51 protein-coding genes (1 of these 51 cut by a window edge) are annotated in these 55,711 nt (G+C 68.7%); 18 read left to right on the forward strand and 33 right to left on the reverse strand.

Annotated elements, in window-relative coordinates; genetic code table 11:
* Window positions 1-147: 147 nt before the first annotated feature.
* From ACW7GZ_RS07655 to ACW7GZ_RS07665, 3 genes are all read right to left on the reverse strand, one after another.
* A complete protein-coding gene (locus ACW7GZ_RS07655; protein ID WP_457008641.1) occupies window positions 148-939 on the reverse strand; it encodes a hypothetical protein in 792 nt (263 codons plus the stop codon).
* A 919-nt stretch (window positions 940-1,858) separates the two neighbouring features.
* On the reverse strand, window positions 1,859-2,197 hold the full coding sequence (locus ACW7GZ_RS07660; protein ID WP_457008643.1) for a tRNA-binding protein: 339 nt from the start codon (window positions 2,195-2,197) through the stop codon (window positions 1,859-1,861).
* A 1,218-nt stretch (window positions 2,198-3,415) separates the two neighbouring features.
* A complete protein-coding gene (locus ACW7GZ_RS07665) occupies window positions 3,416-3,799 on the reverse strand; it encodes a hypothetical protein (RefSeq protein ID WP_457005654.1) in 384 nt (127 codons plus the stop codon).
* Between the two features lie 925 nt (window positions 3,800-4,724).
* Between ACW7GZ_RS07665 and ACW7GZ_RS07670 the strand changes: the two genes are divergently transcribed.
* Window positions 4,725-5,672: an integron integrase gene (locus ACW7GZ_RS07670; RefSeq protein WP_457004730.1), complete on the forward strand. Its 948-nt coding sequence runs from the start codon at window positions 4,725-4,727 to the stop codon at window positions 5,670-5,672.
* 4 nt (window positions 5,673-5,676) lie between these two features.
* On the opposite strand, the gene ACW7GZ_RS07675 is transcribed toward ACW7GZ_RS07670, so the two are convergent.
* A complete protein-coding gene (locus ACW7GZ_RS07675) occupies window positions 5,677-6,156 on the reverse strand; it encodes an Lrp/AsnC family transcriptional regulator (protein ID WP_457004010.1) in 480 nt (159 codons plus the stop codon).
* Window positions 6,157-6,332: 176 nt separating this feature from the next.
* On the opposite strand from ACW7GZ_RS07675, the gene phhA reads away from it, so the two are divergent.
* The 4 genes from phhA to ACW7GZ_RS07695 all read left to right on the forward strand — a co-directional run bounded on the left by phhA (window position 6,333) and on the right by ACW7GZ_RS07695 (window position 11,521).
* A complete protein-coding gene (phhA, locus tag ACW7GZ_RS07680; RefSeq protein ID WP_457004011.1) occupies window positions 6,333-7,235 on the forward strand; it encodes a phenylalanine 4-monooxygenase in 903 nt (300 codons plus the stop codon).
* Between the two features lie 82 nt (window positions 7,236-7,317).
* Entirely contained in the window at window positions 7,318-9,501 is a 2,184-nt protein-coding gene (locus ACW7GZ_RS07685) for a TonB-dependent receptor family protein (protein ID WP_457008644.1), read from the forward strand.
* Window positions 9,502-9,721: 220 nt separating this feature from the next.
* Window positions 9,722-10,735 (forward strand): class 1 fructose-bisphosphatase, encoded by a 1,014-nt coding sequence (locus ACW7GZ_RS07690; protein WP_457004015.1) that lies wholly within the window; start codon window positions 9,722-9,724, stop codon window positions 10,733-10,735.
* Between the two features lie 75 nt (window positions 10,736-10,810).
* A complete protein-coding gene (locus ACW7GZ_RS07695; protein ID WP_457008646.1) occupies window positions 10,811-11,521 on the forward strand; it encodes a 2OG-Fe(II) oxygenase in 711 nt (236 codons plus the stop codon).
* Between the two features lie 95 nt (window positions 11,522-11,616).
* On the opposite strand, the gene ACW7GZ_RS07700 is transcribed toward ACW7GZ_RS07695, so the two are convergent.
* The 3 genes from ACW7GZ_RS07700 to ACW7GZ_RS07710 form a co-directional block, all read right to left on the reverse strand.
* A complete protein-coding gene (locus ACW7GZ_RS07700; RefSeq protein WP_457004019.1) occupies window positions 11,617-12,054 on the reverse strand; it encodes a response regulator in 438 nt (145 codons plus the stop codon).
* Window positions 12,054-12,872 (reverse strand): sensor histidine kinase, encoded by an 819-nt coding sequence (locus ACW7GZ_RS07705; RefSeq protein WP_457008648.1) that lies wholly within the window; start codon window positions 12,870-12,872, stop codon window positions 12,054-12,056. Before ACW7GZ_RS07705 ends, ACW7GZ_RS07700 begins: the two co-directional genes overlap by 1 nt.
* A 76-nt stretch (window positions 12,873-12,948) precedes the next feature.
* Window positions 12,949-14,064 (reverse strand): PA0069 family radical SAM protein, encoded by a 1,116-nt coding sequence (locus ACW7GZ_RS07710; protein ID WP_457008650.1) that lies wholly within the window; start codon window positions 14,062-14,064, stop codon window positions 12,949-12,951.
* Between the two features lie 52 nt (window positions 14,065-14,116).
* Between ACW7GZ_RS07710 and cls the strand changes: the two genes are divergently transcribed.
* The 3 genes from cls (at window position 14,117) to ACW7GZ_RS07725 (ending at window position 16,784) form a co-directional block, all read left to right on the forward strand.
* Window positions 14,117-15,565, forward strand: coding sequence for a cardiolipin synthase (gene cls / locus ACW7GZ_RS07715; protein WP_457008652.1), 1,449 nt, complete (start codon window positions 14,117-14,119; stop codon window positions 15,563-15,565).
* A 112-nt stretch (window positions 15,566-15,677) separates the two neighbouring features.
* On the forward strand, window positions 15,678-15,944 hold the full coding sequence (locus tag ACW7GZ_RS07720) for a hypothetical protein (RefSeq protein ID WP_457004027.1): 267 nt from the start codon (window positions 15,678-15,680) through the stop codon (window positions 15,942-15,944).
* Between the two features lie 42 nt (window positions 15,945-15,986).
* Entirely contained in the window at window positions 15,987-16,784 is a 798-nt protein-coding gene (locus ACW7GZ_RS07725) for a pyridoxine 5'-phosphate synthase (protein ID WP_457004029.1), read from the forward strand.
* A gap of 140 nt (window positions 16,785-16,924) precedes the next feature.
* On the opposite strand, the gene ACW7GZ_RS07730 is transcribed toward ACW7GZ_RS07725, so the two are convergent.
* The 10 genes from ACW7GZ_RS07730 to dnaA all read right to left on the reverse strand — a co-directional run bounded on the left by ACW7GZ_RS07730 (window position 16,925) and on the right by dnaA (window position 28,824).
* Complete coding sequence (locus tag ACW7GZ_RS07730) at window positions 16,925-17,338, reverse strand: ExbD/TolR family protein (RefSeq protein WP_457004031.1); 414 nt, start codon at window positions 17,336-17,338, stop codon at window positions 16,925-16,927.
* Between the two features lie 15 nt (window positions 17,339-17,353).
* Entirely contained in the window at window positions 17,354-17,779 is a 426-nt protein-coding gene (locus ACW7GZ_RS07735) for an ExbD/TolR family protein (protein WP_457004032.1), read from the reverse strand.
* A 33-nt stretch (window positions 17,780-17,812) separates the two neighbouring features.
* Window positions 17,813-18,559: a MotA/TolQ/ExbB proton channel family protein gene (locus tag ACW7GZ_RS07740; RefSeq protein ID WP_457004034.1), complete on the reverse strand. Its 747-nt coding sequence runs from the start codon at window positions 18,557-18,559 to the stop codon at window positions 17,813-17,815.
* 97 nt (window positions 18,560-18,656) lie between these two features.
* The gene (locus tag ACW7GZ_RS07745) at window positions 18,657-19,322 is read right to left on the reverse strand and encodes an energy transducer TonB (protein ID WP_457004036.1); all 666 of its coding nucleotides are present in this window, start codon (window positions 19,320-19,322) and stop codon (window positions 18,657-18,659) included.
* A 150-nt stretch (window positions 19,323-19,472) separates the two neighbouring features.
* The gene (locus tag ACW7GZ_RS07750) at window positions 19,473-20,696 is read right to left on the reverse strand and encodes a tetratricopeptide repeat protein (protein ID WP_457008654.1); all 1,224 of its coding nucleotides are present in this window, start codon (window positions 20,694-20,696) and stop codon (window positions 19,473-19,475) included.
* A 118-nt stretch (window positions 20,697-20,814) separates the two neighbouring features.
* Window positions 20,815-21,630, reverse strand: a complete 816-nt coding sequence (locus tag ACW7GZ_RS07755) for a M48 family metallopeptidase (protein WP_457004040.1) — start codon at window positions 21,628-21,630, stop codon at window positions 20,815-20,817.
* Window positions 21,631-21,698: 68 nt separating this feature from the next.
* Complete coding sequence (gene gyrB / locus ACW7GZ_RS07760) at window positions 21,699-24,149, reverse strand: DNA topoisomerase (ATP-hydrolyzing) subunit B (protein WP_457004041.1); 2,451 nt, start codon at window positions 24,147-24,149, stop codon at window positions 21,699-21,701.
* Between the two features lie 840 nt (window positions 24,150-24,989).
* Entirely contained in the window at window positions 24,990-26,063 is a 1,074-nt protein-coding gene (gene recF / locus ACW7GZ_RS07765) for a DNA replication/repair protein RecF (protein ID WP_457008656.1), read from the reverse strand.
* Window positions 26,064-26,133: 70 nt separating this feature from the next.
* Window positions 26,134-27,234 (reverse strand): DNA polymerase III subunit beta, encoded by a 1,101-nt coding sequence (dnaN, locus tag ACW7GZ_RS07770; RefSeq protein WP_457008658.1) that lies wholly within the window; start codon window positions 27,232-27,234, stop codon window positions 26,134-26,136.
* Between the two features lie 255 nt (window positions 27,235-27,489).
* A complete protein-coding gene (gene dnaA / locus ACW7GZ_RS07775) occupies window positions 27,490-28,824 on the reverse strand; it encodes a chromosomal replication initiator protein DnaA (RefSeq protein WP_457004047.1) in 1,335 nt (444 codons plus the stop codon).
* Window positions 28,825-29,044: 220 nt separating this feature from the next.
* On the opposite strand from dnaA, the gene rpmH reads away from it, so the two are divergent.
* The 5 genes from rpmH (at window position 29,045) to ACW7GZ_RS07800 (ending at window position 34,087) form a co-directional block, all read left to right on the forward strand.
* A complete protein-coding gene (gene rpmH / locus ACW7GZ_RS07780; protein WP_343254571.1) occupies window positions 29,045-29,185 on the forward strand; it encodes a 50S ribosomal protein L34 in 141 nt (46 codons plus the stop codon).
* 49 nt (window positions 29,186-29,234) lie between these two features.
* Window positions 29,235-29,702 carry a ribonuclease P protein component gene (rnpA, locus tag ACW7GZ_RS07785; protein ID WP_457004050.1) on the forward strand — a complete coding sequence of 156 codons (468 nt, stop codon included), beginning with the start codon at window positions 29,235-29,237 and terminating at the stop codon, window positions 29,700-29,702.
* Window positions 29,703-29,715: 13 nt separating this feature from the next.
* Window positions 29,716-31,503, forward strand: a complete 1,788-nt coding sequence (gene yidC / locus ACW7GZ_RS07790) for a membrane protein insertase YidC (RefSeq protein ID WP_457004051.1) — start codon at window positions 29,716-29,718, stop codon at window positions 31,501-31,503.
* 36 nt (window positions 31,504-31,539) lie between these two features.
* Window positions 31,540-32,919, forward strand: a complete 1,380-nt coding sequence (mnmE, locus tag ACW7GZ_RS07795; protein ID WP_457004053.1) for a tRNA uridine-5-carboxymethylaminomethyl(34) synthesis GTPase MnmE — start codon at window positions 31,540-31,542, stop codon at window positions 32,917-32,919.
* Window positions 32,920-33,019: 100 nt separating this feature from the next.
* The gene (locus tag ACW7GZ_RS07800) at window positions 33,020-34,087 is read left to right on the forward strand and encodes an energy transducer TonB (RefSeq protein ID WP_457004054.1); all 1,068 of its coding nucleotides are present in this window, start codon (window positions 33,020-33,022) and stop codon (window positions 34,085-34,087) included.
* A gap of 92 nt (window positions 34,088-34,179) precedes the next feature.
* Here ACW7GZ_RS07800 and ACW7GZ_RS07805 read toward each other — a convergent pair whose 3' ends face one another.
* The 6 genes from ACW7GZ_RS07805 to ACW7GZ_RS07830 form a co-directional block, all read right to left on the reverse strand.
* Complete coding sequence (locus ACW7GZ_RS07805) at window positions 34,180-35,361, reverse strand: ABC transporter permease (RefSeq protein WP_457004056.1); 1,182 nt, start codon at window positions 35,359-35,361, stop codon at window positions 34,180-34,182.
* Entirely contained in the window at window positions 35,358-36,104 is a 747-nt protein-coding gene (locus tag ACW7GZ_RS07810; protein WP_457008659.1) for an ABC transporter ATP-binding protein, read from the reverse strand. The genes ACW7GZ_RS07805 and ACW7GZ_RS07810 overlap by 4 nt, the downstream gene beginning before the upstream one ends.
* Before the next feature lies 1 nt (window position 36,105).
* Window positions 36,106-37,608 carry an alpha/beta hydrolase gene (locus ACW7GZ_RS07815; RefSeq protein WP_457008661.1) on the reverse strand — a complete coding sequence of 501 codons (1,503 nt, stop codon included), beginning with the start codon at window positions 37,606-37,608 and terminating at the stop codon, window positions 36,106-36,108.
* Window positions 37,605-37,805 (reverse strand): helix-turn-helix transcriptional regulator, encoded by a 201-nt coding sequence (locus ACW7GZ_RS07820; protein ID WP_457004062.1) that lies wholly within the window; start codon window positions 37,803-37,805, stop codon window positions 37,605-37,607. The genes ACW7GZ_RS07815 and ACW7GZ_RS07820 overlap by 4 nt, the downstream gene beginning before the upstream one ends.
* Window positions 37,802-38,194 (reverse strand): hypothetical protein, encoded by a 393-nt coding sequence (locus ACW7GZ_RS07825; protein ID WP_457004064.1) that lies wholly within the window; start codon window positions 38,192-38,194, stop codon window positions 37,802-37,804. Before ACW7GZ_RS07825 ends, ACW7GZ_RS07820 begins: the two co-directional genes overlap by 4 nt.
* Before the next feature lie 88 nt (window positions 38,195-38,282).
* The gene (locus tag ACW7GZ_RS07830) at window positions 38,283-39,044 is read right to left on the reverse strand and encodes a ferredoxin--NADP reductase (RefSeq protein ID WP_457004066.1); all 762 of its coding nucleotides are present in this window, start codon (window positions 39,042-39,044) and stop codon (window positions 38,283-38,285) included.
* Window positions 39,045-39,128: 84 nt separating this feature from the next.
* Between ACW7GZ_RS07830 and ACW7GZ_RS07835 the strand changes: the two genes are divergently transcribed.
* The 3 genes from ACW7GZ_RS07835 (at window position 39,129) to ACW7GZ_RS07845 (ending at window position 42,614) form a co-directional block, all read left to right on the forward strand.
* Window positions 39,129-40,097, forward strand: a complete 969-nt coding sequence (locus ACW7GZ_RS07835; protein ID WP_457004068.1) for an ABC transporter ATP-binding protein — start codon at window positions 39,129-39,131, stop codon at window positions 40,095-40,097.
* Window positions 40,094-40,912 (forward strand): ABC transporter permease, encoded by an 819-nt coding sequence (locus ACW7GZ_RS07840; RefSeq protein WP_457004069.1) that lies wholly within the window; start codon window positions 40,094-40,096, stop codon window positions 40,910-40,912. The genes ACW7GZ_RS07835 and ACW7GZ_RS07840 overlap by 4 nt, the downstream gene beginning before the upstream one ends.
* A 115-nt stretch (window positions 40,913-41,027) precedes the next feature.
* Window positions 41,028-42,614, forward strand: coding sequence for an OmpA family protein (locus ACW7GZ_RS07845; protein WP_457008663.1), 1,587 nt, complete (start codon window positions 41,028-41,030; stop codon window positions 42,612-42,614).
* A gap of 51 nt (window positions 42,615-42,665) precedes the next feature.
* On the opposite strand, the gene ACW7GZ_RS07850 is transcribed toward ACW7GZ_RS07845, so the two are convergent.
* Window positions 42,666-43,481, reverse strand: a complete 816-nt coding sequence (locus tag ACW7GZ_RS07850) for a TatD family hydrolase (RefSeq protein WP_457008665.1) — start codon at window positions 43,479-43,481, stop codon at window positions 42,666-42,668.
* Window positions 43,482-43,660: 179 nt separating this feature from the next.
* On the opposite strand from ACW7GZ_RS07850, the gene hrpB reads away from it, so the two are divergent.
* Window positions 43,661-46,159, forward strand: coding sequence for an ATP-dependent helicase HrpB (hrpB, locus tag ACW7GZ_RS07855; protein WP_457008667.1), 2,499 nt, complete (start codon window positions 43,661-43,663; stop codon window positions 46,157-46,159).
* 125 nt (window positions 46,160-46,284) lie between these two features.
* A complete protein-coding gene (locus tag ACW7GZ_RS07860) occupies window positions 46,285-46,746 on the forward strand; it encodes a hypothetical protein (RefSeq protein WP_457004076.1) in 462 nt (153 codons plus the stop codon).
* A 25-nt stretch (window positions 46,747-46,771) separates the two neighbouring features.
* Here the strand turns inward: ACW7GZ_RS07860 and ACW7GZ_RS07865 are convergent, their stop codons facing one another.
* The 9 genes from ACW7GZ_RS07865 to ACW7GZ_RS07905 form a co-directional block, all read right to left on the reverse strand.
* Complete coding sequence (locus ACW7GZ_RS07865) at window positions 46,772-47,899, reverse strand: hybrid sensor histidine kinase/response regulator (protein WP_457004078.1); 1,128 nt, start codon at window positions 47,897-47,899, stop codon at window positions 46,772-46,774.
* A 52-nt stretch (window positions 47,900-47,951) separates the two neighbouring features.
* Window positions 47,952-48,515, reverse strand: a complete 564-nt coding sequence (locus ACW7GZ_RS07870; protein WP_457004080.1) for a pseudouridine synthase — start codon at window positions 48,513-48,515, stop codon at window positions 47,952-47,954.
* Window positions 48,516-49,394 carry a class I SAM-dependent methyltransferase gene (locus ACW7GZ_RS07875; RefSeq protein WP_457004732.1) on the reverse strand — a complete coding sequence of 293 codons (879 nt, stop codon included), beginning with the start codon at window positions 49,392-49,394 and terminating at the stop codon, window positions 48,516-48,518.
* Window positions 49,395-49,498: 104 nt separating this feature from the next.
* Window positions 49,499-51,277 (reverse strand): bifunctional isocitrate dehydrogenase kinase/phosphatase, encoded by a 1,779-nt coding sequence (gene aceK / locus ACW7GZ_RS07880; protein WP_457004082.1) that lies wholly within the window; start codon window positions 51,275-51,277, stop codon window positions 49,499-49,501.
* A 483-nt stretch (window positions 51,278-51,760) separates the two neighbouring features.
* Window positions 51,761-53,089, reverse strand: coding sequence for an isocitrate dehydrogenase (NADP(+)) (icd, locus tag ACW7GZ_RS07885; protein ID WP_457008669.1), 1,329 nt, complete (start codon window positions 53,087-53,089; stop codon window positions 51,761-51,763).
* A gap of 179 nt (window positions 53,090-53,268) precedes the next feature.
* Window positions 53,269-53,757, reverse strand: coding sequence for a hypothetical protein (locus tag ACW7GZ_RS07890; RefSeq protein WP_457004086.1), 489 nt, complete (start codon window positions 53,755-53,757; stop codon window positions 53,269-53,271).
* Window positions 53,754-54,173, reverse strand: coding sequence for a LysM peptidoglycan-binding domain-containing protein (locus tag ACW7GZ_RS07895; RefSeq protein ID WP_457004087.1), 420 nt, complete (start codon window positions 54,171-54,173; stop codon window positions 53,754-53,756). Before ACW7GZ_RS07895 ends, ACW7GZ_RS07890 begins: the two co-directional genes overlap by 4 nt.
* 69 nt (window positions 54,174-54,242) lie before the next feature.
* Window positions 54,243-55,100: an NADPH-dependent 7-cyano-7-deazaguanine reductase QueF gene (queF, locus tag ACW7GZ_RS07900; RefSeq protein WP_457008671.1), complete on the reverse strand. Its 858-nt coding sequence runs from the start codon at window positions 55,098-55,100 to the stop codon at window positions 54,243-54,245.
* 267 nt (window positions 55,101-55,367) lie between these two features.
* Window positions 55,368-55,711, reverse strand: partial view of an amidohydrolase gene (locus ACW7GZ_RS07905; protein WP_457004090.1) — the 3' end only. 973 nt of this gene lie beyond the right edge of the window; 344 of the gene's 1,317 nt are visible here — the last part of the coding sequence; its start codon lies off the right edge, out of view — the gene reads right to left on this strand; it ends in the stop codon at window positions 55,368-55,370.

The following is a 55,711-nucleotide window of genomic DNA, read 5'->3' on the forward strand; positions in this document are numbered from 1 at the left end:
AGAAATCGTGACACATCCCATACACCGACCAGGACGAAGGCTACCCCAACAATTAGCACGAAATTGTCCACGCAGTTCCCCTAGGCGCCTAACGCCAGAGTTAAGCCGTGCCGCGAAGCGGCATCGGCTTGAACGACTTGTTAGCCATCAGCGCAAACTCTTGACCGCTGGCGGCGAGGCTGTGATGCCCGGCAGCACATACGCGATGGCATAGCCAGGCATTGGCGATTCACCAACAAAACCCAGTTCCCTGGAATTGCCCCATTTGCTGTTGACTTGATGTATGCCGCAATCCGGCATGCAAGCCCAAGTGGTGCCAGATCGGTAAGCAATCAGAACAGAAGTAGGTTCAAGGTCTTGAAGAAGCACACCAGAGGTAACGATCTCTTGATTTCCACGCTGGATTGGCATCTGGCTTGCGTGGATATTGCCCATTAGCGCAATGATCGGAAGACTTGGATTCGCCGAATGAAAGTCCCGTATCCCCTGGGCTAGGGCGGCATCACGACTCTGGCTAGTCGGAGCATCAAAGGCGAAGACGGTTAAAGGGACGCCTTGCTGATTGAGCGCTCTAACATACTCAATCAGATCAGCCATTGCGACGCTAGAACGACCATCGTTGCCGTTCTGCCAGAACGGACGCGAGAGCAACTTATCCTTTGATGCTTCGCTTCCGTCTGAAACCAAGTAAATATCGATAGCTTCCTGTTCGGTTGTTGAAACTTCAAGCCCTATCGCCGTAGGCTCATTCAACGCGGAAGAACAAGCGATTCTTCCAATCAATGCTGGCGCTTCAACTGAACCATGGATTTCTCCAAAGAGAAGCAGCTTAGCTTGCGGCACTCCTCTTGGCGCCTCGCACGCCACGTGAGTCGACTGGCGTGCTGGCACGCATGAGGAAAATAGAACGATAGATAGAAGTGCGAGGATGTGTCTCATGATGGCTAACGCCAGAGTTAAGCCGAGACGCGTAGTGGAGCAAAACACATGGCAAGCTGCATCTGCCATGTGTTTTGCGGAACGAAGCGGCTTCGGCTTGAACGACTTGTTAGGCCGCCGCACGCCGAGCTTGCGCCCGACCTTGCGACAGCCCAACCCCTGAGCCGAACAGTACAACAAGTCTGGCCGAGCGGCCTGAGGCTGGCATTTGCCGGGGTCAAAGCCAGAACAGTCGACTCGCGCGGCCAAGAACTCTCACCGCGCCATGTCCGAAGCCGACTCGGCCGGTCAAATCTTGCGGAGAGTCGCGCCTGTCCGAAGCCGAGCTGCTGCAGGGCTGACTGCCGATGCCTGCACCGCGCGTGCGAGGTGCAAACGCTGCGGATGAGCGAGGCGCTACAGATTGCCTGGAACCCGGCAACAACAGTGCGGGAAACAAGGCCTAACGCCTGAATTAAGCCGCGCCGCGAAGCGGTGTCGGCTTGAATGAATTGTTAGACGTGCCTACGCAGACCAGCAATACAGAGGGCTGCCGAACACGCCGTGTGCGCCAAGGTTGCTTGGACTCTTACCCCAAAAGCAACAGAAGCGGTCCTGTTCTGGCTGGTACACAAGCCAGTAGCCAGCTTGATGAGCGATGCATTGACCCGAAATGACATTGCCCGGGGCCATATCCGGAAAGCCAGGTGGCATGACCGTGGCGCTGACAGGGAACGGCTCACAGACGTTGCTTCGGATGCTGTTCGCCAGCCCGGCGAAGTAGCTCTCAGCATCAACGCCGGCATTGACGTACACGCCCGAAGTGTCGGACAGCGCGGCCTCTAGCTTTGTCAGTAGCGGGTTACTGTCCTGCACGTCTAACGCCAGAATTAAGCCGTGCCGCGAAGCGGCATCGGCTTGAATGACTTGTTAGCCGCCACTACAGCAGCCTCGTACCAAGTGGAACTGCCTGATCGGGCACGCAGAGCGCGACCTCCCCCTGCTCATTATGGAACCCGGTCACCAGGCACTCGGACATTAAAGGGCCTACCTGCTTGCGAGGGAAGTTGACGGCGGCTACCACCAGCTTGCCGACAAGCTCCTCAGGTCGGTAGAACGCCGTGATCTGTGCGCTGGACTTCTTGACGCCAAGCTTCTCGCCGAAGTCCACGTGCAAGACATAGGCGGGCGTTCGCGCTTCCGCGAACACCGACGCGCTGACGACCCGGCCAACGCGCAGCTCAACTTTCAGGAAATCGTCGAAGCTAATGGTTTCCACGCAGCTCTCTCTCACAGCGGCTAACACCAGAGTTAAGCCGTGCCGCGAAGCGGCATCGGCTTGAACGACTCGTTAGGCCGCCGTTCCCTGGCACCTGCGCCCGACGTGCGGCAGCCCAACCCCTGAGGCGAACAGTACAACAAGCACCGTGTCTGGTGCTGCCGAAACGCACCATGCGCGCGGCCAAGAACTCTCACCGCGCACTGCGTGAAGCCGACCCGGCAGGTCGAATCTTGCGAAGAGTCGCGCCTGTCCGAAGCCGAGGTGTTGCAGGGCTGACTGCCGATGCCTGCACCGCGCGTGCGAGGTGCAAACGCTGCGGATGAGCGAGACGCTACAGATTGCCTGGAACCCGGCAACAACAGTGCGGGAAACAAGGCCTAACACCAGAGTTAAGCCGTGCCGCGAAGCGGCATCGGCTTGAACGACTCGTTAGGCCGCCGTTCCCTGGCACCTGCGCCCGACGTGCGGCAGCCCAACCCCTGAGGCGAACAGTACAACAAGCGCCGTGCCTGGTGCTGCCGAAACGCACCATGCGCGCGGCCAAGCACTCTCACCGCGCACCGCCCGAAGCCGACCCGGCAGGTTGAATCTTGCGAAGAGTCGCGCCTGTCCGAAGCAGAGGTGTTGCAGGGCTGACTGCCGATGCCTGCACCGCGCGTGCGAGGTGCAAACGCTGCGGATGAGCGAGGCGCTACAGATTGCCTGAAACCCGGCAACAACAGTGCGGGAAACAAGGCCTAACACCAGAGTTAAGCCGTGCCGCGAAGCGGCATCGGCTTGAACGACACGTTAGGCCGCCGATGCCTGGCACCTGGCCCAACCCTTGAACCGAACACTACAACAACTTGCCGAGCCTTGGCCGTGCCTGTGAGAGCGGAGGCGAGGATTCACAACTCGCGCGGCCGAAGACCCCACCGTGAGCCAGCACGAGGCCGACTCTAGATGATCGTACTTGCGCCGAAGATGCGCCTGTCCGGAGCCGAGATGCATCACGAATGTCTGCCGTTGCCTTCACCGCGTGTGCGAGGTGCCAACTGCGCTGGATGAGCGGAGTGCATCAAGCGACCGGATGCCCTGCTCCAACAGTGCGGGAAACAAGGCCTAACGCCAGAGTTAAGCCGAACCGCGTAGTGGAGCCAAATGCATGGCAAGATTTTCCTGCCATGCATTTGGTGTAACGAAGCGGTTTCGGCTTGAACGAATTGTTAGGCGGCGTCACCCGGCTGGTGAGGCTGCTGGCTTGGCCGCCTGTGCGGCTTGAACTATAGCGGCTAGTTCCGATGCTGTGACCTGCTGGAGCCGCTGGAACACAGGCTGGAACGACGAATCTTGGCCCCAGCCCTCGCCAACGACAGTGACGCCTTGGCCCTCGGGAGTGACGAAGAAGTAGCCGAACTCTCCGTCTATGGCCTGAAGCGGCACCACTACTACCGACTTCGCGTCCGAGCAGGCGTAGATGTTCCAGGCCGATGCATCGAACTCGCGTTGGATCGGGCCGGCCTCACAGGCGAGTGCCGTATTCTCCGTGAGGTCAGTCGCCACTACCGGCAGCGACGCAAGCACAAGAATGAAAGCAAGAATTTTCACGAGCCAGTCCATTTGGTTTAGCCGCCTAACACCAGAATTAAGCCGTGCCGCGAAGCGGCATCGGCTTGAATGACTCGTTAGGCCGCGGTCGCACGGTAGACGAAGTAGCCACCAGCGAACACAGCCCCCCAACAAAACAGACCAACGATAGCGCAGGCGCTAGAGCTGGGCTCTTGGCCAGGCCGGAAGATGCGAATCACAACGTAGCCCAGACCTTGGATCAGCAGTTCGAAGATGATCTCGAAGAGTAAGCGCCCGAGAAGACGCAGCACTCCGCCAACAGCTTCACCGGCGATCTCCCCTATTGGCATGCCACCTCCCGCAGCGGCCTAACACCAGAGTTAAGCCGTGCCGCGAAGCGGCATCGGCTTGAACGACTCGTTAGGCCGCCGATGCCTGGCACCTGGCCCAACCCTTGAACCGAACACTACAACAACTTGCCGAGCCTTGGCCGTGCCTGTGAGAGCGGAGCCGAGGATTCACAACTCGCGCGGCCGAAGACCCCACCGTGAGCCAGCACGAGGCCGACTCTAGATGATCGTACTTGCGCCGAAGATGCGCCTGTCCGAAGCCGAGATGCATCACGAATGTCTGCCGTTGCCTTCACCGCGTGTGCGAGGTGCCAACTGCGCTGGATGAGCGGAGTGCATCAAGCGACCGGATGCCCTGCTCCAACAGTGCGGAAAACAAGGCCTAACACTAAGTAGATCCCAAAAGCGGAATGTAGCAGGTTGCAATGTAGTCCAACACTCGCATTCCCGTCAGGAAAATCCCACCTGAAATCATGCACTTGTCCGCTTGCCCCGCCTGCGCCGCGCGGTAATGATTCCTGAAAATACCTCACGGATGAGGCGGTATGGCATACCGGGGCAAAAGTGAGGCGGTAATCGGCTCCGTCATCGACCCTGCGGGGAACGGTCCAGCGCAACCTCCGCGCCTGCTCGACCAGGTGCGCATCCGCTGCCGCGCCAAGCACTACAGCATACGAACCGAGCGGGCCTATGTCGGCTGGGCGCGTCGCTTCATCCTGGCGAACGCAAAGCGCCATCCGCGCGATCTCGGCCTCATGGAGGTGGAAGCCTTCCTGTCCATGCTTGCGGTGCGCGACGACGTGGCGGCCAGTACGCAGAACCAGGCGCTGTCGGCGCTGCTCTTCCTTTACAAGGAGGTCCTCGGCCTTGAACTGCCTTGGGTCGGGTCCGTCACGCGCGCCAAGCGCCCGAAGAAGCTCCCCGTGGTGCTGACGCATGCGGAAGTCCGTGCACTGCTGGCGCTGGTCGACGGCCAGGTCGGGCTGATGGCCTCGCTGCTTTACGGCGCTGGCATGCGCTTGATGGAGGCGGTGCGGCTGCGGGTGAAGGACATGGACTTCGGACGCCGGGAAATCATCGTGCGCAATGGCAAGGGCGGCAAGGATCGGCGGGTGCCGCTGCCGCGCACGATCGAGGCCGGGCTCAAGGCGCAGGTCGAACGCGTGCGCATCCTGCACGGACGCGATCTGCAGGACGGGTTCGGGGAGGTGTGGTTGCCGCACGCGCTGGGGCGCAAGTATCCGACGGCCGGGCGCGAGTTCGGCTGGCAGTGGGTCTTCCCGGCGCAGCGGCTGTCGGTGGACCCGCGCAGCGGTGTGCGGCGGCGGCACCATGTCGATGAGGGCGTGCTGCAGCGCGCGGTGAAGTCGGCGCGTGCAATGGCCGGCATCGACAAGCCGGCGACGTGCCACACGCTGCGCCACTCGTTCGCGACGCACCTGTTGGAGTCGGGCCACGACATCCGCACGGTGCAGGAGCTGCTCGGGCACAAGGACGTGGCCACGACACAGATCTATACACACGTGCTCGGGCGTGGCGCCGGCGGCGTACTCAGTCCGCTCGATCGCGACTAGCCGCTTACGCGGTCGGCAGTGGCAGCCCGCGCATCGCCTTGACGGTGCGCAGCACGAAGCTGGAGTTCACGTCGCCCACGCCGGGGCGGGCGAGCACGCGGTCCAGCAGGAAGCGGGAGAAGTGCTCGAGGTCGGTCACCATCACCTGCAACAGGTAGTCCATGTCACCGGTCAGGGCGTGGCAGGCGACCACTTCGTCCCATTCGTTCACGCCGCGGGCGAAATCGGCGACGGCGGCGGCGTCATGGTGGTTCAGGCGGATCCGGACGAAGGCGGTCAGGCCCAGGCCAAGGTGTTCGGGATCCACTTCGGCGCGATAACCGGCGATCACGCCGCTGCGCTCGAGCCGTTGCACGCGCCGCAGGCACGCGGACGGTGACAGGTGCACCCGTTCGGCCAGTTCTGCGTTGCTGAGGCGGCCCCGCCGCTGCAGTTCGCCCAGCAGCTGGATGTCGATGCGGTCGAGGATGTCGGTCGGGGCCATGCGGCTCTCCGTCGTTGCGCGCAATATTGTTGCGCCATTGGCGGCTAGTGGCGCAATGAATGCAAGCATATTGCGCCAATATGCGGCTAGAGTCGATGGATTGCGGGCCCGATACGCGCAGAAGCTGCACTTGAACGGTGCTGCAGGTCCGGTCCGCCCTCACTCGGAGTCGTTCCATGTCCACGCCCAGCCCAGCCCAGCCCCGTCGCCTCGAGAATCTCCACACCGACAAAGGCAAGGTGCCTGTCTATGCCACGGGCGTGGTCGATCAGAACTGGGCCGGTTACACCGCCGAGGACCATGCCACCTGGGCAACGCTGTTCGAACGCCAGCGCAAGCTGCTGGTCGGGCGCGCCAGCGCTGAATTCCTGCGCGCGCAGGATGCGATGGGAATGACGCCGGACCGGATCCCCAGGTACACCGATCTCAACGCCGTGCTGGAGCCGGCCACCGGCTGGCAGCTGATCGGGGTCGAGGGCCTGCTGCCTGAACTCGACTTCTTCGAGCACTTGGCCAACCGGCGCTTCCCGGTCACCTGGTGGATCCGGCGCCCGGACCAGATCGACTACATCGAGGAGCCCGATCTTTTCCATGACCTCTTCGGCCACGTGCCGCTGCTGATGAATCCGGTGTTCGCCGATTACATGGCGGCGTACGGCCGGGGCGGGGTGAAGGCACACGGTATCGGCACGGATGCGCTGCAGAACCTGACGCGCCTGTACTGGTACACGGTGGAGTTCGGCCTGATCCGCGAGGCCGGCGAACTGCGCATCTATGGCAGCGGCATCGTCTCGTCCAGCGGCGAATCGGTGCATTCGCTGGAGTCCCCGGCGCCCAACCGCATCGGCTTCGACCTGGAACGCATCATGCGCACGCGCTACCGCATCGACACCTACCAGAAGACCTACTTCGTCATCGACAGCTTCGAGCAGCTGATGGCCGCCACCGAGCCCGACTTCACCCCGATCTATGCCCGTCTGGCCGAACAGGACTCGATCCCCGCCGGCACCGTGCTCGACACCGACCACGCCTACCATCGCGGCACCGGCGAAGGCTGGTCTACCGAAGGCGACGTCTGACCCCTCCCCTGGAGCACCCGACAGAACGCCCCATTCACCCCCCGGGACAATGCGGACACTCCCCCCGGGAGAGAATGGGCGAATGAATCGCATCCTCCTGCCCGCCGCCATCCTCCTCGCCCTGTCCACCGCCACCCCGGCCATCGCCTCCTCCGACCCGGCGACGCCCTCCGCGACAACGACAGCCCCCGCGTCCACGCCCACCACGTTTGACGCCGTGGTCGTTGAAGCCACCCGCCTGCGCACGGTCCCGGCCTTCGACACGCCCGCCTCCACCGCCACCGTCAACCTCGGCGGCGACATCTCCGGCGCAAACGCCGATGTCTCCGATGCGCTGCGCGGCATCCCCGGCCTGCTCGCGCGCGACCGCCAGAACCTGGCCCAGGACACCCAGCTCTCGATCCGCGGCTTCGGTTCGCGCGCGACCTTCGGGGTGCGCGGGCTGCGGCTGTATGCCGACGGCATCCCGGCGTCGATGCCGGACGGCCAGGGCCAGCTCTCGCACTTCAGCCTCGCCGGCGCCGAGCGCATCGAAGTGCTGCGCGGGCCGTTCTCGGCGCTGCACGGCAACTCGTCCGGCGGCGTGGTCTCGATCCACAGCGCCGACGGCCAGGCCGGCGACCCCTGGTCGCTGCGCGCGACCGTGGGCAGCGACGGCACCTGGACGGGTGCCGCAAGACTGCTCGGCGGCAACGACGTCGTCGGCTACAACTTCGCCGTGTCGCGCCTGGACACCGACGGCTGGCGCGATCATTCCGCGGCGCGCCGCGACGTCGCCAACCTCAAGCTCGGCTTTGACCTCGGCGAGCGCCGCCGGCTGTCGCTGGTGCTCAACCACGTCGACATTCCCGAAGCGCGCGATCCGCTGGGCCTCACCGCCGCGCAGGTGCGCGACAACCCGCGCCAGGCGGTTGCCAACGCGCACATCTACGACACCCGCAAGACCGTGCGCCAGTCGCAGGCCGGCGCCATCTACGAGCACGGCTTCGGCGACGCACACGCGCTGCGCGTGTCGGCCTGGGGCGGCGACCGCGAGGTCACCCAGGTGCTGCCGATCCCGCCGGCGCCGCAGGGCAATCCGCTGCATTCCGGCGGGGTGATCAACCTCGACAACGGCTACGCCGGCTACGACGCACGCTGGACCTGGAGCGGTGCGCTCGCAGAACGGCCGCTGGAGTTCGCGCTCGGCGCCAACGGCGAGCGCCAGCGCCAGCACCGCCGTGGTTTCGAGAACTTCGTCGGCGATGCGCTCGGCGTGCGCGGGGCGCTGCGCCGCGACGAGCGCAACAACGTCGACGCCAACGACCTCTATGCCCAGGCCTGGTGGCGCTTCGCCCCGCGCTGGTCGCTGCTGCTCGGCGCGCGCCACAGCGAGGTCGAGTTCAGCTCGCGCGACCTCTACGTCGCCGCCGGCAATCCCGACGACAGCGGTCGCGTGGAGTTCAGCGAGACCTCGCCAGTGGCCGGCATCACCTTCGCCCCCGCCGAGCACCTGCGCGTCTACGCCTCGGCCGGCCGCGGCTTCGAGACGCCCACCTTCAACGAGCTCTCCTACCGCGCCGACGGCGGTGCCGGCCTGGCCTTCGACCTGCGCCCGGCGGTCAGCGACAACTACGAGCTCGGCATGAAGTGGCGCACGCCCACCGGCGGCCAACTCGAGGCCGCGCTGTTCCGCGCCGATACCGACGACGAGATCGCGGTCGCCCGCAACGTCTCCGGCCGCAGCAGCTACCGCAACGCCGGCGGCGCGCGCCGCCAGGGTGTCGAGCTGTCGTGGCTGCAGCCGCTGGGCGAAGCCTGGGACCTGCAGCTGGCGGCAACGCAGCTGGAGGCGGAGTTCCGCGGCTGCGGCGCTGGCGGAAGCATCAGTGACGGCGCTGACCCGACCGCCTGCATCGGCGGCGCGGATGGCACCGACGCCTCCAACCGCCGCATCCCCGGCGTCCCCGAACGCCAGGCCTTCGCCCGCCTGCAGTGGAACGGCGGCCCCTGGCGCGCCGCGCTCGAAGGCGAAGCGATCGGCAAGGTCATGGTCAACGACGCCGGCACCGCCTCCGCACCAGGCTACGGCCTGCTGCACGTGGAAGCTTCGCGCAGCTGGAACACCGCTACCGGCCCGCTGCGCGTGTTCGCCCGCATCGACAACCTGCTCGACCGCGACCACATCGGCTCGGTGATCGTGAACGAAGGCAACGGCCGCTTCTACGAACCCGGCGCCGACCGCACCTGGCTCCTCGGCTTCGAATGGCAGTTCGACCGCCGCTGAGTTCCCGCAAGGTCGCGCCATCCCGCGCGTCGTCCCGCCTTCCTCCACCGCCGTGGCTTGGCGGCTATGGGAGAGCAGCTACAGCTGCCACCTGGGCCACTGTGGGAGCGGCTATAGCCGCTCCCACAGAACGTACCCTCGCACATGGCGCCCCCGCGGCCTGCAACGCCCCGCACCTTGGGCGACAATGGCCACCCGTCCGCCACTCCGCAGGCCTGCGATGTCCAGCCACGTCTCCCTCACCCGCCACCTGATCGAGGAGCAGCGCGCCGGCCGCATCAACGCCGACCTGCGCCAGCTGATCGCGGTGGTCGCCCGCGCCTGCACCAGCATCTCGATCGCGGTCGGCAAGGGCGCGCTTGGCGGCGTGCTGGGCGACGCCGGCACCGGCAACGTGCAGGGCGAGGCGCAGAAGAAGCTCGACGTGCTGTCCAACGACATCCTGCTCGAGGCCAACGCCTGGGGCGGGCATCTCGCGGCCTGCGCCTCCGAGGAGATGGAGCACTGCCACCCCATCCCCGATGCCTACCCGCGCGGCAACTACCTGCTGCTGTTCGATCCCCTCGACGGCTCCAGCAACATCGACGTCAACGTCTCGGTCGGCACCATCTTCTCCGTGCTGCGCTGCCCCGAGGGCGTGACCGCCGCCTGCGACGAGGACTTCCTGCAGCCCGGCACCGCCCAGGTCGCCGCCGGCTACTGCGTCTACGGCCCGCAGACCACCCTGGTGCTGACCTTCGGCCACGGCACCCACGCCTTCACCCTCGACCGCGAGCAGGGGGTCTTCGTCCTCACCCGCGAGTCCATCCGCATCCCGGAGGAGACGAAGGAGTTCGCGATCAACATGTCCAACCAGCGCCACTGGGAGGCGCCGATGCAGGACTACGTGCGCGACCTGCTGTCCGGCAAGGAGGGCCCGCGCGGCAAGGACTTCAACATGCGCTGGGTGGCCTCGATGGTCGCCGACGTGCACCGCATCCTGACCCGCGGCGGCATCTTCATCTATCCCTGGGACCGCAAGGACCCGGGCAAGGCCGGCAAGCTGCGCCTGATGTACGAAGCCAACCCCATGTCATTCCTGGTCGAACAGGCCGGCGGCGCCGCCACCAACGGCCGCGACCGCATCATGGACATCGCACCCGACCAGCTGCACCAGCGCGTCCCCGTCTTCCTCGGCTCGAAGTCCGAAGTCGAAGCCGCCACCCGCTACCACCGCGACCACGACGCCTCCTGATCCGCGTAAATCCGTGGCAAAAAGCTCTTCGCTCCATCGCGGCCATGGCCGCCCACAACCAACAGAGGGACTCCGATGAGCCAGGCGCCCGCAGCAGACTTCATCGAAGTGACGCCCGGCGCGCTCGACGCCCCCACCTGCACCGCCATCGTCGAGCGCATGCGCGCCAGTGATGCGCTGCAGCCCGGCCGCGTCGGCAGCGGCGTGTTCCCGGAGCTGAAGAAGAGCCGCGACATCGCCCTCGCCGGCCGCCCCGAGTGGGCCGATGCCGAGCAGGCGCTCAACGTGGCCGTCTACCGCGGACTGCTCGCCTACCTCCGCCGCTACCCGCAAGTCCTGATCGCGCCGCTGATGCTGCAGCAGCCCACGGCCGACGGCACCCTGCGCCGGCTCGAGGCCGGGGACATCACCGCCATGGACGACCGCACGCTCGGCAGGCAGGCCATGGCCTGTCTGCGACCCGGCCCGGTCAACCTGCAGTGGTACGCGGCCGGCGAAGGCGGCTATCCCTACTGGCACTGCGAGCTCTACCCGCACGACCCGCAGGCCGAGACCCTGCACCGACACCTGCTGTGGACGGTCTATCTCAACGATGGCTTCGACGCCGGCGAGACTGAATTCCTGTTCCAGCAGCGCAAGGTGAAGCCCCGCGTCGGCGACCTCCTGATCGCCCCGACCGCCTTCACCCACACCCACCGCGGCAACCGCCCCGAAGGCGGCGACAAGTTCATCGCCACCAGCTGGATCCTGTTCCAGCGCGCCGAGGCGCTTTTCGCCGGCGCGTAAGAGCCTTTTTGCCCCTCGCCCTATCCGCGTGAATCCGCCCTTATCCGCGCTCATCCGTGGCAAAAGCTTTCCCCAGCCTCCCGGTTCGCGAAAAACTACCCCTCCCGCGGATGGTTCAACACCAGCCAGTACATCCCCACCTGTTTCACCGCCCACATGAACTGGCCGAAATCGACCGGCTTGCGGATGTAGCTGTTGGCACCCAGCGAATAGCAGGCCTCGACGTCGAAGGGTTCGGCACTGGTGGTCATCACCACCACCGGCAAGCTGCGCAGGCTGGACTCGGCGCGGATCGCCTGCAGCACCTCGCGGCCGTCTATGCGCGGCATGTTCAGGTCCAGCAGCACCAGCGAAGGATGATCACCGGGATCCCGGTCGGCGTGGTTGCCGCGCGCGAACAGATAGTCCAGGGCCTCCACACCGTTGCCCACGACGTGCAGGGGATTGGCGATCTTGGCTTCGGCGAATGCGATGCGGGTGAGCTCGACGTCGTCGGGATTGTCCTCCACCAGCAGGATCGGGCGGGTGCTCATCACGTGCCAGCGTCCTCCGCGGCGGGAAGCTCGACGTGGAACACGCTGCCCCGGCCGGGCTCGGAGTCGACCGCGATGCGTCCCCCGAGCCGCGCGGCGATGCGCTGCGCGATCGCCAGGCCGAGGCCATGGCCGCCGCCCTCGTCGGGACCGTGAACGCGCTGGAATGGTTCGAACACGTGCCCGGCATGGCTGGTGTCGAAACCGCTGCCCTGATCGCGGACGTGGATCCGCACGCGCTCGCCGTGGCATTCGGCGGTGATCGCGATGCGCACCGCGTCGCGGCCAGCGGAAAACTTCCAGGCGTTGTGCAGCAAACGGTCGAACAGGAGCTTGAGCTGGCGTTCGTCGGCACGCACGCGGATGCCGGGCTGCACATCGGCCTCGACCCGGCGTCCGGGCTCGGCGTCACGCAGTTCGACCAGCGCCCAGTCGGCCAGCAGGCTGGCGTCGACGTCGGCAAGATCGAGATGATCGTGGGACGCACGCGACAGCGCCTGCAGTGCATCCAGCAGCGCCGCCATGCGGGCGGCGGCGGCGCGGATCCTGGCCAGGTAATCGCGGCCGGTGGCGTCCAGCGCTTCGCCGGAGCCCGACTCCAGCATCGCGGAGAAGCCCTCGATCGCGCGCAGCGGCGCGCGCAGGTCGTGGGCAATGCCATAGGACACCAGGGCCTGGTCCTTGAGGACGCTGGCCAGCTGCGCTTCGCATGCGTTCAGTCGTGCGGCGGCGGTGTCGCCCACGTCCGTGGACGGGTCGTGCGTATCGACCCCGGCGCTACCGGCAGGCAGCAGTCCATGGGTTGGATCCTGTTTCATCGCCGAACCGTACACCACCGTGCCGTCGTGGTGGCGTATAGGATCCGTGATTTTCGACGCTGGCTGGAGACGCCCTCTAGAACAACTGCCCTTGCGGCGAGGCAGGCCGCGGCGCAACGAAGCGCGTGCAGTCCAGCGCCGGGAGGTGGGCGAACCCGAGCTGTCGCCAGGCACGGCTGAAACGCGCCGCCAGCAGCTGCGCAAACGGACCTTCGCCGCGCATACGGCTGCCGAAAGCGCTGTCGTAATCGCGTCCGCCGCGCATCTGCGCCACCAGGCTCATCACGTGCGCGGCGCGCTCGGGATAGTGCAGGGCCAGCCACTCGCGCCAGACCTCTTTCAGTTCATGAGGCAGGCGCAGCAGCACGTACGACGCGTCGGACGCACCGGCCTCGCGCGCGGCGCCCATGATCGCCTCCAACTCGCTGTCGGTGATCGCCGGGATCACCGGCGCCACCATCACGCTGACCGGTACTCCCGCCTCGTGCAGTCCGGCGATCGCCTTCAGCCGGGTGTGCGGTGCCGAGGCACGCGGCTCCATGCGTGCGGCCAGCCGGTTGTCGAGCGTGGTCACCGATACCGCCACTTGCACAAGGCCATCGGCGGCCATTGGCGCGAGCAGGTCCAGGTCGCGCAGTACCAGTGCGTTCTTGGTGATCAGGTGCACTGGGTGGCGCGTCTCGGCCAGCACTTCAAGCAGCGCGCGGGTGATGCGCCGGCCGCGTTCGATCGGCTGGTAGGCGTCAGTGTTCACGCCGAGCGCGATCACCGCACAGCGGTAGCCCGGGCGCGCAAGCTCCGCGCGCAGGAGTTCGGCGGCATTGGTCTTGGCAAACAGCCGGGTTTCGAAATCCAGGCCCGGCGAAAGATCGAGATAGGCGTGGCTGGGACGCGCGAAGCAGTAGACGCAGCCGTGCTCGCACCCGCGATAGGGGTTGATCGACTGGCCGAAACCGACGTCGGGCGACTGGTTGCGGGTGATGATGCTGCGCGCGCGCTCGGCGGTGACCACGGTGTCGGGGCCGGGCTCAAGCGCCTCGCCGCTGGCGTCCGAGAAGTCGTGGCCCGAGCCCCAGCCGTCGTCTTCGCGACTGGCCGTGCGCTGCTCGAATCGGCCCGGCACCCACGACGCGGAGCCGCGGCCCTTCAGGGCACCCATGACCGCAAGCTTCGCTTTGCCATCGTCGCGCATCGGGCTAGCCTACGCCCCATGTGTCGCAGCTCCTGCGACAGGGGAGCGCTGTGTGGACGCGTTGCGCGAAGCCTGGCAGGCACTGCTTTCGATCCCCCACCTGGGGGCCTGGCTGGTCACCGCCTGGGCCGCGTACCTGGTGCTGCTGGGCGGCGTCATCATCCTCAAGAAGCGCGAGCCGGTGGCCACCCTCAGCTGGCTGCTGGGCCTGGCGCTGCTGCCCTACCTTGGCCTCTTCATCTACCACGTGTTCGGGCCGCAGCGGATCGAGCGCCATCGGCTGCGGCGCGCGCGCAGTCGCCAGTCGGCGCCGGCCGGCGAGGCCTTCGCCGACCCCGCGCACGCGGACGCCGTCGAACTCGCGCGCCTTGCCGCCGCCACCACCGGCCTGTCGCAGTCGAGCGCGCGCGACGTGCGCCTGCTGGTCGACGGCGCCGCCAAGTACCAGGCGCTGCTGGCCGATATCGCGGTGGCCACCAGGCACGTGCACCTGGAGTACTACATCTACGAACCCGACCACACCGGTACCGCGCTGCGCGAGGCCCTGGTCGAACGCGCCCGCGCCGGCGTGAAGGTGCGGCTGCTGCTGGATGCGATCGGTTCGGCCAACGCGCGACGGTTCTTCAAGCCGCTGCTCGATGCCGGCGGCGAGCTCGCCTGGTTCCACCCCATGCGCTTCGGCCACGTCTGGCGGCGGCCGTGGGCGAACCTGCGCACCCACCGCAAGATCGTGGTCATCGACGGATGCGTGGCCTACACCGGCGGCATGAACGTCACCGACGAGCAGGACGAACGCTTGGGCGACTCCGCCTACCGCGACCTGCATCTGCGCCTCGAGGGCGCCGTGGTTCGCGTGCTGCAGCTGGTGTTCTGCGAGGACTGGGCCTACGCCACCGGCGATCATGATTTCCTTTCCGACGTCGCCCGCGACACGCCGCGCGCGGCCGCACCGGGCCCGGTCCGCGCACAGGTGCTGGTGTCCGGCCCGGATTCGCCCTGGGAGGCGATCCACCGTCTGCACGTCTCGGCGATCCAGGCTGCGAAGCATCGCGTCTGGCTGACCACGCCCTACTTCGTGCCCGGCGAGGCGGCGATGATGGCGCTGACTTCGGCGGCGCTGGCCGGCCTGGACGTGCGCCTGCTGGTACCCCGCGACAGCGACTCGAAGCTGGTGACGCTGGCCGCGCGCTCCTACTTCGGCCCGCTGCTGGTCGCCGGCGTGAAGATCTACGAGTACGGCCCGCGCATGCTGCACAGCAAGTCGCTGCTGGTCGATGACGAACTGGTGGTGATCGGCAGCGCCAACTTCGACCACCGCAGCTTCCGCCTCAACTTCGAGGTCTCGGTGCTCTTCGACGATCCGGAGATCGCCGCCGACCTCGCCGCACTGATCGAAGGCGAACTGGCACATGCGCCGCGGGTCCAGCGCGGCCGCCATCGCCCGCTGCTGCGCGCGCGCCTGCCCGAAGCCCTGGCCCGGCTGATGTCGCCGCTGCTGTAAGGCCGTGCGGGCGCCGGTTCTGCGACCGGCGGCACGCTGCCACCGCCCGGCGGCGGCGCGCGCGCGCGCCGCCAGCGGCTAGACTTCGGGACAGTTCCCGTGGAGGCGTGCGATGCCCTGGTTGTTCCTGCTGCTGGCCGTGGCCGCGTTCGCCGTGGCGCTGAACGCATCGTCGATGGTACTTGCCGTGCTCTGCCTGCTGGTGGCCCTGGCCGCCACCGTGGCCTGGGTGCTGGGCCTGCTCGCGCAGCGCGTGGGCAACCAGTCGCGCGACGACAGCATGATGCTCGACCCGGTCGAGCTCAAGCGCCTGCGCGAGCAGGCGGAAGCGCGCCGCCTCGCCGAGCAGGCCCAGGCCGGCGAACCGCCACTCGGCTGAGCGCTCGCCGCCGGCCGCGCAGGGACGGGTATCCTGCCCTCCATGACCCGGCTCAGCGTCAACCTCAACAAGATCGCCGTGCTGCGCAATTCACGCGGCGGCGGCGAACCCGACATGCTGCGCGCGGCCCGCGCCTGCCTCGATGCCGGCGCCCACGGCCTGACCCTGCATCCACGCCCTGACGCGCGCCATGCACGCGCCGACGACGTCATGGCGCTGGCCGGGCTCGCCGCCGCGCGCGATGTCGAACTCAACCTCGAAGGCAACCCGTTCGCGCCGCCGCGGCCCGGCTATCCCGGATTCATCGCCCTGTGCCGCGAGGCCCGTCCGGCCCAGGCCACCCTGGTGCCCGACGACGACGGCCAGATCACCTCCGACCACGGCTTCGACTTCGTGCGCGACGGCGCCCGCCTTGCGCCCATCGTGGACGAACTGCGCGCGCTCGGCTGCCGCGTCAGCCTGTTCGCCGACGCCCATGCCGATTCCCACGCCGGCAACGCCGCAATCGAGGCCGCGGCTACCACCGGCGCCCACCGCATCGAGATCTACACCGGCCCCTTCGCCGAAGAACACGCCGCCGGCGCCGCATCCGGCGCGCTGGCCGCCTGCGCCGATACCGCCCGTCGCGCCCGCGCCGCAGGGCTCGGCGTCAACGCCGGCCATGATCTCAGCCAGTCCAACCTTGCCGACTTCCTGTCCGCGGTGCCCGGCATCGAAGAAGTCTCGATCGGCCACGCCCTCATCGGCGACGCCCTCTACGAAGGCCTGGCCACGACGGTCCGGCGTTACCTCGCGCTTTTGCAGGGGCGCGAAGGGCAAGGGTCCTTCTGCCACGGATGACGCGGCAATAATTTTTGCTCTTCCGCGAACCCACGCCAGGCACAAAAAAGACGCCGCCTTTGTGGGGCGGCGCAAGAAAGCAAACGTGGTGTCCGATCCGCGGCGCGCTGCAGGCGACGCCGCGGACGGGTGTTGCGGGATCAGTTCTTGATGAAGCCGATCTTCATCATCTGCGCGTTCTTCGCCTCGGCCAGGACCTTGGCGAGAACACCATAATCGGCATCCTCGTTGACATCGATCTGCAGCGTGGGCTGGTTGCCCGGGTCACGCTGGACCTCGGTCTCCATCATGCTGCGCAGTGCCGTGATCGGTGCCGGGCTGTCGTTCCAGAAGATCTGGCCCGAGCCGTCGATCCGGAGCTTGATCGGCTCCGGCGGCTCGACCGGATTTTCCGGGCGATTGATCGAACGCTGCGGCAGGTCGATGTCGATCGGATACGACAGCTGCGGCGCCGTGACCATGAAGATGATGAGCAGCACCAGCATCACGTCGCAGAGCGGAATGATGTTGATGTCGGCCATCGGGCCGTCACCGGAATTGGAGGAAAAAGCCATGTTGCAAACTCCGGGTCAGTTGTTCTCGCGAGTGGCGACAAAGCCCACCTTGCGCATGCCGGCGGCCTGCGCGAGATCGACGACTTCCTTCACCATTCCGTACTTCGTGGTCTTGTCGGCGCGGACGTTCACCGGCGGCTGGGGCGTTTTCTGGGCCTCGACCGCAAGCGAACTTTCCAGCAGCTGGAGCGTGACCGGCTGGTCGTTGAGATAGACCTCGCCCGCGTCGGTCACCGCGATGGTGATCGGCGGGGCGGCCGGTGCCATCTCGGGCTGCTCGTCCAGGTTGGCCTGCGGGAGCTCGACCTCGACCTTGTGGGCCATGAGCGGTGCCGTGACCATGAAGATGATCAGCAGCACCAGCATCACGTCGACCAGCGGCACGATGTTGATCGTGGCGTTGACCTTGTCATGGCCGTTACCGCTTGAGCTATAAGCCATGTCGGTTCTCCGTTACTGGCCGTTCCTGGACTATCAGCGCTTCTGCTCGCCGACGCGCGAGCCGGTGGCGAAGAAGTCGTGCAGGTCGTGGGCGAACGTGTCGAGCTTGTAGTTCAGGCCGCGGTTCAGGCGCACGAAGAAGTTGTAGCCAAGCACCGCCGGGATCGCGACGCCGAGGCCGAGCGCGGTCATGATCAGCGCCTCGCCAACCGGACCGGCAACCGCGCCGATGTCGGCCTGGCCGCTGGCACCGATGCGGATCAGCGCACGGTAGATGCCCCACACGGTACCGAGCAGGCCGACGAACGGCGCGGTCGAACCAACGGTGGCAAGCACGGTCAGGCCGGCTTCGAGCTTCAGCGACTCGCGGGTCACGCCCTGGCGCAGCGCGCGGTCGACGAACTCGGAGCGGTTGAGCGACTCGACCAGGCGCGAACCTTCGTGGCGCTGGTGGTGCGCGGCGGCCTGGGCGGCGTCAAGCGCGACCTTCGAGAAGGGCTCGCTGCGCGATTCCTCTTCCATGGCGCGGATCGCGTCCTGCGCGTTCTGGGTTTCCCAGAACGTGGTGATCACGCGGTCGGCGCTGCCGCGCAGGCGCATGTGCTTGATGAAGTTGAAGATGATCCAGTAGATCGACATGGCCGACATGATCAGGAGGGTGATGAGCACCACCCAGCCGACCGCATCCATGTGTTGGACCATGTCCGCGAAACCCATCTGCTGGAGCGCTGCAGCGTTGCTGCCTCCGGCGGCGGGGACGTTAGTGGTTTCCTGCAGCATGACGCTTACCTTCTAGATGTTGTGGTGTTGGAAAAGGGTGTAGCGGGTACAGCGGGTATTGCATGTGATGCGGTGGTGCGCCGCGGCGCAACCCCCGTCAGAGGACGAAGGCCACCGGGACGCGGACGCGGCCTGCGACCGGGACGCCGTCCCGCATCTCGGGATTGAAGCGCCAGCCGCGGGCGGCGGTGACGGCCGAACGGTCGAGATCGCGGTTGCGGCTGGATTTTTCCACCGACACGTCGATGACGTTGCCGCTGGCATCGACTTCAACGATCAGGATCACCTCGCCGGTGATGCCTGCACGCTGCGCGGCCGGCGGATATTTCGGCGGGTTCATGCTGCGCGATGACGGATCGACGCTGGCGCCGATGTTCGCCACCGGTGCAGGCGGCGCGGGCGGTGCCGGCGGCGGCGCCGGGGTATCCATCGGCGAGGGTTCGTCGAATACCACCGGCGGCTCCTGGGGCGGCGGCGGCAGCGGGGTCGGCTGCGGCGGCACCAGCTCGCGGATCGGCTGCGGCTCCGGCGGCTTGGGCGGCGGCGGCGGCGGCGGCGGCGGCGGCGGCGGCGGCTCGATCAGGACCACGCGGGTGACCGCTTCTTCTTCCGGCGGGGCGCCTGGCGGATTCACCGGGGCCAGCAGGAGCAGGACGGCGGCGGCATGGAATGCCACCACCATGGTGAAACCGGCGATACGCGCCCAGTTCAGGCCCTCGTCCTGGTCATTGTTCCGGTCGGGGGTCGTTGCGTGCTGCGTCATGCGGAAAACTCGATTCTGGCCGGGCCGGGAGCGCCCCGAAAAATGATGTCTGGATCCGCACTCGGCTTCTGCGCGGGAATTTCCAAGCTTATACCAATCATGCCGCGCGGTTCTACCGCACCGTCGACCTTCTTTTCACGGACCACTGTGTCAGCGCGCCAGCAGCTTGCGTGCTTCGGCAGGGTCGTCCAGGCCCTTGTCGATGGCCTTCTGCGCGGCATCCTTGGATTCGGCACTGCGCCCTTCGCTGGCCAGCACCTTGGCTAGGTTGAGGTAGGTCGCGCCGCTGTCGTCTAGCGGCGCTGCCTTCTGGTAGGCCTTGATCGCCTCGCCGGGCTGGTCGCTGAAGTAGTACGCCTGCGCGAGTTGTGCATAGGTCTTCTGGTCGGGCTTGAGGACGCCCTTCTCCAGGCCCTCGTTGATCACGCTGATGGCATTGCGCTCGCCATCCTCGCTGTTGAGGTACAGCGCCGAGAGGTTGCGGTATTCCGCCTCTTCGGTGAGCTGCCCGGCCGAACGCAGGCCCTCGTAGACGGCGATGGCCTTGGGATAGTCGTCGCCCTGCAGGTAGACGCTGGCAAGGTTGAGCTGGGCGCGCTTGTCGCCCGGAGTCTGCGACGCGACCTGCTCGGCAAGGGCCATGGCGTCACTGCCCCGGCCACTTTCCGAATACGACGCCATCAGCAGCTGGCTCCAGTCGGCGCGAGCCTCGGGATTGCCCTTGACCAGAGGCTCGAGTGCGGCGATGGCGTCGTCGTAGCGCTCCAGACGGTACAGCGCGTTGCCGCGCAGGACCAGCACATCGGTCTTGTCGGTGTGGGTCTCGGCGATCATGCGGTCGAGCGTGGCCAGCGAGCCGGCGTAGTCGTCGTCCTGCATCTGGATCTGGGCAAGCATCAGCATGCTGTTGAAGTGTTCATTGTTGCCAAGGCCTTCAAGCTCGATGGCTTCACGCAGGTAGCTCTTGGCGCGCTCGTTGTCTTCGTTGATCAGCAGGTCGGCCACCAGGCGCAGGGTGATCGCGCGCTCATAGGCGTTGGCCTTGTCATCGCCAAGGATTTCGGCGGCGGCGGCTTCGGCGGCGGCTAGGTCACCGGCCTGCTGCGCCTCGGAAACCTTGTTGAGCTGTGCCCCGATGCGCGAGCTTGCGCTCAGGCCAGGCTGCTTGCGGGTGGCCGCCGGATACTCTTCCGCGGCTGCCTCGCCTTTCCGCGAGTCCTGCTTGCCGGCGTCCGCGCCGGCCTGGCGGGCGGCGCGACGCTCGGCGGCGCGCTCGCTGGGGGTCTGCGCAACGGCATCGGTGGCAACGCCCAGGGCGAGCACTGCGACGATCGCGGAAACCAGCAGGGAGCGGTGGGTCGAAATTGCGGACATGACAGGCCTCGGATGTGCGAAGCACGCGACGATCAGTGTCGCTCGTGCTGGGGGGAGCCAAAACTACCAGAAGATGTATCGTCGACGCGAGCGCACCATTGGACGATGGCGGAATGGTTCAACCGCAGGCTGGACGTCGACCGGCGGCCCGGGCCTGCTCCCATGCCGGAACCAGGCTGGTGGCACGCGACTGCAGCTCACCGATGCGGGCGCTCGGATCCGGATGCGTCGACAGCCACTGCGCCGGCCGGTTGCCGCCGCTGGCGGCGATCATGTTCTGCCACAGATTGACCGCCTGGCGCGGATCAAACCCCGCTTCGGCCATCAGCTGCTGGCCGACGACATCCGCCTCGCTTTCCTGCACGCGCGAACCGGGGAGCAGGAACGCCGTCTGCAGCGCGGCGCCGCCAAGCTGGTTGGTGGTCTGGGTGGCGCCCTCGCCGTAGCGCGAGCCGACCAGCGCGCCAACCACGCCCAAGGCGCCCTGGGCGCCCATCTGGCGGGTAATGCGTTCATCGTGGTGGTTCGCGATCACGTGCCCGACCTCGTGCGCGATCACCGCCGCCAGCTGGTCCTGGTTCTTCGCGACGCTGAAGATGCCGGTGTACACGCCGACCTTGCCACCGGGCAGCGCGAAGGCGTTGGGGTTGTCATCGACGAAAACCGCCGACTCCCAGGCGATCTGGCGCTGTGAGGCGGGCAACTGGGCGACCACCGCCCGGACCACGCAGTCCACGTATCGCTTCTGCGTGGCATTGCCGGTCTGCTTCATCTGCGCCTTCTGCTCGGTGAAGGCCTGGGCGCCGAGCTGGTTGAGCTGCTCCTGCGACACCGCACCTACGTACTGGGTCCGCCCGGTAGGCGACGTGGTGGTGGCGCAGGCGGCCATGGCCACCGTGGCGGCAACGGCGAATGCAAGTGGCAGTGTCTTCATGGCGACATCCTGATTGGGCTGCGTTGGTTGTAGGCGTCGCCATCTGAAGACGGCGTCAACCGGCAGGATCATACGTCGAGGTTGGACACCCTCAGCGCATTGTCTTCGATGAAGGCGCGACGCGGCTCGACCACGTCGCCCATCAACGTGCTGAAGATCTGGTCCGCGCCGACGGCGTCCTCGATCGTCACCTGCAACAGGCGCCGCGTCTCGGGGTTGACCGTGGTGTCCCAGAGTTGCTCGGGGTTCATCTCACCCAGGCCCTTGAAGCGCTGGATCTGGCGCCCCCTCTTGGCCTCTTCGAGCAGCCAGGCCTGGGCCTGGGCGAAGTTTGCGACCGTCTGCACGCGGCTGCCGCGGATGATCCGCGCACCCTCGCGAACCAGGCCATGCAGCAGCGCCGCGGCGTCACGCAGCGCCCGCAGCTCGCCGCCCTCGAAGGCCGAGAACGGAAGCACCTGCACCGCATCCACGCCCATGTGGCGGCGGTTCACCACCAGCGCCGGACCGGCGGTGTCGGTGGCCGGCTGGAATTCGAGGCTGTAGCGCGGCTTGCCGAGGCCCGATTCGTTGAGTCGGTTCTCCAGCATGTCCAGCTCGTGGCGCTCGTCGACGTTGCCGGCGAGGATTTCGGCATCCAGCGGCGTGAAATCGATCAGTGCGCCGAGCACGACGGGGTCGTAGCGGTAGGCGTTGCGGGTGATGGTTTCGCGCGCGGCGGCGTAGACCAGCAGCAGCTTCTCAAGCGCTGCGCCGCTGATCCCCGGCTCGTCTTCGGCGGGCACCAGGGTGGCGTTCTCGACCGCGTTGCCGGCGAGGTAGGCATCGAGCGACGCGTCGTCCTTCAGGTAGATCTCGGTCTTGCCCTGCTTGATCTTGTACAGCGGCGGCAGGCCGATATAGATGTGCCCACGCTCGATCAGCTCCGGCATCTGCCGGTAGAAGAAGGTCAGCAGCAGAGTGCGGATATGGGCGCCGTCGACGTCGGCGTCGGTCATGATGATGATGCGGTGGTAGCGCAGCTTGTCCGGGTTGTACTCGTCCTTGCCGATGCCGGTGCCGAGCGCGGTGATCAGGGTGCCGACCTGGTCCGAAGCCAGCATGCGGTCGAAGCGCGCGCGCTCGACGTTGAGGATCTTGCCCCTGAGCGGCAGCACCGCCTGGTTCTTGCGGTTGCGGCCCTGCTTGGCGGAGCCGCCGGCCGAGTCACCCTCCACGATGAACAGTTCGCTGAGCGCCGGATCCTTCTCCTGGCAGTCGGCGAGCTTGCCCGGGAGCCCGGCGATGTCCAGCGCGCCCTTGCGCCGGGTCAGGTCGCGCGCCTTGCGCGCGGCCTCGCGGGCGCGGGCGGCGTCGACGATCTTGCCGGCGATGGCCTTGGCTTCGTTCGGATTTTCCTGGAGGAAGGCGTCGAGCTTGGCGCCGAAGGTGTGTTCAACCACCGGGCGCACTTCCGAGCTGACCAGCTTTTCCTTGGTCTGCGAGGAGAAGCTGGGGTCGGGCACCTTCACCGACAACACCGCGATCATGCCTTCGCGCATGTCGTCGCCGGACAGCTGCACCTTGGCCTGCCTGGCGATGCCGCTCTGTTCGATGTAATTGGTCAACGTGCGCGTGAGCGCCGCGCGGAAGCCGATCAGGTGGGTACCGCCATCCTTCTGCGGGATGTTGTTGGTGAAGCAGAACATGGTCTCCTGGTAGGAGTCCGTCCACTGCAGCGCCGCTTCGACGGTGATGCCGTTCTCCTCACCGATGACCGAGATCACCTTGGGGTGCAGCGGGGTCTTGAGCTGGGCCAGGTGCTCGACGAAGGAGGCGATGCCGCCCTCGTACTCGAACACGTCGCGGCGCGGCTCGCCGCGCTCGTCGCTGAGGGTGATCCTGACGCCCGAATTCAGGAACGACAGCTCCCGCAGGCGGCGCGCCAGGACCTCATAGTGGAACTCGACGTCGCTGAAGATCGCGGTGGCGGGCTTGAAGCGCAGCGTGGTGCCGCGGCGCCCGCCTGACGGCTCCAGCACCTTGAGCGGGTACAGGGGCTCGCCCAGGGCGTATTCCTGGCGATGGTGCTCGCCATCGCGCCAGATATCGAGCCACAGGTGCTCGCTCAGCGCGTTGACCACTGAAACGCCGACGCCGTGCAGGCCACCGGACACCTTGTAGCTGTTGTCGTCGAACTTGCCGCCGGCGTGGAGCACGGTCAGGATGACCTCGGCCGCGGAGACATGCTCTTCCTTGTGGATGTCGACCGGAATGCCGCGTCCGTTGTCGGACACCGAAACCGAGCCATCCTCGTGGATGACCACGTTGATGTCGTCGGCATGGCCGGCGAGCGCTTCGTCGACCGAGTTGTCGACCACCTCGAACACCATGTGGTGCAGGCCGGTGCCGTCATGCACGTCACCGATGTACATGCCCGGGCGCTTGCGGACGGCCTCGAGGCCGCGCAAAACGGTGATCTTGCTGGAGTCGTAGCCGGTGTTCGCGGTCTCGGGGGTGCTGCCGGTATCGTCAGTCATCTGGATATTTCTGGCCGTTGGAATCGCCCGGCAACGGCCAGCGCGGCGACGCCGGCGCACGACACATTACTTATAGGGGCCTGAGACGGCCATTATACCAGTTTGCGGCGCATGGCAAGGGCTCCTGTGCAGGAGCAGCCATAACTGCGATCCCGACCAAGGGGACCTTCCAACGACCACCGTCCCGAATCCCTTTGTTTGGTTCTTCTCCCGACTGGGGAGGCATACGACCCGGCGGAGTGGCTGGCTCTTCTCGAGGCTCCGGGATGACGTGACAGTTGGAGCGTTGTTGCGCCGGGAGCTGCTTCGTCCTGGTCCGCGCTGCCCGTCCCGTGCACAGGGGGTGTGCTCCCCGGCCTGTCCGCGTCCTGCTCCCAAGGCCGGCCGCCGGCCATCCATGGCCGCCTGTACGCACACCCCCTGTGCACGGGACGGGACGGGCCGTGGCGTTTCTTGGCTTCGGGACGGAGATCAGGAGCGGGCGCGCTCGCGCTCGTGGGCGTAGCTGTGGCGTGGCTGTGCCGCTTGATCCGGTGACGCCACCGGGTTTCAACGTCGGCGTCGCCGCTTCTTCCCCCGACCGCGACAAAGGTCCGGGCCCGACGTGGATGCAGGGGGGATGCCCAGAGCCGGCCATGGATGGCCGGCGGCCGGATCTGGGAGCAGGACGCGAATAATCCGGCTGGGCATCCCCCCCACCTGCGTCCACGGCGGGCAGCGCACACCTCCCGGAGCAATCAGCCGGAAGCCCTATGCAAATCGGGAGAAAAACCTGGTCCAACCACAACGGCAGGCCCGCTTATGCCAAGAAATGGTGTTTCACGTGAAACACATCAACTTTCAAGCCGCCACAACGCATCCCTGTTCCACGTGGAACACAACTATCTCTCCACTCGCTTCCAGCCGATCCGTTCCGGTCACGAACACCTGGGCCGGTGTCCCGTCGAGGAAGGCCATGACTCGCACACGGTGCTCCGCGTCCAGTTCGGACGCGAGGTCATCCAGCGCAATCAACGGCCAGTCCGCGCGTTCGGCGGCACAATCGGCGGCTTGGGCGAACAGGCAGGACAGGGCGGCCAGCTTCGCCTGGCCTCTGGACAGGGCTTCTCCCTCGTCCTTGTCGGCAAGGCGAAGCTTCCAGTCGGCCCTGTGCGGACCCACGCTGGTGTGTCCGAGCATCTGGTCCCTTTCGCGCGCCAAGGCCAGCGCGTCAGCCAGCGACAGGCTGGAACGCCTCCAACCAGGTTCGAACTCGAGTGACATCAGGCCGAGGCTCGGCGCCAGGGCCGCAGCCACTGGGGCCATCCGCTCCTGCAGTCTGTCGAGATAGTGCACCCGGCGCCGGGTCAGCTCTTCGCCGGAAGCGGCCAGCTCCTGGTCCCAAGCGGAAATCTGCGCAGCGCCGGCCCGTGACTTGAGCAGTGCATTGCGCTGCTTCAGCGCGCGCGAGTAGCGGCGCCAGACCGGGAGGAAGCCCTGTTCCACGTGGAACAGGCCGCGGTCGATGAAGCGTCGTCGCGGCTCGCCGCCTCCGGATACCAGCGCGTGGCTGCCGGGTTCGAAGGTCACCACCATAAACGCAGCGCAGAGCTCACCGAGATGGTCGACGGAATCACCGTCCAGGCGAGCTTCCCAGCCACCGCCGGAATGGCGCAGCCCGGCACGGTGCGGGCCCTGTTCCCCTTCGACGCGCCATTCCGCGAACACCTCGACCGCATCGTGTCCGGTACGGATCAGTCCGTCTCGGACGCGGCCGCGAAAGCTGCGTCCGTAGGCAAGCAGGTGTAGCCCTTCGAGCACGCTGGTCTTGCCAGCGCCATTGGGTCCAAGCAACAGGTTAAGGCTTGGGCCGGGGCGCAGGCTGACATCGGCCAGATTGCGCAGGTTGCGCAGGTCGAGGCGACTCAGCTGCACAGTGGACGCCCCTGAAAAGCAGAACGCCCGGGCGATGCCGGGCGTTCGTGTTCCACGTGGAACTTCCTGGTCACAGCCTCAGCGGCATCACGACGTGGCGTGAACGCGCATTCGCGGCTTCGCGCACCAGGGCGGAGGAGTTCGCATCGCGCAGCGCCAGGATCACGGTGTCGTCGCGCAGGGCGCTCAGCGCATCAAGCAGGTAGTTCACGTTGAAGCCCACCGCCAGGCCGTCAACCGAGGTGTCTGCCTCGATTTCTTCCTGCGCTTCTTCCTGTTCGGGGTTGTGGGCGTTGATCTTGAGCTGGCCCGGCGAAACCTCGATGCGAACGCCGCGGTACTTCTCGTTCGAGAGGATGGCCGCGCGCTGCAGGGCCGCACGCAGCACCTCGCGGTCGACCTTGACCTCGCGATCGGCGCCGATCGGAATCACCGCTTCGTAATCCGGGAAACGGCCATCGATCAGCTTGCTGGTGAACGTGACATCGTCACGTTTCACGCGGATGTGGTTGCGGCCCATCTCAAGCTCGAGCACCCGGTCGCCGCCCTCCAGCAGGCGCTGCAGCTCGGTCACGCCCTTGCGCGGCACGATGATCTGGCGCTTGGCCCGGGCACTGCCGTCGAGCGCCGTCTCGCACAGGGCTAGGCGATGGCCGTCAGTGGCTACGCAGCGCAGGTGGGTGTCGCCAAGGTCGAACAGCAGGCCGTTGAGGTAATAGCGCACGTCCTGCTGGGCCATGGCGAATGCGGTCCGCTCGATCAGCTCCTTGAGCGCGGCTTCCGGAACCTCGACGCGCTCGGTCGCCTCGACCTCGTCGATCGACGGGAAGTCGTTCGCCGGCAGGCTGGCCAGGGTGAAGCGGCTTCGTCCCGCCTGCACCGTGATCTTGTCACCGGTCTGGCTGACGGTGACTTTGCTGCCGTCGGGCAGGGCGCGGACGATGTCGAACAGCTTGCGCGCCGGGATCGTGACCTCGCCGTCCTGGGAGTCGTCGACTGCGCAACGCGCAATCATCTCGACCTCCAGGTCGGTACCGGTCAGCGACAGCTGGCCGTCCTGGACCAGCGCCAGCAGGTTTGCCAGGACCGGCAGGGTCTGCCGGCGTTCAACCACGTTGACGACCTGTGCCAACGGCTTCAGGAAGGCTTCTCGCTGCAGACTGAAACGCATGCCGGTGATGTCCCCTTGCCTTGGCTCTTGAATGGATAAATCTTTAAAAGCGGTGGAGGTGGTGTCCGTAAAAACGGTTGACAACCAATCCAAGCTACTGATTTCAAACAACTTTATTGCGCTACAACCCGGTTGACAATCTCGTCCTTCGGGGCTGGACAAGCTGTGGACAATTATCGGCCCCTCTTCCGGCTCCGAAGTTGTCCACAGTTTGTCCCCTTCCGGTCCACCGGGCTGTGGCGGCCCGCCGGACGGTTATTCGTTGAGCTTGCGGATGAGCTTGTCCCAGTCCTCGCGAAGCTTTCCATCGGTCTGCGAAAGGGTGCGGATCTGGCGACAGGCGTGCAGGACCGTGGTGTGGTCCCGCCCGGAAAACGCATCGCCGATCTCGGGCAGGCTGTGTTCGGTGAGTTCCTTGGCCAGCGCCATCGCCATCTGGCGGGGGCGGGCCAGCGAACGCGTCCGCTTCTTGCCCAGCATGTCCTTGATCTGGAGACCATAGTAGTCTGCCACGGTCTTCTGGATATTGGGGATGCTGATCGCCGCCTGCTGCGCGCGCAGCAGGTCGCGCAGGGTTTCCATCGCGAACTCGATGGTGATCGCACGCCCGGTGAAGTTGGCCTGGGCCGACAGCGTGTTCAGGGCACCCTCGAGGTCGCGCACGTTCGAGGGCATCTTCTTTGCCAGCAGGAAGGCCACGTCTTCGGGCACGTGGGTGCCGCGCTCGCGCGCCTTGGCCAGCACGATCGCCGCACGGGTTTCGAAATCAGGCGGGTCGATCGCCACCGGAAGGCCCCAGGCCAGGCGTGACTTCAGCCGCGGCTCCAGGCCCTCCACTTCGCGCGGGAAACGGTCGCAGGTCATGATGATCTGCTGCCGGCCCTCGAACAGTGCATTGAAGGTGTGGAAGAACTCTTCCTGCGTGCGGTCCTTGCCGGCGAAGAACTGGATGTCGTCGATCAGCAGCGCGTCGAGCGTCTGGAACTGGCGCTTGAACTGGTCGGCCGTACGCTCCTGCAGCGAGCGGAAGAACGCGCTGTAGAAGTCGTTGGAGCGCATGTACAGCACGCGCGCGCCGGGATTGTTGCGGCGCATCTCGTTGCCCGCGGCGAACATCAGGTGGGTCTTGCCCAGCCCGGTGCCGCCGTAAAGCAGCAGCGGGTTGTGTTCGCGCACGCCGGGCTTCTGCGCAGCCTGCCAGGCCGCGGCGCGACCCAGCTGGTTGCTGCGGCCCTCGACGAAGTTCTCGAAGGTGTAATGGCTGTCCAGGTTGCCGTGGAAGGCGGCGGCACCCGCCGCCGCGCTCGCTGCGGTGGCCGCGGCCGTGGCCGGCGCGCGCTGCGGTTCGGCGGCGCGCGGCAGGGAGCCGATTTCAAGCGATACCGCGCCGGCGTCGCCGAAGAAACCCAGCAATTCGCGGATCCGCGGCATGTAGCGCTCGTGCACGGTGTCCCGGACGAAGGCGTTGGGCGCGTACAGCACGGTGGAGTCGTCGCGGCGCGCAGCCTGCAACGGTCGCAACCAGGTATGCACGTCCTCGGCCGGGAGTTCGGCTTCCAGGCGTTCGAGACAGCGGGGCCAAGCATCCATGTTCTGGTTCGACTACCGACAGCGGGACCTGCCGCGCGGCGTGGCCGGGCCACGAGCGGCGGAAGGTGAAAGGGGGCAGCCAGCCTACCACCGCGTACCTGCCCGCGCGCCGCGACGGGCACGCGTCGCGAACCCCTGCCGCGGACCCGATTTGACCCGGGGTATCCCCGCGCCATAGAATCTCCGGTTCTTTCCGCTGCGTCCCGCCCGAGCAACCGCCATGTCCACCAAGCGCACTTACCAGCCCAGCAACCTCAAGCGCAAGCGCGACCACGGCTTCCGTGCCCGCATGGCGACCGCCGACGGCCGCAAGATCCTTGCCCGCCGCCGCGCCAAGGGCCGCAAGCGCCTCACCGCCTGATGTCGCCGGGCGGCCTGAACGCCTGCCGCCCGTCGCGTTCCGCCACGCCATGAATCGCCGCTTGCCCCGCCAAGCGCGCGTGCGCGTGCGCGCCGACTTCGACCGTGTGTTCGGCGATGGTCGCCGCACCGGCACCCCGATCCTTGCCCTGCACCTGCTCCACGACGGCCAGCCGGCGCGTCTTGGCCTGGCGGTGTCGCGCAAGGTCGACCGGCGCGCGGTCGGACGCAACCGGATCAAACGCGCGCTGCGCGAAGAATTCCGCGCACTCCGCGCCCGCCTTCCCGACGCCGCCTTCGTGATCGTGGCCCGTCCCGCTGCGGCCGGTGCTTCGCGCACCGTCCTTCGCGAGGCGTTCCACGACGCGCTGCGCCGTGCCGGTGCGTTGCCCGCGCCGGAGCCGGGCGGCACAATGCCCGCGGCGGTACCGCCGATCCCCGCGCACGCGGCGACCTCCGCCATTCCCGCGATTGCCGCGGACCTTCCCGACCCCACGCCGCGTCCCGCCGGCGAATGAGCCTTCCTGCCCCATGAACCAGACCCGCACCTTCCTGATCTTCGCCCTGCTGATGGTGGCGACCCTGTTGTGGATGGAGTGGGGCAAGGAGCAGCGCGCGCCCGTCGCCGTGGACGGTGCAGTCGGCAGCGCCGCGGTGGTCGATCCCGCCGCCACGATCCCGGGTGCCCCGGCCGTCGCCGACGGTGCGGTTTCGAACGTGCCGGGCGCGGTGCCCGCGGCGCCGCAGTCCGCGCCGGTCCCCGGGATCTCCGCGACCCCCGCGCCGGCCAGCGCCGGCCAGGTCGAGGTCCGCACCGATGTCCTCGACCTCACCCTGCACGGCGGCGTGGTCGCCCGCGCCGACCTTCTGCAATTCCCGCAGACCCGTGACGAGGACAGCCCGCCCGTGCGCCTGTTCGACGACCGCCCCGCGACCTTCTACGCCGCGCAGAGCGGCTGGGTCAGCCAGGGCAGCGCCGCGCCCACGCACGAGGCCGGCTTCGTGCCGGAGTCGGCCGGCACCGACTACGTGCTCGCCGCGGACGCCGACACCCTCGAAGTGCCCTTCGTCTGGCACGGCCCGGACGGCGTCAGCATCCGCCGCAGCTATGTCCTGACCCGCGGCAGCTACGCCATCGAAGTGCGTGACACGGTCTACAACAAGGGCGACGCGCTCTGGCAGGGCCATGTCTACCGCCAGCTGATCCGCCTGCCGCAGGTGCTCAAGACCGGCTGGACCAATCCCGAGTCCTTCAGCCTCTACGGCGCCACCTGGTTCAGCCCGGGCGAGGGCTACCAGCGCGTGCGCTACAGCGATTTCGCCGACGAGGGCCCGGTCAACGCGCGCCAGTCCGGCGGCTGGCTGGCCATGCTCCAGCACCATTTCTTCAGCGCCTGGATCCCCGGCGTGAACGACGAGGTCACGGTCTCGCTGCAGGCCACCACGGGTGCCGGCGGCGCGCCGCAGTACCTCATCCGCGAGGTCGGTCCCGGCCTGGCGGTGGCGCCGGGCGACCAGGCCACCACCAGCGCGCGCCTGTGGGTCGGCCCCAAGCTGGTCGGCCCGATCAAGGCCCAGCAGGTGCCGGGCCTGGACCGTGCGGTCGACTACAGCCGCTTCGCCTTCTTCGCCTTCCTCGGCGAGGGCCTGTTCTGGATCCTCAACAAGATCCACAGCCTGGTGCAGAACTGGGGCTGGTCGATCATCGGCCTGGTGCTGGTGGTGAAGGCCGTGCTGTACCCGCTGTCGAAGGCGCAGTACCAGTCGATGGCGAAGATGCGCAAGTTCCAGCCGCGCATCGCCCAGCTCAAGGAGCGTTACGGCGACGACAAGCAGAAGTTCCAGGTCGCCATGATGGAGCTCTACAAGAAGGAGAAGATCAATCCCGTCGGCGGCTGCCTGCCGGTGCTGCTGCAGATGCCGATCTGGCTGGCCCTGTACTGGGTGCTGCTGGAGTCGGTGGAGCTGCGCCACGCGCCGTGGATCGGCTGGATCCAGGACCTGACCGCGCGCGACCCTTACTTCATCCTGCCGGTGCTCAACATCATCGTGATGTGGTCGACGCAGAAGCTCACGCCAATGGTCGGCATGGACCCGATGCAGCAGAAGATGATGCAGCTGATGCCGCTGGCCTTCGGCGTGTTCATGGTCTTCTTCCCCTCGGGCCTGGTGCTGTACTGGGTGACCAACGGTTCGCTGGGCCTGCTGCAGCAGTGGTGGCTGATCCGCAAGTACGCGGACAAGCCTGGTTCCGACAAGCCTGGTCCCGGCAAGCCTGACGCAGGCGACAAGCCCCCGAAAGCGATCGCCGCCGACTGACGGCGCGGGGCGGCATCGACCGCCCGGCGTGCAGGGATGACCTTGGCCGTGACCGACACCATCGTCGCCGTTGCCACCGCCGCCGGCAGCGGCGGAGTCGGCATCGTGCGGCTGTCGGGGCCGGCTGCAGCGGCGATCGCGAGCGCAGTTTGCGGCGGCCGCGCGCCCAGGCCCAGGCAGGCGCAGTACGCGCGCTTCGTCGACGCCGCGGGCGACACCATCGATGACGGCATCGTGCTGCTGTTCGCCGCGCCTGCCAGCTACACCGGTGAAGACGTGGCAGAACTGCAGGGCCACGGCAATCCCGTGCTGCTGCAGGCCCTGGTGGCACGCTGCTGCGCCCTGGGTGCGCGCATGGCGCGGCCGGGCGAATTCACCGAGCGCGCGTTCCTCAATGGTCGGCTCGACCTGGCCCAGGCCGAGGCGGTCGCCGATCTGGTCGCCGCCGGCGACCTGACCGCGGCGCGTGCCGCGCGGCGGTCGCTGGACGGCGAGTTCTCGCGCCGGGTCGAGGCCCTTGCCGAAGCCCTGGTGGCGATCCGCGTCCACGCCGAGGCCGCGATCGACTTTGCCGACGAGCCGCTCGACACCCTCGGCGGCGCCGAGTTGGCCGCGCGTCTGGACCGGGCGCGTACCGGCCTGGCTGCGTTGCTGGCCACCGCCGAGCGCGGCCGCCGCCTGCGCGACGGCCTGGACGCGGTGATCGTGGGTCCGCCCAACGCCGGCAAGAGCTCGCTGCTCAACGCGCTGGCCGGCAGCGAGCGGGCGATTGTCACCGACATCGCCGGCACCACCCGCGACCTGCTGCGCGAGACCGTGCACGTCGACGGCGCCGAACTGACCCTGGTCGACACCGCCGGCCTGCGTGCCGGGGGCGATGCCATCGAGCGCGAAGGCATGCGCCGCGCCCGCGACGAGCTGGCGCAGGCCGGGCTGGCGATCGCCGTGGTCGATGCGCGTGATCCCGACGCGGGCCGTGCCGCGATCGCCGCCGACCTTGCCGGCGTGCCGCGCATCCTGTGGCTGCACAACAAGGCGGACCTGCTGCCGGCCGGCGCACCGCCGCCGCCGACCGGGGAGCTGCGCGTCTCCGCGGCCACGGGCCAGGGCATGGAGGAGCTGCATCTGCGCCTGCGCCAGCTGGTGATGGGCGAGCCGATGATGGGCGGGGAGCCCGTCATCGCGGATACTTCCGCCGGGGAAGGCGAGTTCACCGCGCGTGCGCGCCATGTCGAGGCTCTGGGCCGCGCCGCCGCGCACCTGGACCGGGCGGCGCTGGAGCTGGCCAGCGAGGCACTGGACCTGGCCGCCGAATCACTGCGCGCCGCGCACCGAGCGCTGGGCGATATCACCGGCCAGGTCGGGGCCGATGAACTGCTGGGTCATATTTTTTCGCGCTTCTGCGTCGGCAAGTAGCGCAGGGGCGCCTCGACGGGCCGGGGTGTTGACAAACAGGCCCGCGTGCCGCGTCCTAGGCATACGTGCGCATCCGCACACTCAGGGGGAGTACAAACCGATGTCCGTGAACGACCAAGCCACCGCGCGAGGGAGCCTGCCTCGGCTGGCCCTTGCCGCGGCCCTCATCCTCGCCATCGCGGCCTGCGGCAAGGATGACACCGCCGCGCCCGCGGCCGATGCCGCCAGCAGCGCCGCCGCCGCCAGCGCGACTGGCGCAAGCCAGGCCGCCGCTGCCAGCGCGGTCGATGCCGCCGAACAGGCCGCCATCCAGGCCGATGCCCTGGCCGAACTCGGCGCCGACGAGCTTCGCGAGCGTGGGCGCGCCGCCTATGCCGAAAGCCGCCTCTACGCGCCGGCCGGCGACAACGCGCTGGAGTACTACCTGGCCCTGCGCGAGAAATCGCCCGGCGATGCCGCGGTCGCCAGCGCCCTGACCGACCTCATGCCGATGCTGGTGATCGCCACCGAGCAGGCGCGTGACCGCGAGGACTTCGAGGAGGCGCGCCGGCTGGCGGTCCTGGTCGGGCGCGCCGACGCCGACCACCCGGCCCTGCAGCGCCTCCAGGCCACGATCGTCACTGCTGAAGAGGGCGTGGACCGGCGCATTGCCCAGCAGGCGCTGAGCGCCGAGCAGGAAGTCGAACGCCAGCGCCAGCTTGCAGTCGATCGCGAGCGCGCCCAGGCCGCCGAGCAGCGCCAGGCCAGCGAGCAGCTTGCGCAGCAGCAGCGTGCCGAGACCGAAGCCGCCGAGCGCGCCGAGGCCGAGCGCGTCGCGGCCGCGGCTGCGGCGCGCGCAGCCGAGCAGCGCGCCGCCGAGCGGCGCCAGCAGGCCCAGCAGGCGGCCACGACACCGGCACCGGTGGCTGCGGCGCCCACCCTGCGGCCGCTCAGCACGCCTGCACCACGCTACCCGCCCGATGCCCTGCGTGCCGCGCAGGCGGGCGAGGTCCAGGTGGAGTTCACGGTAGGGGCCGACGGCAGCGTCAGCGACGCGCGCGTGGTCCGCGCCGACCCGCCGCGGGTCTTCGACCGCGAAGCCGTGGCCGCGGTCCGCCGCTGGCGCTTCGAGCCGGTGTCCGAACCGGTCACCACCCGGCGCACGATCGCGTTCAATCCCGGCGGCTGAGCCACCGCGGCATCGGGACGGCCTGCCGGTCGCCCCACCAGAAAACGCCCGGCCATTGGCCGGGCGTTTCTGTTTCCAGGCTTGTGCAGGCCTCAGGCCGAGATCGCCAGCTTCTCGCGGTGGTACAGGCGGACGGCCATCAGCCACAGCACCAGGGCCAGGCCGAGGCTGGCGCCGAAGTAGACCAACCACTGCATCGGTGCGATCCATTCGCTGCGCACCAGCTTGAGCACCATCTGGTTCTGGGCCAGGAATGGCACCGCGAACTGCCACAGCTGCTCCTTCACCGGGCTGACCATCAGCACCACGGTGGGAAGGATCGGCAGCAGCATCAGCACGCTCATGTAGCTCTGCGCTTCCTTCACCGACTTGACGCTGGCCGAGATCAGGGTCAGCAGGGTGCAGCCGATCAGCACGATCGGGATCAGCACGGCCAGCAGCAACACCAGCATCTGCGGCGTCAACGAGACCATCTGCAGCGCCTTCGGCGCCAGCGCCAGGCTGACCGCAAGCGCGACCAGGATCAGCAGCTGGCTGAGCATGCCCAGCGCGCAGGCGGCGAGGATCTTGCCGCTCATCAGCGCGCCGCGCGAGCTTGGCGTGGCCAGCAACGGCTCGAGCGACTGTCGCTCGCGCTCGCCGGCGGTCACGTCGATCACCATGTAGGCGCCGCCGATGAAGGCGCTGAAGATCAGCAGGTAGGGCAGGAAGGCGAGCAGCATTCCGCGCCGCGATTCCGGCGTGGCCACGTCGCGCTGCGCCACCATCACCGCGATCGTGGCCTCCGGGCTGATCCCGCGGCTGACCATGCGCAGCGCACCGACCTGGTTGCCGTACTGGGCGAGCGCCTCGCGCACCCGCGCCACCGGGATCCGCGAATCCTGGCGCGAGGAGTCGTAGAGGATCTCCACGGTCGCCATGCGGCTTTCGCGCCAGAGCTCCGGGAACGCCTCCGGGATGCGCAGCACCACGTCGTGGTCCTGGTTGCGCAGCGCACGCTCGGCGTCGTCCGGGGGTTCGATGGCCTTGATGTCACGCGTGCCCAGGTGGCGGACCAGGTTGGGCGCGTGTTCGGCGCCGATCACCGGCAGCTCCAGCACCGACTCGATCTGCGTGCGCGCGCGCTTCTCGGCCAGCGAACCCATGCCCAGGATCAGCACCGGGAACAGCAGCGGCCCCATCAGCAGGCCCAGCATGACCGTGCGCCGGTCGCGGAACAGGTCCAGCAGCTCCTTGCGGGCGACGGTCAGCACCGTGTTGTTGGTGAGGCTCATGCGGACAGGCCCTCCTCGGTGCCGATCAGGTTGACGAAGGCGTCCTCGAGGTTGTCCTCGCCCGACAGCGCGCGCAGCTCATCGGGGGTGCCGTTGGCGCGCACTTCGCCTTGGGCGATGATCACGATGCGATCGCACAGCGCAGCCACCTCCTGCATGATGTGGCTGCTGAAGATCACGCAGTGGCCCTGCGCCCGCAGCTCCTGCAGGAAGGCGCGCAGGCCGCGGGTGGTCATCACGTCCAGGCCGTTGGTGGGCTCGTCCAGGATCACGTTGCGCGGCGAATGCACCAGCGCGCGCGCGATGGCGGTCTTGGTGCGCTGGCCCTGCGAGAAGCCCTCGGTGCGGCGGTCGAGGAAGTCCTCCATGCCCAGCCTGCCCGCCAGTTCGTCGATGCGCGCGGCGATGATGGCGTCGTCCAGGCCATACAGGCGCCCGAAGTAGGTGATGTTCTCGCGCGCGGTCAGGCGCTTGTAGACGCCGCGGGCGTCGGGCAGCACGCCCAGGCTGCGGCGCACGGCGCTGGCATCGCGCTGCGCGTCCAGGCCGTCCACGCGGACCGTGCCGCGCTCGGGCGACATCAGGGTGTACAGCATGCGCAGGGTGGTGGTCTTGCCGGCGCCGTTGGGGCCGAGCAGGCCGGTGATCTCGCCGTCGCGGGCCTCGAAGCTGACGCCGCGCACCGCGTGCACCGGGCCGGACTTGGCCTTGAAGGTCTTGTGCAGGTCTTGGACTTCGATCATCTCAGGGCTCCCATCCGTAATAGCCGGCGAACGGCGGCGCCGGGGCCAGGCGGTCGAGGCAGCCGGCGTCGATGCCGGCGGCGTCGGCGCGCTCGATGAACTGCGCGACCAGCTTCGGCATGCAGCCGGCGCCGATCACGTTGTGGCCCTGCCCGGGCGCGACCAGGTGGCGTGCGTTGGCCAGGTGCGCGACCACGTCCTCGCCGTAGCGCGGCGGCGTGACCGGGTCGAACTCGCCGCTGATCGCGAGCAGCGGGACGTCGCCGGTGAGTGGTTCGCGGAAGCCCTCCGCGCGCGGCGCGGTCGGCCAGGCCGCGCACTGCGCCTGCAGCATCGCCACCATCTCGTTGCCGAGCACGCTGCCCGCATCGTCCGGATCGATCGACATTTCGCCGACGTCCTCGGTGCAGATCACCGACAGCTGCATGCCGTGCGCCATCGCGTCGCCCAGCGACGCGCCCAGCATCCGCGACTGCGCCAGCAGCGGCGAATAGCGGCCCTGCGAGGCGTCGTGGAGCAGCAGCGGCAGGGTCGCGGCGGCGGCGGGCTGGTAGGAGAACATCCGGAGCAGCGCCGCCAGGTGGCCGAAGGCCGGGGTTTCCTCGAGCCACTCGCCGCTCACCGGGTCGCGGTAGTCGACGGGAGCGAGGTCGCCCGCCTCCAGGGCCGAGCGGACCACGGGCAGCAGCGCCGACGGATCGCCCAGGTTGCCGACGCAGGCGGGTTCGGCGCGGCAGCGCTCGAACTGCGCGGCGAGCGCCTGCTCCAGGTTCCGGGCGTGTTCCTGGCCGAGCACCATGCTGTTGGGCGCCACGCCGTCGAGCAGCACCGTGCGCGTGGCGGCGGGGTAGGCCCTGGCGTACTGCTGCGCCACGCGCGTGCCGTAGGAGATGCCGACCAGGTTGAACTGCGGCACGCCCAGGGCCTTGCGCACCGCCTCGAGGTCGCGCACGTGATCCATGGTCGCGTAGCGGCGCAGGTCGTGGTCGGGCGCCAGTGCGTCGCGGCAGCGCTCGGCGAAGGCGCGCATGGCGTCCTGCGACGTGTCCTGTTCGGGGCCGAAGGCGTTCCCGCCCTCCTCGCCCTTGCAGTGCAGGGGCGCCGAGCCGCCGGTGCCGCGGGCATCGACCAGGACCACGTTGCGGCTGCGGCGCACATCGTCGAAGGCCGCAGCCGCCGAGGGAAACGACTCCAGCGCCGACTGGCCGGGACCACCGGCGATCATCAGCACCGGGTCGGGCTCGGCCTGGCCGGTGGCCGGCAGGAAGGCGATCGCGAGTTCGATCCGGCGACCGTCGGCCGCGTCATGGTCCTCGGGCACCGCGAAGGTCGCGCACTGCGCCTCGACCGCCTTGGCGCCCACCGCACTCAATGAGCAGGACTCGAATTCGATCGCGCCCTGGCGCATGCGGCCGTCGGCCGGCTCGCCGCCGGGTTGCGTCGTGCAGCCGGCCGCGAGCACGGCGGCCAGGAGCGCGGCCATGGGGGTTCCACGGTTACTCATGCGGGATCCTCGGGGTGGAAGATGGATTCAATGGGTGACGCGAACAGGCGGGAGATGCGGAACGCCAGCGGCAGGCTTGGATCGTATTTTCCGGTTTCGATCGCGTTCACCGTCTGTCTCGACACCCCCAGACGTTCACCGAGTTGCGCCTGTGACCAGCCGCGGGCCTCGCGCAGTTCGCGGACGCAGCTCTTCATCGGTAGCGGCGCGTGGTGATGCAGGCGAACACGCCATGCAGCAGGGAATACGCCGGCAGGACGAGGATCAGCGCCAGGCCGGCGTTGACGTGCAGCACCCCGGCCAGTGCCAGCAGGCCGAGCGCGAAGCTGCCGAGGGTCAGCACCAGCGATGCCTGGGCGAAGGACTCGAGCTGGATCCTGCGCTGCATCTCGTCGCTGTCGCGCACGAAGCGCAGCACGGCGCGCGCCACGAACACGATCGGCACTGCCGGCAGCAGCGCCAGCGCGGCACGCGCCCACGTCGCGTCGACCGCGTGCAGCGCAAACATCGACAGGAACAGCACGATCACGTAGGCCGTCATGGCAGGAAGGAACTCGCGACGGTAACGACGTTCGATGGATTGCATGGCAGTGGCGCCTCATGTCAAGTTTGCTTGACATGAGGATGCCGCGACCGGATCCGGCTGTCAAGCACGCTTGACACCGTCGCGCGGCCTATTTGCTGCTGACGTACTTCTCGCGCCGGATGCGCGGAATGGGCAGGCCGTGCTCCTTGAGCGCCTCGAAGCAGGCGTCGACCATGTCCGGGTTGCCGCACAGATAGGCGATGTCGCCGTCGGCCCGGGGTGCGAATTCTTCCAGGAACTGCTGCACGTAGCCGTGGCGGACGTCGGGATGGTCCTGGGCGCTGCCCGGTTCCGGCAGCTCGCGCGAGAAGCAGGGCACGAAGCGAAAGCCCGGGTGCGATGCGGCAAAGGCGCGGAACTCGTCGCCGTACAGCAGCTCTTCCGGGGTGCGGGCGCCGAACAGCAGCACCACCTCGATGGCGCGCGTGGCCATCGCCTGCTCGAGCAGCGGCAGCATCGCGCGGTAGGGCGTGACACCGGTGCCGGTGCCGACCAGCAGGTAGCGGCGGTTGTCGTCGGCAGGCTGCAGGCAGAAGCGCCCGAAGGGCCCGCTGGCCAGGACCGTGCCGCCGATCTCCAGGGTCTCGAACAGCGAGGTCGCGGCACCGCCGGGAACGTAGCTGACGGCGATCTCGACGCAGTCGCCCGGGCCCATCGCGTGGTCGTGGATGGTGGCCAGCGAATAGCTGCGTCTGGTGGCGGTGCCGTCGCCATAGCTGAAGTGCACCTGCAGGAACTGCCCGGGAATGTAGTCCAGCGGCAGGCCGTCGTCGCGGGTGAACACCAGGTGGGCCACGGTGGGCGCCAACATGCGACGGGAGACAAGCTTGAGCGGGAACTGTGCGGGCACTTGGGATGGACCGTTTCCGGGCCGGGACCCGCAGGACACCTATAATACCGCCCCCCTGCATGCACCCGCGGCCAAGGAGTCACGATGAGTCACGCCGCCCCGCCCGCCGCCCTGTCGGTGCGCGACCTGCGCAAGACCTACGACAACCGCGTCGAAGCCCTGAAGGGGGTTTCGCTCGACGTCGCGCCCGGCGATTTCTACGCACTGCTCGGCCCCAACGGCGCCGGCAAGTCGACCCTGATCGGCATCATCTCCTCGCTGGTCAACAAGACCTCGGGCGAGGTGCGCGTGTTCGGCGTCGACCAGCAGGCCGAGCGCGCGCGCGCGATGCGCCTGGTCGGGCTGGTGCCGCAGGAACTCAACTTCAACATGTTCGAGCAGCCGCTCGACATCCTGGTCAACTACGCCGGCTTCTACGGCGTGCCGCGCCGCGAGGCGCTGGCGCGCGCGAAGGTGGAGCTCGAGCGCGCGCACCTGTCGCCCAAGGCGCAGATGATGGCGCGCACGCTGTCGGGCGGCATGAAGCGGCGGCTGATGATCGCCCGCGCGATGATGACCTCGCCGCGGCTCCTGATCCTCGACGAGCCCACCGCCGGCGTCGACATCGAGATCCGCCGCGGCATGTGGCACTCGCTGCGCGAGATCAACGCCGCCGGCACCACCATCATCCTCACCACGCACTACCTGGAGGAAGCGGAGAACCTGTGCCGCAACCTCGCGATCATCGACCACGGCCGCATCGTCGAATCCGGCCCGATGCGCACCCTGCTGTCGAAGCTCGACGTCGAAGGCTTCCTGCTCGACGTCGAGGACGCGCTCCCCCCGGTGCTGCCGGAGATCCCCGGCGCCGAGGTGCGCGCGGCCGACGCGCACACGCTCGACATCGACATGCCGCGCTCGATGGACCTCAACCGCGTGTTCTCCGCGCTCGACGCCGCCGGCATCCGGGTGCGCTCGATGCGCAACAAGTCCAACCGCCTCGAGGAGCTGTTCGTGCGCATGACGGGGGACCCCGGCCAGCCGGCCGCCGCCGGAACGGGGGTCGCGGCATGAGCACGACGCCGGTCCACGACGCAAACGCCCATGCCGCGCCGTCCGGCCTGCGCGCCGACCTGGTCGCGCTCGGCACCGTCGCCCGCCGCGAGGTGATGCGCATCCTGCGCATCTGGAGCCAGACCCTGGTGCCGCCGGCGATCACCATGACGCTGTACTTCCTGATCTTCGGCGGCCTGATCGGCAGCCGCATCGGGACCATGGACGGCATCAGCTACATGGACTTCATCGTCCCGGGCCTGGTGATGATGAGCGTGATCCAGAACAGCTACGGCAACATTTCGTCCTCGTTCTTCGGCGCCAAGTTCGGCCGCCACGTCGAGGAGCTGCTGGTCAGCCCGATGCCGCCGTGGGTGATCCTCGGCGGCTATGTCGCAGGTGCCGTGCTGCGCGGGCTGATGGTGGGCGTGATCGTGCTCTGCATCGCGATGCTGTTCACCACCGTGCGCATCCCGCATCCGTGGGTGACGCTGTCGACGGTGCTGCTGGGCGCGACCATCTTCGCGCTGGCCGGCTTCGTCAACGCGGTGTTCGCGAAGAAGTTCGACGACGTCGCGATCGTGCCGATCTTCATCCTCACTCCGTTGACGTATCTCGGCGGCGTGTTCTATTCGATCCAGCTGCTGCCCGAGTGGGCGCGCGCGGCGACCTACGCCAACCCGATCTTCTACATGGTCAACGCCTTCCGCTACGGCCTGCTCGGGCAGGGCGACGTCCCGCTGTGGGTGGCATATGCGCTGATGCTGGTCTTTGTCGTCGCGCTCGGTGCGCTGGGGTTGTGGCTGCTGAAACGCGGCGTCGGCCTGCGCAGCTGAGCCCCCCGCAGGCGGGGGGCCACCCAGCGCGTGGGAGCGGCCATGGCCGCGCTGTTCGTGTCGCAATCATCTTGAGGTAACCTCGCGCCTTCCGCCCCCCACTGGAGCAAGAGGAATGCGCAAAGGGAACCTGGCCGCCGCGTGCGCGCTTGCGATGATCCTGTCCGCCTGCGGTGCCGCGCCCGGGCCCGGCAGCGATACGGCATCCGCTGCCGGGGCCGCGCCTGCCGGCGATGCCGCGCCGCAGCCCGCCAATGGCGCCGCAGCCGAAGAGGCGCTGCCCGATGCGGGCGATGCCGGTGCCGCCGATGCCGGTGCCGCCGATGCGGCGCGTTCCGGGTCCGGCCTCGAGGACAAGGAAGGCAACCCGATCGCACTGCTGCCCTTCGATATCGAGAGCGTGCCGCTGAGCAGCGCATCGCTGGGCGAACTGCCGTTCTTCTCCATGCCCTCCGGCTACGGTCCGGTCAACCGGCCGAACCAGCGCCGCTACGCGCGCTTCCCGTTCCGGCTCGGGGACGGCCTGCACTGGGTGGAGGGCGCGAGCTGGAACAGCCTGCTGGGCGTCGACCGCGACCAGCGCGGCGACAAGGAATTCTCCCGGCTCGAGCTGCGCCGCAACCTTGAAGCGGTGTTCGCACAGGCAGGAGCGAAGCAGGTCTTCGAAGGTCCCCTGCGGCGCGACCTCTATTACGGCCCGCAGTTGCAAGCCGAGATCGGCGGCGGCTTCATCGAAGGCGTCAACCTCGACGCCGACACGGCGACCACCGTCCACGTCATCCGCCAGGCCGACCGCAGCATCTGGATGCAGCTGTCCACGCATTCCCACGGCGCCGCGCTGGTGGTGGTGGAAGAGCGCCCCTTCGAGGCCGGCGCGCACTGGGGCGGCGAGTTCCCCTACCTGTCGCTGCCGGAGGGCTACGACGAGGGCAACAGGCCCAAACAGCGCGACTTCGACATGTACCCGTTCTGGACCGGCAGTGGCTTCGAGGAAGTCGAGGGCCGGACGTACGCCGCGGACGTGAGGGCCCGGGAGCGCTCCTACTCGATGCACGAAGTGCGCCGCAACCTCGAGGCGATGATGGCCGAGGCCGGCGCTGTCCCGGTGTTCGAAGGCCGGATTCCCGAGGAGGCGTCGGAGCGTTACGACAGCGACCTGAAGGGCTTCTACAGCGACGCCACCGGCTTCAGCTGGGACGACTACGAATCACGCGTCTACCGCGTCGACCTCGCCGATGGCCGCCAGGTCTGGGTGCATGCGGCGCTGGACTACCTCTCCTCCGGCTGGGTGGTGGCCGAGCGCGAGGGCTTCGTGCAGACCGCCGCGCTGCTGCCGGCATCGGAGCTGAAGCAGCAGCTCGACGCCGATGGCCGGGTCGCGATCCAGGTCAACTTCGCGGTCGACAAGGCCGACATCCTTCCCGACTCGACGCCGCAGGTGGAGCAGGTGCTTGCCCTGCTGCGCGACGATCCATCGCTGCGCCTGTCGATCGACGGCCATACCGACGACACCGGCGATGCCGCGTACAACCAGCGCCTGTCGGAGGCGCGCGCGAAGAGCGTGGTGGCGGCGCTGGCCTCGCAGGGGATCGATGCCTCGCGCCTGCAGGCTAAGGGCCATGGCCAGTCGCAGCCGGTGGCGGACAACGCGACCGACGAGGGCCGCGCGAAGAACCGCCGCGTCGAACTGGTCCGCCTGTAACCGCCCCATCCCGTCGCCAACGCCAACCCTTGGGAGCAGCTGTAGCTGCTCCTACAGGGGCGGGGCGGGGAGCTGGAAGAACGTGCGCGTGGTGGCCGTGGCATTCGCCGCGGTCACCGCGACGTCCTCGCGGCGGTCGCGCGCCAGCTCTTCGACGATGTGCGACAGGAACATCGGTTCGTTGCGCCGGTCCTTGGGCATCGGCTTGAGCGTGCGCGGCAGCAGGTAGGGCGCGTCGGTCTCGACCATCAGCCGGTTGGCCGGGATGTTGCCGACGATCTCGCGCAGGTGCTTGCCGCGGCGCTCGTCGCAGAGCCAGCCGGTGATGCCGATGTGCCAGTCGCGGTCGATGCAGTCGAAGAGCTCTTCGCGGCTGCCGGTGAAGCAGTGCACCACCGCGGGGCCGATGCGGCCCTCGAAGTCCTTCATGATCGCGATGAAGTCGGCATGCGCGTCGCGCTGGTGCAGGAACAGCGGTTTGGCGCGGCCCGCGGCGAACAGGTCGGCGGCGATGCCAAGCTGGCGTTCGAAGGCCTTGCGCTGGGCGGGGCGGGGGGAGAAGTCGCGGAAGTAGTCCAGGCCGGTCTCGCCCACGGCCACCACCTGGGGATGGGCATGCAGGGCGCGCATCTCGGCGTCGCACTCGGCGGTGTAGTCGCTGGCGTGGTGGGGATGCACGCCGGCGGTGGCGAACAGCTCGCCGGGATGGGCGCGTGCGAGTTCGAGCGCCATCGGGGAGTGTTCGCGGCTGGCGCCGGTGACGACCATCTGCACGACGCCGGCATTGCGGGCGCGGGCCATGACCTGGTCGCGGTCGTGGTCGAAGCTGTCGTGGGTGAGGTTGGCACCGATGTCGATGAGATCCATGGCGGCATTGTAGATGGAGGGTGCTAGGGCGGCAGGCGTCTGGTAGGTGAAGGGTGTCGTGGGCTGTGTGTCGTGTGTTGTGTGGCCAGTGGAGGATGGCGGGCCGCGGGTTTCGTGGGAGAGCACGCCGCTGCACGGGGGCATGGACCGGAAAGCCCTATCCTTTGCGCGTGCAGCACATGACATTTCCCATCGACGCACTGCTGCCGGCGATCCGCGAAGCGCTGCTGTTGCATCCACGCCTGGTGCTCGAGGCGCCGCCCGGTGCCGGCAAGACCACGCGGGTGCCGCTGGCGCTGCTCGACGAGCCCTGGCTCGCGGGCCGGCGCATCCTCATGCTCGAGCCGCGCCGCGTGGCCGCGCGCGCGGCGGCGGGCTTCATGGCGTCATCGCTCGGCGAGGAAGTCGGACAGACCATCGGCTACCGCATCCGCTTCGAGAGCCGGGTCTCGTCGGCGACCCGCATCGAGGTCGTCACCGAGGGCATCCTCACCCGCATGCTGCAGGACGATCCGATGCTGGAGGGCGTCGGGGCGCTGCTGTTCGACGAATTCCATGAGCGGCATCTCGCGGCGGACCTGGGCCTGGCGCTGGCGCTCGACGTGCAAGCGGGGCTGCGCGAGGACCTGCGCATCGTGCTGATGTCGGCGACTCTCGACGGCGAGCGCCTGGCCGGCTTCCTGGATGCGCCGCGGCTGTCCAGCGCGGGGCGCAGCCATCCGGTGGAGGTGACGCATTTCCCGGCGCGTCGCGACGAGGCCCTGGAGCAGCAGCTGCGCCGCGCGGTGGAGCATGCGCTCGCGCGCCATCCGGGCGATGTGCTCGCCTTTCTTCCCGGCCGCCGCGAGATCGCGCGCGCCGCCGCCGCGCTCGCCGCCGGTGGCGCGGTGGACGCCGCGGGCGCCGAGGCGCTGCAGCTGCACGGCGATCTCCCGGTCGATGAGCAGGCGCGCCTGCTGCGTCCGGCCGCCGATGGCCGCCGCCGGGTGGTGTTGGCGACCAACGTCGCCGAGTCCAGCGTGACCCTGCCGGGGGTGCGGGTGGTGGTCGACAGCGGGCTGGCGCGCGAGCCGCAGCATGATCCCAACAGCGGCTTCAGCCGCCTGGACGTGGTCCGCATCGCGCAGTCGTCCGCCGACCAGCGCGCGGGCCGCGCGGGCCGCGTGGCCGCCGGCTGGGCATATCGCCTGTGGCCCGAGTCGCAGCGGCTGGAGCCGCAGCGGCGGCCGGAAATCGCCCAGGTGGAGTTGGCCGGGATGGCGCTCGAGCTCGCGGCCTGGGGCAGCGACCAGTTGCGCTTCGTCGATCCGCCGCCGCCGGGGACGCTGGCCGCGGCGCGCGACCTGCTGCGCGCGCTCGGTGCGCTGGAGGGCGATGCGATCACGGCGCGCGGGCGGCGCATGCTCGCGCTCGGCACCCACCCGCGGCTGGCGGCGATGCTCTTGGCCACCGCCGATCCCGCGGGTCGCGCGCTGGCCTGCGATCTCGCGGCGCTGGTCGAGTCGCGCGATCCGCTGCGTTCGCGCAGCGACGCGGTGGCCGCGCGCTGGCGCGCGCTGGCCGCGTTCCGCGCGCGGCGGGTCCCGGCCGAGGCCAGCCGTGCCGCACTGGCGGCGATCGACGCCTCGGCGCGGCAGTGGCGCCGCCGCCTGCGGCTGGATGCCACGCCCCCGGGCGAAGTGCCCGCGCACGCGCTCGGCGACGTGCTGGCGCATGCCTTCCCCGACCGCATCGCGGCGCGGCACGCGACCGACCTGCGTCGTTACCAGCTCGCCAACGGCCGCATGGCGCGGCTGCTGGAGGACAGCGAGCTGGTCGGTGAGCCGTGGCTGGTCGCAAGCGAGCTGCGCCACGACGCGCGCGACGCCCTGCTGCTGCGCGCGGCGCCGGTCGACGAGGCGGCGCTGCGGCGCGACTTCGGCGGGCGCTTCAGCGAGCGCGACGAGACCCGCTGGGATGCGGACCGCCGCGCGCTGGTGGCTGAGCGCGTGCGTCGCTTCGCCGGCATCGTCCTCGACAGCCGCCCGGCCGGGCGCGTCGATCCCGCCGCCGCGGCGCAGGCGCTGGCCGATGCCGTGCGCACGCTCGGCCTCGACGTGCTGCCGTGGAGTGAAAGCCTGCGGCAGTGGCGCGCGCGCGTCGCCAGCCTGCGCGCCTGGATGCCCGGGCTCGACCTGCCGGACGTGGGTGACGACGCGCTCATGGCCACCCTGGACGACTGGCTCAGGCCCGCCTTCGCGGGCAAGGCGCGGCTCGATGCGCTGGGCGCCGAGGAGCTGGCGGCGGCCGTCCGCGGCCGCCTGGACTGGGCCCTGCAGCAGCGCGTGGACGCGCTGGCACCGGTGCGCATCACCGTGCCTTCGGGCCAGGCGCGCGCCATCGACTACGCCATCGGCGGCGACGGCCAGCCGCAGCCGCCGGTGCTCGCGGTCAAGCTGCAGGAGCTGTTCGGCCTGGCCGACACGCCGCGCATCGCCGACGGCCGCGTGCCGCTACTGCTCCACCTGCTGTCGCCGGCCGGGCGCCCGCTGCAGGTCACGTCCGACCTCCGCAGCTTCTGGGACCGCACCTGGCCCGAGGTGCGGCGGGAGATGAAGGGCCGGTATCCCAGGCACCCCTGGCCCGAGGATCCGTGGAACGCCGTTCCCACCCATCGTGCGCGGCCGCGCGGCGGCTGAACGGCGCCGCCCGGATCACGCGGGCACGACGACGCACGCGCGAGACTCGCACCTGTCATCCATCCCCCCTGTCATCCATCCCCCCGCTGGCGCGCAGGCGCCGGTGCAAGCCCGAGGACCCCCGCATGCGCAAACGCACCATCATCCGCGACGTTCGCGACGCCATCCCCGACAAGGCCATGGACCTGGCCGGACGCCTTGGCGACGGCCTGCGCCATGCCGTTCCCGACGGCGCCGGCAAGTGGCTCAACGGCATGCCGCAGGACGCAGGCAGCTGGCTGAGTGGAATGCAGCAGGGCGCCGGCAAGTGGCTCCAGGCCGGCGTGGCCCTGGGCGCGGCGCGCACCGGCGCGCGCGCGGCCGGGATCGTGGCCCGCCGCCATCCCGTGGCGCTCACGGCCGCGGCGATCGGCATCGGTGCCGCGGCCTACGCGGTGGTCAGGCATCGTCGCAAGGCCGCCGAGCTGGCCGCGATGCAGCGGCGCCCGCGACAGGTCCGCGAGGCGCTCGAGTCCGCCGACCTGGGCGTCGAAGTGGACGCACGGGACACGTCGTCGCGTCCGCAGTCGCAGGGCGAGGACGACTGATCCGGGCCCGGCCGGTCCGGCGCGGCTAGTCCCTGGTGGCGCGGCGCCCGGCGTCCGGGCTGCGCCCCTCGGGAAGTTCGACCACGAAGCAGGCGCCGCCGCCCTCGCGGTCCTCGTACCAGAGCTGGCCGCCGACGTTGCTGACGATCTGGCGGGCAAGCGACAGTCCAAGCCCGCTCGATGATCCGGCGATCGCCGGGTCCGCTTCGGTCAGCCGCGTGAACGGAGTGAACAGCTCGCGTTGCCGGTGACCCGGCACGCCCGGGCCGCGGTCGGACACGCACAGCTTCCAGAAGCCCGGGGCCCCGGGGCTGGCGTGGATGAACACCTCGCTTCCCGGCGCGTACTTCATCGCGTTGCTGACCAGGTTGCCGGCGACCTGTCGCAGCACCAGCGCATCCATCGCCACCACGCCCGGACCGATCTCGCCCACCACCAGCCGGCAGCCGCTGTCTTCGAGTTGCATGCCGTAGCGGCCGACGATCCACTCCACCACCTCCGCGAGCGCCACGCAGGCATCGCGCCCGCTGGCGGCGACGCGCGCGCTGGCCTGGGTTTCCAGGTAGCGGCGGATATAGCCTAGGCCCTCGTCGGCGCTTTCCCGGATCACCTCCAGGTAGCGCGGCACGCGCTCGGGACGCAGCGTGCCCGAGGCCAGGATGTCGCTGGCGAAGACCACGCTGCTGAGCGGATTCTTCAGGTCGTGCGCAACCAGGTTGACCAGCTCCTGGCGTTCGCGCGCCACCTGCTCCAGGCGGTCGCGCGCGAGCTTCAGGCCCACGTGCGCGTTGACCCGGGCCAGCAGCTCCTCGGGAATGAAAGGCTTGACCACGTAATCGACGGCGCCGGCCTCGAAGGCGCGCAGCAGCAGGCTGCGGTCCTGGGCGGCGGTCAGGAAGACCACCGGTACCCGCGGCAGCAGCGCGCGCAGGCGGATCTCCTCCATCACGCCGAAGCCGTCCATGCCCGGCATCATCATGTCGAGCAGCATCAGGTCCGGCGGCTGTTCCTCGGCGGCGGCGAGCGCGGCCTCGCCGCTTTCGGCGGCTGCCACGTGGTATCCCTGGCGTTCCAGGAGCGCGCTCACAACGCGCAGGTTGGCCGGCTGGTCGTCGACGACGAGTACCCGCCCATGGATGGTGCTTGCCTTCATGGCGTGTTCCACGGCTGCGCGCGACGGACGTCGCGCGCGACTGCTGACGGTATCAGAAGGAAGAAAACGGCGCCGCGTGCGCGAGTTCGCGCCACTGTCCCGGCGCCAGGCCGTCGAGGCGGGCGGTGCCGATCGCAACCCGCACCAGGCGCAGCGTAGGCAGTCCGACGGCCGCGGTCATCCGCCGCACCTGGCGGTTGCGGCCCTCGCTGATGACCAGTTCGACCCAGGCGTCGGGGACGGTCTTGCGCATCCGCACCGGTGGATCGCGTGGCCAGAGTGCGGGTGCCGGATCGAGAAGGCGCGCCCGGGCCGGACGCGTCGGTCCGTCGCGCAGCGTGACGCCGGCGGCCAGCCGGGCGAGCTGCTCCGGTGCCGGCGCACCCTCCACCTGCGCCAGGTAGGTCTTGGCGAGCCTGTATCGCGGATCGGTGATGCGGTGGGCAAGCGCGCCGTCGTCGGTGAGCAGCAGCAGGCCCTCGCTGTCGTGGTCGAGCCTGCCCGCGGGATACACGCCCGGGGGCAGGCCGAAGCCGGCCAGGGTCGGCCGCGGCGGCGTGCTGCGGTCGGTGAACTGGCAGAGCACGCCGTGCGGCTTGTTGAAGGCGACCAGCACTCAGGGCTTGATGAAGCGAAGCGTCATGCGGTCGCTTTCGCCGATGGCCTCGTACTGCTGGCGGTCCTCGGCGTCGTGCTTGTTGCCGGGCGGCAGGGTCCAGACGCCGTTGGGATGGTCGCGGGTATCGCGCGGGTTGGCGTTGATCTCGCTGGCTTCGTCCAGCCGGAAGCCGGCTGCGGTCGCGAGGGCGATCACCTGGTCCTGGCCAACGTAGCCGGACTTGTCGTCATCGGCCACATCGCCGGCGGCGCGGTGCTCGACCACGCCCAGCACGCCGCCGGGCTTGAGCACGTCGAAGAAGCCCTTGAACATGCCCTCGGCCTGGCCCGAGGAGCGCCAGTTGTGGACGTTGCGGAAGGTCAGCACGGCATCGGCCGAGTTCGCCGGGCCAAGTACCGGCGCCGCGGGATCGTAGGCGACGATGCGGGCATCGCCGTACTGCGCCGGCGCCGAGGCGAACAGGGTTTCGAGGCCGGCCCTGGAGCGCGCGGAATAGTCGCGTCGCGCTTCGGGCAGGGCAGCCGGGTCGACGATCGCGGCGACGTAGCCGGCACGCAGCCAGGGCGCGAGGATCTCGGCGTACCAGCCGCCACCGGGGGTGATCTCGACCACGGTCTGGCCGGTCTCGATGCCGAAGAAGGCAAGCGTGTCGCGCGGATGGCGGTACTGGTCGCGGGCCACGTTTTCGGGCGAGCGCCAGGCCCCTCCCAGCGCCTGGTCGAGCAGCGGGTCAGGCGCGCGCATGGCAACGCCGGCGGCCGGTGCCTTGCCCGCGGGCGCGGCAGCCGCGGTGTCCGCGCCGGGCTCGGGGTCCGCGGAGGCGACGCCGGCGGGAGCCGTGGTGCAGGCGGCGAGGAACAGCGGAAGCAGGGCGATCGGCAGGCGTCGGGTCATGGCGGCGGTTCCTGTTGGACTGGGTCGCCAGCCTACCGGCAAACCCGGGTCCGATCCCGTGCGCCGCCTGCCCGCCGCCGTCGCCCTCATGGATCCGGCAGCCGCGCGGCCGGAGGATAGGGCGCCACGTCGAGGTAGCCGCCAGCGCGCAGCCGCGCCTGGATGCCTCGCCACCAGCCAGCCTCGAAAATCCCCGGGTGTGTCTCCAGCAGCGCCTGCCGCAGCGGCGGCGGCAGCCCGAGGAAGTTCGGGAACAGCGCGGGGAAGACGTCGTCGCGGCGCGCGTACAGCCAGTCCTCGAGCGGCCGGGTTTCGTCTTCCTCGCGCACCTCGGGCACGTCGCGGAAGTTGGCCTCCTCCAGCAGGCAGAGTTCATCGAAGTCGTAGAACAGCGCGCGGCCGTGGCGCGAGACCCCGAAGTTCTTCAGCAGCAGGTCGCCGGGGAAGATGCCGCTGCGCGCCAGGTCGGTGATCGCCTGGCCGTAGTCAAGCACCGCCCGCCGCGCCTCGGCCTCCGGTGCCTCGCGCGCGAACAGGTCCAGCGGCCGCAGCCGGCGCTCGGCGTAGCAGTGCCGCAGCAGCACCACGTCGCGCTCGGCGGTGACGGTTTCGGCGCACTGGGTCAGCAGCTCCTCCAGCATCCCCGGCTCGAAGGCCGCGCGCGGAAAACGCAGGCGGCGGAACTCCTGCGCGTCCACCAGCCTGCCGACGCGGTCGCGGCGCGCCACCAGCCGGTACTTGGCCTCGATGTCGGCGCGCACGCTGTCCTTGGGTTCGGCGAAGCGGTCGCGGATGACCTTGAACACCACCGGCAGGTCGCGCGGGGTGAACACCGCCATGACCATGCCGCGCACGCCGTCGGCACGCACCAGGCGTTCGTCCGGATGGGCCGCGAAATGGCGCCGGATCTCGCGATAGCGTTCGGTCTTGCCCTGCTTGGCGCGGCCGAGCACCGAGTACAGCTCGGACACCGGCTTGGCCGGCAGCAGCGAATGCAGGAAGGCGACCGCGTCGCCGACGCGCGCCAGGTCGGCGTGGAACCAGCTGTGGGCGTGGCCGAACAGCATCGAGACCTGCGCGCGCTCGACCAGCACGGCATCGGCGCGCACGCCGTCGGCCGCGTTCACCAGCGCCACCACCAGCGGCCGGGGGCCGTCGACGGCCTCGACGCGGCCGACGAGGTAGGCGCGGCGCTCGCGGTAGAACACGGTGTCCAGCAGGGCGATGTCCGGGCCGCGGGGATCGTCGGGGCGGCCCGCATCGTCGTGGCACCGTGCGGCGTCGTCGGCAACGTTCGCGTCGTGCAGCGCTAGGCGCGATGCCACGGCATCCGCGATGGCGCGGGCGTCGGCGTCGATATCGCGATGCGGAAAGCCGCGCGCTCGCAGCGCCTTCTGCCAGCGCTCGCAGGCGTCCGCGCCGTCGGGCAGCGGATGCAGCTCACCGGGACTGTCCGGGTCGCCTGCGGCCCCGTCGCCCGGCTGGTGGAACTCCAGCGCTTGCGCCACGCCCTCGGTCAGGAAGAAGCGCCGCGACATCGAATTGAACAGCGTGCGCGCCATCGCCGCATCGCTGCGGCCTTCGGTCAGCGTGCCATAGCACTCACGCACCGCCGCCCAGAACGGCCGCGAGCGCATGCGCTCGCCGACTAGGGCCTCGAGCCGGCCCAGCGCCTCTGCCAGGAAGTCATCCTGCAGCTCGATGCGCGCCAGCGCGTCCGCCTGGGCGCCGCGCCAGTCGCGCTGGATGAAACGCCGTCGCGCCCGCCGCGTCAGGTCGCCGAAGCGCGCGTCGTAGTCCTCGAACGCGTCCAGCACCAGCGCGGACGCGCGCGGCACCAGCGGGTCGTTTGTCGAAGAGGCCATGGCCTGAGTGTGGCCCCGCGACGGTCTTTTCGCTTCCTCCGCGGAGGTGGTCGTGCTCCGTAGGCGCCCGGGAGGGTTTCGCGAGGGCGGAGGGTGGGTGGGGCACTCCGTGCGCAGGTCGGCTGCGCCGCCCTTGAATGCGCACTGCGACCCCACCCACCCTCCGCCGCGGATCGCCTGGGCAAGCAGGGGAACCCGCGGCTTGCGCGCTGTAGGCAGCATATGCGGCGCTTCGCATCGAAGCTGCTGCCGCAGCCCACGCTCCCGCACTTGCCCCCCAACCTCGCGTCTGCGATAGGAGGCGGTGGGGTGGTGGGGTATCCCGAGCGCATTCAAGGGCGGCGAAGCCGACCTGCGCACGGGATACCCCACCGCCACGCCGCGCGCCACATCGTCAAAAAATCCAGGCCCCGAAACGAGCAATGCCCGCGACGGGCGTCGCGGGCATTGCAGGAGAACAATGGAGCGTGCGGCGAGGTTCCGTCAGAGGTGCTTGATGATCTCGTCCGCGAACTCGCTGCACTTGACCTCGGTGGCACCGTCCATCAGGCGGGCGAAGTCGTAGGTGACGCGCTTGGAGCCGATCGCACCGTCCATCGCCTTGATGATGGCGTCGGCGGCTTCGGTCCAGCCCATGTAGCGCAGCATCATCTCGCCCGACAGGATCACCGAACCCGGATTGACCTTGTCCAGGCCGGCATACTTCGGCGCCGTGCCGTGCGTGGCCTCGAACACCGCATGGCCGGTCACGTAGTTGATGTTCGCACCCGGCGCGATGCCGATGCCGCCGACCTGGGCGGCCAGGGCGTCGGACAGGTAGTCGCCGTTGAGGTTCAGCGTGGCCGAGACGTCGTATTCGCGCGGACGCAGCAGGATCTGCTGCAGGAACGCATCCGCGATAGCGTCCTTGATGATGATGCCCGCGCCCGGCTTGCCCTCGGGGATGACGTGCCAGGGGCCACCGTCAAGTTCGACCGCGCCGAACTGCTCGCGCGCCACCTTGTAGCCGAAGTCGCGGAACGCGCCCTCGGTGAACTTCATGATGTTGCCCTTGTGCACCAGCGTCACCGACTTGCGGTCGTTGGCGATGGCGTACTCGATGGCCGACTTCACCAGGCGCTCGGTGCCCTGCCAGCTGACCGGCTTGATGCCGATGCCGACGTTGACCGTGGCGTCGGTGGCCGGCTGGCCGACCGCGGACAGCTGCTCGTTCCAGGCATTGGCCTTGTCGGCGGTGCCGAAGCGGATCTTGTCGAAGCCCTTCGGGAATTCCTTCTGCAGGAAGTCGAGCACCTTCGTCGCGTCCGCCGAGCCCGGCTCGAATTCGATGCCGGCGTAGATGTCCTCGGTGTTCTCGCGGAAGATCACCATGTCGACGTCACCCGGCCTCTTCACCGGCGAGGGCACGCCCTCGAACCAGCGCACCGGGCGCAGGCAGACGTAGAGGTCCAGCATCTGGCGCAGGGCGACGTTGAGCGAGCGGATGCCGCCGCCGACCGGCGTGGTCAGCGGGCCCTTGATGCTCACCAGGTATTCGCGGCAGGCCTCGACGGAGGACTCCGGCAGCCACTCGCCGGTGGCGTTGAAGGCCTTCTCGCCGGCCAGGACTTCCATCCACTCGAGCTTGCGCTTGCCGCCGTAGGCCTTCTCGACCGCGGCGTCGAGCACGCGCACGCTGGCGTTCCAGATGTCCGGGCCGGTGCCGTCACCTTCGATGAAGGGAATGATCGGGCGGTCGGGGACGCTGAGTCCCTTCGCGGTCTTGGTGATCAGGCTGCCGCCTGCGGGCACGGCCGGGGTGAAGTCTGCCATCGGTTCCTCCAAGGGGGGCCGCGCTGCGGAGCGCGCGCGGCGGATGTGGACGGTCATTGTCGCGCTTCGCGACGGTACGGGCAAAGGCGGCAGGCCCCGCGGAGCGAAGGGCCAGGTCGCGGTGGCGACATGAAAAAGGCGCGACCCCGAAGGGCCGCGCCCTGTTGAAGCCGAAGGACTCAGCGGATCTCGAAGTCCCGCGTCTGCACGACTTCGCCGTCGTGCAGGATCTCGACGCGATAGTTGCCCGTCGGCCAGCCGTCGGGCTTGCTGATTTTGAAGGCGGACTGGCCGGTACCGGTGAAACTGAAGTCACGGCTGGTTTCGTCCACCAACTGGTCGCCTTCATAGGTCCAGCGCGCGGTCAGCTGGCCGTTCTGCGGCACCGAGGGGTCCGACGAGGTCGTGGCCACCGAGGCGTGGATGGTGTCGGTGGGGGCGAAGGTGGTGGCCGGGTTGGCGACGCGGTTGCTGCCATCGATCTCGGTGCCGAGGTCGACCGAGGTCACGCTCACCCGCGGTGCGGGCGCCGCGGCCGGGGTGGCGGCGGGTGCCGGCGTGGACATCGGCGGTGGCGGTGCCGCGGGCTCGTCCTTCTTGCAGCCGGCCAGGGCCAGGCTGCCCAGCAGTGCCGCGGCCAGCGCGGTGGTCATCGGGCGTCGGGTCATTGCTTGTCTCCGTGTGGGCTGGTCGTGGTGCCGTCGTCTTCGCGGGCCGCGGCCGGGATCTTCAGGGTCTGGCCGGGCTGGATCCGGTCGGGATCGTCCAGCGTGTCGCGGTTGGCATCGAAGATGCGCCGCCACTCGCTGGCCTTGCCGTACTGGGCCTTGGCGATGTGGGAAAGGGTGTCGCCCTTCTGCACGGTGTACCGGCTCCCGCCCGTGACGTCCTCGGTCGAGCTGACCGAAGACTGCACGTTGCTGAAGTCGGGGCGGCCCGCGGCGGGCGCTTCGGTGCTGCTGACGCTGCTGCGGACGTTGCTGAAGTCCGGCTTGCCGTTGCCGCCGGCCGGGGTGCCGGACGGCTTGGCACCTGGCTTGAGCGACAGCGATCCGGGGTCGTTGGGGTTCTGGGGATTGCTCATTCGGGCCTCCTGCGCCGCGTGAAGCGCCGACAGGTTTACACCGGCCCTGTTAAGGAAATATCGCGTCCACTACTGCCGCGGATCCCGCCCGGCCGCCGGTGGCGACAATCCCGGCGTGCCCCGCCAGGGATTGATGTCGAGTCCGCCGCGGCGCGTGTAGCGCGCCTCCACCGACAGCGATGCCGGTCGGCAGCGCGCCATGACGTCGACGAAGACCTGCTCCACGCACTGCTCGTGGAAGCCGGCGTGTTCGCGGAACGACACCAGGTAGCGCAGCAGCCCGGCGCGGTCGATGCGCGGCCCGCGGTAGGCCAGGCGCAGGCTGGCCCAGTCGGGCTGGCCGGTGACCGGGCAGTTCGACTTCAGCAGGGCCGAGTGCAGGACCTCGTTCACCATCTCGCCGGCGTCGGCCGTCAGCAGCGCGGGGTTGGGGGCGTCATATTCGTCGCAGTCGACCTCGATGTCGTCGATCGATACCGGTGTCCGCGTGTCCTGCCCGGTCCCGGATGCCGCCGCCTGCGCGTACGTGCCTGAGCCGGCATCCACCGGCGGCAGGCCAAACGCGACTGCGACGGGGGCGCCGGCCGCGGCCGACAGGTCGGCGACGATCCGTGCGTGGACGTCGTCGCGGTCGGCGAAGCGCGTGGAGTTGAACGAGTTGAGATAGAGCTTGAGCGACTTCGACTCGATCAGTCGCGGCGAGTCCGCGGGCACCAGGAAGGTGGCGGTGGCCACCGCGGGTTTGCCGCGTGCATCCAGCCAGGACAGCTCGTAGGCGTGCCAGCGGTCGTGGCCGCTGAAGGGCAGGGCGCCGGCGGCGATGCCGAGCGCGTCGCGCCCCTGGTCGCGCGCGATCGGGAACAGCAGGGCCGGGTCGTAGGCGCGCGGGTAGGCAACCTCGCGGCCGAGGGGGAGTTCGCTGGTCATGCCCGCATTATCGCCCGCCTGCGCCGCCGGATCCTGCCGTTCGACGCCATTGCGGATCGCCGCTGGCATGCACAGCCTTGCCACGGATTCACGCGGATAAGGGCGGATTTACACGGATAAAGCAGAGGAAAGAAAGAGCAAAGGTCTTCTGCCCGGCTGTGAACGGATTGCACCAACCTCGCCGAGCCGCGGCTGAAAAGCTTTTCCCCGCTTCGGCTCTATCCGCGTAAATCCGTGGCAAAAAAGCGTTCTTTCTTTCCAGTGGGCTCAGCCCTCGCCGTGCAGATAATCGAGTGAGAGCTGCAGCATCGCGCGCAGGCCGAGGTCGAGCGCGGATTCGTCGAGGAAAAACTCCGGCGAATGGTTGCTCGGCGCCGTCGCCGGGTCCTGCCCCGCAGGCGTCGCGCCGACGAAGAAGAACACCGCCGGCACCTCGCGCGCGTAGTACGAGAAATCCTCGGCGCCCATGTTCAGCGGCATGTCGATCAGGTTGCCGGCGCCCGCCACCGCTTCCAGGCTCGGGCGCATGCGCGCGGTCAGCGCGGGATCGTTGGCGGTGACCGGGGTGCCGGCGGTATCGGGAACCTTGGCCACCACCGTGGCGCCGTGCG

This window comes from Luteimonas sp. A537 (assembly GCF_054052065.1).

Coding starts and splice junctions, on each gene's coding strand:
- ACW7GZ_RS07710 (WP_457008650.1), bottom strand. CDS start 14,064: ATGCGCGACGATGGCAAAGCGAAGCTTGCGGTCATGGGTGCCCTGAAG.
- ACW7GZ_RS07725 (WP_457004029.1), top strand. CDS start 15,987: ATGACCCGGCTCAGCGTCAACCTCAACAAGATCGCCGTGCTGCGCAAT.
- ACW7GZ_RS07655 (WP_457008641.1), bottom strand. CDS start 939: ATGAGACACATCCTCGCACTTCTATCTATCGTTCTATTTTCCTCATGC.
- dnaA (WP_457004047.1), bottom strand. CDS start 28,824: ATGGATGCTTGGCCCCGCTGTCTCGAACGCCTGGAAGCCGAACTCCCG.
- ACW7GZ_RS07810 (WP_457008659.1), bottom strand. CDS start 36,104: ATGATCGAAGTCCAAGACCTGCACAAGACCTTCAAGGCCAAGTCCGGC.
- dnaN (WP_457008658.1), bottom strand. CDS start 27,234: ATGCGTTTCAGTCTGCAGCGAGAAGCCTTCCTGAAGCCGTTGGCACAG.
- ACW7GZ_RS07740 (WP_457004034.1), bottom strand. CDS start 18,559: ATGCTGCAGGAAACCACTAACGTCCCCGCCGCCGGAGGCAGCAACGCT.
- ACW7GZ_RS07735 (WP_457004032.1), bottom strand. CDS start 17,779: ATGGCTTATAGCTCAAGCGGTAACGGCCATGACAAGGTCAACGCCACG.
- ACW7GZ_RS07825 (WP_457004064.1), bottom strand. CDS start 38,194: ATGCAATCCATCGAACGTCGTTACCGTCGCGAGTTCCTTCCTGCCATG.
- ACW7GZ_RS07850 (WP_457008665.1), bottom strand. CDS start 43,481: ATGGATCTCATCGACATCGGTGCCAACCTCACCCACGACAGCTTCGAC.
- ACW7GZ_RS07720 (WP_457004027.1), top strand. CDS start 15,678: ATGCCCTGGTTGTTCCTGCTGCTGGCCGTGGCCGCGTTCGCCGTGGCG.
- ACW7GZ_RS07820 (WP_457004062.1), bottom strand. CDS start 37,805: ATGAAGAGCTGCGTCCGCGAACTGCGCGAGGCCCGCGGCTGGTCACAG.
- phhA (WP_457004011.1), top strand. CDS start 6,333: ATGTCCACGCCCAGCCCAGCCCAGCCCCGTCGCCTCGAGAATCTCCAC.
- rpmH (WP_343254571.1), top strand. CDS start 29,045: ATGTCCACCAAGCGCACTTACCAGCCCAGCAACCTCAAGCGCAAGCGC.
- ACW7GZ_RS07730 (WP_457004031.1), bottom strand. CDS start 17,338: ATGGCTTTTTCCTCCAATTCCGGTGACGGCCCGATGGCCGACATCAAC.
- ACW7GZ_RS07690 (WP_457004015.1), top strand. CDS start 9,722: ATGTCCAGCCACGTCTCCCTCACCCGCCACCTGATCGAGGAGCAGCGC.
- ACW7GZ_RS07685 (WP_457008644.1), top strand. CDS start 7,318: ATGAATCGCATCCTCCTGCCCGCCGCCATCCTCCTCGCCCTGTCCACC.
- hrpB (WP_457008667.1), top strand. CDS start 43,661: ATGACATTTCCCATCGACGCACTGCTGCCGGCGATCCGCGAAGCGCTG.
- ACW7GZ_RS07890 (WP_457004086.1), bottom strand. CDS start 53,757: ATGACCCGACGCCCGATGACCACCGCGCTGGCCGCGGCACTGCTGGGC.
- ACW7GZ_RS07800 (WP_457004054.1), top strand. CDS start 33,020: ATGTCCGTGAACGACCAAGCCACCGCGCGAGGGAGCCTGCCTCGGCTG.
- ACW7GZ_RS07845 (WP_457008663.1), top strand. CDS start 41,028: ATGCGCAAAGGGAACCTGGCCGCCGCGTGCGCGCTTGCGATGATCCTG.
- ACW7GZ_RS07815 (WP_457008661.1), bottom strand. CDS start 37,608: ATGAGTAACCGTGGAACCCCCATGGCCGCGCTCCTGGCCGCCGTGCTC.
- rnpA (WP_457004050.1), top strand. CDS start 29,235: ATGAATCGCCGCTTGCCCCGCCAAGCGCGCGTGCGCGTGCGCGCCGAC.
- ACW7GZ_RS07700 (WP_457004019.1), bottom strand. CDS start 12,054: ATGAGCACCCGCCCGATCCTGCTGGTGGAGGACAATCCCGACGACGTC.
- ACW7GZ_RS07840 (WP_457004069.1), top strand. CDS start 40,094: ATGAGCACGACGCCGGTCCACGACGCAAACGCCCATGCCGCGCCGTCC.
- queF (WP_457008671.1), bottom strand. CDS start 55,100: ATGACCAGCGAACTCCCCCTCGGCCGCGAGGTTGCCTACCCGCGCGCC.
- ACW7GZ_RS07675 (WP_457004010.1), bottom strand. CDS start 6,156: ATGGCCCCGACCGACATCCTCGACCGCATCGACATCCAGCTGCTGGGC.
- ACW7GZ_RS07705 (WP_457008648.1), bottom strand. CDS start 12,872: ATGAAACAGGATCCAACCCATGGACTGCTGCCTGCCGGTAGCGCCGGG.
- ACW7GZ_RS07860 (WP_457004076.1), top strand. CDS start 46,285: ATGCGCAAACGCACCATCATCCGCGACGTTCGCGACGCCATCCCCGAC.
- gyrB (WP_457004041.1), bottom strand. CDS start 24,149: ATGACTGACGATACCGGCAGCACCCCCGAGACCGCGAACACCGGCTAC.
- ACW7GZ_RS07750 (WP_457008654.1), bottom strand. CDS start 20,696: ATGTCCGCAATTTCGACCCACCGCTCCCTGCTGGTTTCCGCGATCGTC.
- ACW7GZ_RS07865 (WP_457004078.1), bottom strand. CDS start 47,899: ATGAAGGCAAGCACCATCCATGGGCGGGTACTCGTCGTCGACGACCAG.
- aceK (WP_457004082.1), bottom strand. CDS start 51,277: ATGGCCTCTTCGACAAACGACCCGCTGGTGCCGCGCGCGTCCGCGCTG.
- ACW7GZ_RS07805 (WP_457004056.1), bottom strand. CDS start 35,361: ATGAGCCTCACCAACAACACGGTGCTGACCGTCGCCCGCAAGGAGCTG.
- ACW7GZ_RS07835 (WP_457004068.1), top strand. CDS start 39,129: ATGAGTCACGCCGCCCCGCCCGCCGCCCTGTCGGTGCGCGACCTGCGC.
- ACW7GZ_RS07895 (WP_457004087.1), bottom strand. CDS start 54,173: ATGAGCAATCCCCAGAACCCCAACGACCCCGGATCGCTGTCGCTCAAG.
- ACW7GZ_RS07755 (WP_457004040.1), bottom strand. CDS start 21,630: ATGAAGACACTGCCACTTGCATTCGCCGTTGCCGCCACGGTGGCCATG.
- icd (WP_457008669.1), bottom strand. CDS start 53,089: ATGGCAGACTTCACCCCGGCCGTGCCCGCAGGCGGCAGCCTGATCACC.
- mnmE (WP_457004053.1), top strand. CDS start 31,540: ATGACCTTGGCCGTGACCGACACCATCGTCGCCGTTGCCACCGCCGCC.
- ACW7GZ_RS07695 (WP_457008646.1), top strand. CDS start 10,811: ATGAGCCAGGCGCCCGCAGCAGACTTCATCGAAGTGACGCCCGGCGCG.
- ACW7GZ_RS07665 (WP_457005654.1), bottom strand. CDS start 3,799: ATGGACTGGCTCGTGAAAATTCTTGCTTTCATTCTTGTGCTTGCGTCG.
- yidC (WP_457004051.1), top strand. CDS start 29,716: ATGAACCAGACCCGCACCTTCCTGATCTTCGCCCTGCTGATGGTGGCG.
- ACW7GZ_RS07745 (WP_457004036.1), bottom strand. CDS start 19,322: ATGACGCAGCACGCAACGACCCCCGACCGGAACAATGACCAGGACGAG.